The sequence below is a fragment of the Actinomadura decatromicini genome (assembly GCF_008121305.1).
Lineage (GTDB): Bacteria > Actinomycetota > Actinomycetes > Streptosporangiales > Streptosporangiaceae > Spirillospora > Spirillospora syzygii.
On record NZ_VSRQ01000011.1, the window covers coordinates 1 to 56,828 of the forward strand.

The 56,828-nt window shown below is 73.8% G+C and carries 49 protein-coding genes, 3 tRNA genes and 1 rRNA gene (1 of these 53 running past the window's edge); 27 read left to right on the forward strand and 26 right to left on the reverse strand.

The window, feature by feature from the left end:
- Positions 1–117 (forward strand): 5S ribosomal RNA (gene rrf, locus FXF68_RS37635).
- 51 nt (positions 118–168) lie between these two features.
- Here rrf and FXF68_RS37640 read toward each other — a convergent pair.
- The 3 genes from FXF68_RS37640 to FXF68_RS37650 all read right to left on the reverse strand — a co-directional run bounded on the left by FXF68_RS37640 (position 169) and on the right by FXF68_RS37650 (position 2,631).
- Positions 169–777: a TetR/AcrR family transcriptional regulator gene (locus FXF68_RS37640; RefSeq protein WP_148767608.1), complete on the reverse strand. Its 609-nt coding sequence runs from the start codon at positions 775–777 to the stop codon at positions 169–171.
- Positions 778–1,121: 344 nt separating this feature from the next.
- Positions 1,122–1,925, reverse strand: a complete 804-nt coding sequence (locus FXF68_RS37645; protein ID WP_148767609.1) for an ArsR/SmtB family transcription factor — start codon at positions 1,923–1,925, stop codon at positions 1,122–1,124.
- Between the two features lie 97 nt (positions 1,926–2,022).
- The gene (locus FXF68_RS37650; protein WP_148767610.1) at positions 2,023–2,631 is read right to left on the reverse strand and encodes a TetR/AcrR family transcriptional regulator; all 609 of its coding nucleotides are present in this window, start codon (positions 2,629–2,631) and stop codon (positions 2,023–2,025) included.
- A 137-nt stretch (positions 2,632–2,768) separates the two neighbouring features.
- Between FXF68_RS37650 and FXF68_RS37655 the strand changes: the two genes are divergently transcribed.
- Genes FXF68_RS37655 through FXF68_RS37670 form a run of 4 tightly spaced genes read left to right on the forward strand, consistent with a single transcriptional unit; the run spans position 2,769 to position 9,263 of the window.
- On the forward strand, positions 2,769–4,535 hold the full coding sequence (locus FXF68_RS37655) for an acyclic terpene utilization AtuA family protein (protein ID WP_187438317.1): 1,767 nt from the start codon (positions 2,769–2,771) through the stop codon (positions 4,533–4,535).
- On the forward strand, positions 4,532–6,124 hold the full coding sequence (locus tag FXF68_RS37660) for an acyl-CoA carboxylase subunit beta (protein WP_148767611.1): 1,593 nt from the start codon (positions 4,532–4,534) through the stop codon (positions 6,122–6,124). The genes FXF68_RS37655 and FXF68_RS37660 overlap by 4 nt, the downstream gene beginning before the upstream one ends.
- Before the next feature lie 5 nt (positions 6,125–6,129).
- Positions 6,130–8,112: an acetyl/propionyl/methylcrotonyl-CoA carboxylase subunit alpha gene (locus FXF68_RS37665; protein WP_148767612.1), complete on the forward strand. Its 1,983-nt coding sequence runs from the start codon at positions 6,130–6,132 to the stop codon at positions 8,110–8,112.
- A complete protein-coding gene (locus tag FXF68_RS37670) occupies positions 8,109–9,263 on the forward strand; it encodes an acyl-CoA dehydrogenase family protein (protein ID WP_148767613.1) in 1,155 nt (384 codons plus the stop codon). Before FXF68_RS37665 ends, FXF68_RS37670 begins: the two co-directional genes overlap by 4 nt.
- A gap of 21 nt (positions 9,264–9,284) precedes the next feature.
- Here the strand turns inward: FXF68_RS37670 and FXF68_RS37675 are convergent, their stop codons facing one another.
- The 5 genes from FXF68_RS37675 to FXF68_RS37695 form a co-directional block, all read right to left on the reverse strand.
- Positions 9,285–9,845 carry a P-loop nucleotide/nucleoside kinase family protein gene (locus FXF68_RS37675; protein ID WP_148767614.1) on the reverse strand — a complete coding sequence of 187 codons (561 nt, stop codon included), beginning with the start codon at positions 9,843–9,845 and terminating at the stop codon, positions 9,285–9,287.
- The gene (locus FXF68_RS37680) at positions 9,842–10,894 is read right to left on the reverse strand and encodes an enolase C-terminal domain-like protein (RefSeq protein ID WP_148767615.1); all 1,053 of its coding nucleotides are present in this window, start codon (positions 10,892–10,894) and stop codon (positions 9,842–9,844) included. Before FXF68_RS37680 ends, FXF68_RS37675 begins: the two co-directional genes overlap by 4 nt.
- Positions 10,895–10,997: 103 nt before the next feature.
- The gene (locus FXF68_RS37685; protein WP_148767616.1) at positions 10,998–12,476 is read right to left on the reverse strand and encodes an LCP family protein; all 1,479 of its coding nucleotides are present in this window, start codon (positions 12,474–12,476) and stop codon (positions 10,998–11,000) included.
- 108 nt (positions 12,477–12,584) lie between these two features.
- The gene (locus FXF68_RS37690; RefSeq protein WP_148767617.1) at positions 12,585–13,847 is read right to left on the reverse strand and encodes an LCP family protein; all 1,263 of its coding nucleotides are present in this window, start codon (positions 13,845–13,847) and stop codon (positions 12,585–12,587) included.
- 114 nt (positions 13,848–13,961) lie between these two features.
- Entirely contained in the window at positions 13,962–15,398 is a 1,437-nt protein-coding gene (locus FXF68_RS37695; protein ID WP_281292259.1) for a GuaB1 family IMP dehydrogenase-related protein, read from the reverse strand.
- A 655-nt stretch (positions 15,399–16,053) separates the two neighbouring features.
- Between FXF68_RS37695 and FXF68_RS37700 the strand changes: the two genes are divergently transcribed.
- On the forward strand, positions 16,054–16,968 hold the full coding sequence (locus FXF68_RS37700) for an Lrp/AsnC family transcriptional regulator (RefSeq protein ID WP_148355626.1): 915 nt from the start codon (positions 16,054–16,056) through the stop codon (positions 16,966–16,968).
- Positions 16,969–17,058: 90 nt separating this feature from the next.
- Here the strand turns inward: FXF68_RS37700 and FXF68_RS37705 are convergent, their stop codons facing one another.
- The 5 genes from FXF68_RS37705 to FXF68_RS37725 all read right to left on the reverse strand — a co-directional run bounded on the left by FXF68_RS37705 (position 17,059) and on the right by FXF68_RS37725 (position 22,543).
- Positions 17,059–18,645, reverse strand: coding sequence for a Na+/H+ antiporter (locus tag FXF68_RS37705; protein WP_148767619.1), 1,587 nt, complete (start codon positions 18,643–18,645; stop codon positions 17,059–17,061).
- Between the two features lie 28 nt (positions 18,646–18,673).
- Positions 18,674–19,546, reverse strand: coding sequence for a LysR family transcriptional regulator (locus FXF68_RS37710; protein WP_148767620.1), 873 nt, complete (start codon positions 19,544–19,546; stop codon positions 18,674–18,676).
- Between the two features lie 83 nt (positions 19,547–19,629).
- A complete protein-coding gene (locus FXF68_RS37715) occupies positions 19,630–21,213 on the reverse strand; it encodes an MFS transporter (RefSeq protein ID WP_148767621.1) in 1,584 nt (527 codons plus the stop codon).
- Positions 21,213–21,476 (reverse strand): ubiquitin carboxyl-terminal hydrolase 14, encoded by a 264-nt coding sequence (locus tag FXF68_RS37720; protein ID WP_148767622.1) that lies wholly within the window; start codon positions 21,474–21,476, stop codon positions 21,213–21,215. The genes FXF68_RS37715 and FXF68_RS37720 overlap by 1 nt, the downstream gene beginning before the upstream one ends.
- A gap of 32 nt (positions 21,477–21,508) precedes the next feature.
- Positions 21,509–22,543, reverse strand: a complete 1,035-nt coding sequence (locus tag FXF68_RS37725) for a GDP-mannose 4,6-dehydratase (RefSeq protein ID WP_148355756.1) — start codon at positions 22,541–22,543, stop codon at positions 21,509–21,511.
- Between the two features lie 193 nt (positions 22,544–22,736).
- On the opposite strand from FXF68_RS37725, the gene folP reads away from it, so the two are divergent.
- On the forward strand, positions 22,737–23,582 hold the full coding sequence (gene folP, locus FXF68_RS37730) for a dihydropteroate synthase (RefSeq protein ID WP_148767623.1): 846 nt from the start codon (positions 22,737–22,739) through the stop codon (positions 23,580–23,582).
- A gap of 7 nt (positions 23,583–23,589) precedes the next feature.
- Here the strand turns inward: folP and FXF68_RS37735 are convergent, their stop codons facing one another.
- On the reverse strand, positions 23,590–24,141 hold the full coding sequence (locus FXF68_RS37735) for a CGNR zinc finger domain-containing protein (protein WP_148767624.1): 552 nt from the start codon (positions 24,139–24,141) through the stop codon (positions 23,590–23,592).
- Positions 24,142–24,527: 386 nt separating this feature from the next.
- Between FXF68_RS37735 and FXF68_RS37740 the strand changes: the two genes are divergently transcribed.
- Positions 24,528–26,096, forward strand: coding sequence for a Na+/H+ antiporter (locus FXF68_RS37740; RefSeq protein ID WP_246179157.1), 1,569 nt, complete (start codon positions 24,528–24,530; stop codon positions 26,094–26,096).
- Positions 26,097–26,124: 28 nt separating this feature from the next.
- On the opposite strand, the gene FXF68_RS37745 is transcribed toward FXF68_RS37740, so the two are convergent.
- On the reverse strand, positions 26,125–26,697 hold the full coding sequence (locus tag FXF68_RS37745) for a hypothetical protein (RefSeq protein ID WP_067885637.1): 573 nt from the start codon (positions 26,695–26,697) through the stop codon (positions 26,125–26,127).
- A 314-nt stretch (positions 26,698–27,011) separates the two neighbouring features.
- Here FXF68_RS37745 and FXF68_RS37750 point away from each other — a divergent pair.
- The 3 genes from FXF68_RS37750 (at position 27,012) to FXF68_RS37760 (ending at position 27,309) form a co-directional block, all read left to right on the forward strand.
- Positions 27,012–27,083: transfer RNA gene (locus FXF68_RS37750), tRNA-Trp, on the forward strand.
- A 15-nt stretch (positions 27,084–27,098) separates the two neighbouring features.
- A tRNA-Ala gene (locus FXF68_RS37755) sits at positions 27,099–27,169 on the forward strand.
- Between the two features lie 55 nt (positions 27,170–27,224).
- A tRNA-Ser gene (locus tag FXF68_RS37760) sits at positions 27,225–27,309 on the forward strand.
- A 44-nt stretch (positions 27,310–27,353) separates the two neighbouring features.
- Here the strand turns inward: FXF68_RS37760 and FXF68_RS37765 are convergent.
- Positions 27,354–28,694: a pyridoxal phosphate-dependent aminotransferase gene (locus FXF68_RS37765; RefSeq protein ID WP_148767626.1), complete on the reverse strand. Its 1,341-nt coding sequence runs from the start codon at positions 28,692–28,694 to the stop codon at positions 27,354–27,356.
- 171 nt (positions 28,695–28,865) lie between these two features.
- Between FXF68_RS37765 and FXF68_RS37770 the strand changes: the two genes are divergently transcribed.
- The 5 genes from FXF68_RS37770 to FXF68_RS37790 all read left to right on the forward strand — a co-directional run bounded on the left by FXF68_RS37770 (position 28,866) and on the right by FXF68_RS37790 (position 35,016).
- A complete protein-coding gene (locus FXF68_RS37770) occupies positions 28,866–29,792 on the forward strand; it encodes a LysR family transcriptional regulator (protein WP_148767627.1) in 927 nt (308 codons plus the stop codon).
- 195 nt (positions 29,793–29,987) lie between these two features.
- On the forward strand, positions 29,988–30,749 hold the full coding sequence (locus FXF68_RS37775; RefSeq protein WP_246179158.1) for a VC0807 family protein: 762 nt from the start codon (positions 29,988–29,990) through the stop codon (positions 30,747–30,749).
- A 243-nt stretch (positions 30,750–30,992) separates the two neighbouring features.
- A complete protein-coding gene (locus FXF68_RS37780; protein WP_246179159.1) occupies positions 30,993–32,168 on the forward strand; it encodes a L,D-transpeptidase in 1,176 nt (391 codons plus the stop codon).
- Between the two features lie 178 nt (positions 32,169–32,346).
- Positions 32,347–33,582, forward strand: coding sequence for a L,D-transpeptidase (locus FXF68_RS37785; RefSeq protein WP_246179160.1), 1,236 nt, complete (start codon positions 32,347–32,349; stop codon positions 33,580–33,582).
- A gap of 63 nt (positions 33,583–33,645) precedes the next feature.
- A complete protein-coding gene (locus FXF68_RS37790) occupies positions 33,646–35,016 on the forward strand; it encodes a glycosyltransferase (RefSeq protein WP_148767629.1) in 1,371 nt (456 codons plus the stop codon).
- Here FXF68_RS37790 and FXF68_RS37795 read toward each other — a convergent pair.
- From FXF68_RS37795 to FXF68_RS37805, 3 genes are read right to left on the reverse strand one after another with little or no spacing between them, the layout of a single operon-like run.
- The gene (locus FXF68_RS37795; protein WP_148767630.1) at positions 34,949–35,458 is read right to left on the reverse strand and encodes a mycothiol transferase; all 510 of its coding nucleotides are present in this window, start codon (positions 35,456–35,458) and stop codon (positions 34,949–34,951) included. The two genes, FXF68_RS37790 and FXF68_RS37795, sit on opposite strands and share 68 nt — an antisense overlap.
- Positions 35,459–35,468: 10 nt before the next feature.
- On the reverse strand, positions 35,469–36,800 hold the full coding sequence (locus tag FXF68_RS37800) for a sensor histidine kinase (RefSeq protein WP_148767631.1): 1,332 nt from the start codon (positions 36,798–36,800) through the stop codon (positions 35,469–35,471).
- The gene (locus FXF68_RS37805) at positions 36,797–37,453 is read right to left on the reverse strand and encodes a response regulator transcription factor (protein WP_187438318.1); all 657 of its coding nucleotides are present in this window, start codon (positions 37,451–37,453) and stop codon (positions 36,797–36,799) included. Before FXF68_RS37805 ends, FXF68_RS37800 begins: the two co-directional genes overlap by 4 nt.
- Before the next feature lie 199 nt (positions 37,454–37,652).
- Here FXF68_RS37805 and FXF68_RS37810 point away from each other — a divergent pair, with 199 nt between their 5' ends.
- The 5 genes from FXF68_RS37810 (at position 37,653) to dinB (ending at position 42,444) form a co-directional block, all read left to right on the forward strand.
- Entirely contained in the window at positions 37,653–38,186 is a 534-nt protein-coding gene (locus tag FXF68_RS37810) for a hypothetical protein (RefSeq protein WP_148767632.1), read from the forward strand.
- Positions 38,186–39,229, forward strand: coding sequence for a peptidoglycan-binding protein (locus tag FXF68_RS37815; protein WP_246179161.1), 1,044 nt, complete (start codon positions 38,186–38,188; stop codon positions 39,227–39,229). The genes FXF68_RS37810 and FXF68_RS37815 overlap by 1 nt, the downstream gene beginning before the upstream one ends.
- Complete coding sequence (locus FXF68_RS37820) at positions 39,226–39,915, forward strand: ABC transporter ATP-binding protein (protein WP_148767633.1); 690 nt, start codon at positions 39,226–39,228, stop codon at positions 39,913–39,915. The genes FXF68_RS37815 and FXF68_RS37820 overlap by 4 nt, the downstream gene beginning before the upstream one ends.
- 71 nt (positions 39,916–39,986) lie before the next feature.
- On the forward strand, positions 39,987–41,180 hold the full coding sequence (locus FXF68_RS37825; RefSeq protein ID WP_148767634.1) for an ABC transporter permease: 1,194 nt from the start codon (positions 39,987–39,989) through the stop codon (positions 41,178–41,180).
- Between the two features lie 94 nt (positions 41,181–41,274).
- Positions 41,275–42,444 carry a DNA polymerase IV gene (gene dinB, locus FXF68_RS37830; protein ID WP_222870283.1) on the forward strand — a complete coding sequence of 390 codons (1,170 nt, stop codon included), beginning with the start codon at positions 41,275–41,277 and terminating at the stop codon, positions 42,442–42,444.
- A 17-nt stretch (positions 42,445–42,461) separates the two neighbouring features.
- Here the strand turns inward: dinB and hpaD are convergent, their stop codons facing one another.
- Genes hpaD through FXF68_RS37850 form a run of 4 tightly spaced genes read right to left on the reverse strand, consistent with a single transcriptional unit; the run spans position 42,462 to position 47,422 of the window.
- On the reverse strand, positions 42,462–43,478 hold the full coding sequence (gene hpaD / locus FXF68_RS37835) for a 3,4-dihydroxyphenylacetate 2,3-dioxygenase (protein WP_148767636.1): 1,017 nt from the start codon (positions 43,476–43,478) through the stop codon (positions 42,462–42,464).
- A complete protein-coding gene (gene hpaE, locus FXF68_RS37840; protein ID WP_148767637.1) occupies positions 43,475–44,983 on the reverse strand; it encodes a 5-carboxymethyl-2-hydroxymuconate semialdehyde dehydrogenase in 1,509 nt (502 codons plus the stop codon). The genes hpaD and hpaE overlap by 4 nt, the downstream gene beginning before the upstream one ends.
- A 41-nt stretch (positions 44,984–45,024) precedes the next feature.
- The gene (gene dapA / locus FXF68_RS37845; protein WP_246179162.1) at positions 45,025–45,972 is read right to left on the reverse strand and encodes a 4-hydroxy-tetrahydrodipicolinate synthase; all 948 of its coding nucleotides are present in this window, start codon (positions 45,970–45,972) and stop codon (positions 45,025–45,027) included.
- A 16-nt stretch (positions 45,973–45,988) separates the two neighbouring features.
- Positions 45,989–47,422, reverse strand: a complete 1,434-nt coding sequence (locus FXF68_RS37850) for a fumarylacetoacetate hydrolase family protein (RefSeq protein ID WP_148767638.1) — start codon at positions 47,420–47,422, stop codon at positions 45,989–45,991.
- A gap of 206 nt (positions 47,423–47,628) precedes the next feature.
- Between FXF68_RS37850 and FXF68_RS37855 the strand changes: the two genes are divergently transcribed.
- Together FXF68_RS37855 and FXF68_RS37860 are read left to right on the forward strand one after the other, a co-directional pair.
- Complete coding sequence (locus FXF68_RS37855) at positions 47,629–48,357, forward strand: alpha/beta fold hydrolase (protein ID WP_148767639.1); 729 nt, start codon at positions 47,629–47,631, stop codon at positions 48,355–48,357.
- Between the two features lie 52 nt (positions 48,358–48,409).
- Positions 48,410–49,096, forward strand: coding sequence for a GntR family transcriptional regulator (locus FXF68_RS37860; RefSeq protein ID WP_148767640.1), 687 nt, complete (start codon positions 48,410–48,412; stop codon positions 49,094–49,096).
- A 71-nt stretch (positions 49,097–49,167) separates the two neighbouring features.
- On the opposite strand, the gene FXF68_RS37865 is transcribed toward FXF68_RS37860, so the two are convergent.
- A complete protein-coding gene (locus tag FXF68_RS37865) occupies positions 49,168–49,905 on the reverse strand; it encodes an SDR family NAD(P)-dependent oxidoreductase (protein WP_148767641.1) in 738 nt (245 codons plus the stop codon).
- A gap of 73 nt (positions 49,906–49,978) precedes the next feature.
- Positions 49,979–50,971: a methyltransferase gene (locus FXF68_RS37870; protein ID WP_148767642.1), complete on the reverse strand. Its 993-nt coding sequence runs from the start codon at positions 50,969–50,971 to the stop codon at positions 49,979–49,981.
- Positions 50,972–51,079: 108 nt separating this feature from the next.
- Here FXF68_RS37870 and FXF68_RS37875 point away from each other — a divergent pair, with 108 nt between their 5' ends.
- Positions 51,080–52,096 carry an aldo/keto reductase gene (locus FXF68_RS37875; RefSeq protein ID WP_148767643.1) on the forward strand — a complete coding sequence of 339 codons (1,017 nt, stop codon included), beginning with the start codon at positions 51,080–51,082 and terminating at the stop codon, positions 52,094–52,096.
- Positions 52,097–52,118: 22 nt separating this feature from the next.
- On the opposite strand, the gene FXF68_RS37880 is transcribed toward FXF68_RS37875, so the two are convergent.
- Positions 52,119–53,486 (reverse strand): amidohydrolase, encoded by a 1,368-nt coding sequence (locus FXF68_RS37880; protein WP_246179163.1) that lies wholly within the window; start codon positions 53,484–53,486, stop codon positions 52,119–52,121.
- 149 nt (positions 53,487–53,635) lie between these two features.
- Between FXF68_RS37880 and FXF68_RS37885 the strand changes: the two genes are divergently transcribed.
- The 3 genes in view from FXF68_RS37885 to FXF68_RS37895 are tightly spaced (each overlapping or abutting the next) and all read left to right on the forward strand, a layout consistent with a single transcriptional unit that may run on beyond the window.
- Positions 53,636–54,583 (forward strand): alpha/beta hydrolase, encoded by a 948-nt coding sequence (locus tag FXF68_RS37885; RefSeq protein WP_148767645.1) that lies wholly within the window; start codon positions 53,636–53,638, stop codon positions 54,581–54,583.
- A complete protein-coding gene (locus tag FXF68_RS37890) occupies positions 54,583–55,335 on the forward strand; it encodes an ABC transporter ATP-binding protein (protein WP_148767646.1) in 753 nt (250 codons plus the stop codon). The genes FXF68_RS37885 and FXF68_RS37890 overlap by 1 nt, the downstream gene beginning before the upstream one ends.
- Positions 55,332–56,828, forward strand: partial view of a branched-chain amino acid ABC transporter ATP-binding protein/permease gene (locus FXF68_RS37895; RefSeq protein WP_148767647.1) — the 5' portion only. 264 nt of this gene lie beyond the right edge of the window; the window shows 1,497 of its 1,761 coding nt (coding positions 1–1,497); its start codon is at positions 55,332–55,334; the stop codon falls past the right edge of the window. Before FXF68_RS37890 ends, FXF68_RS37895 begins: the two co-directional genes overlap by 4 nt.

Here is a 56,828-nt window from a genome sequence, read left to right on the forward strand (position 1 = left end):
TTCGGTGGTTTTGGCGGAGGGGAAACACCCGGTCCCATCCCGAACCCGGAAGTTAAGCCCTTCAGCGCCGATGGTACTGCATGGGAGACTGTGTGGGAGAGTAGGACACCGCCGGACACAAATTGAAAGGGAAAGGCCCCGCCGATACCGGCGGGGCCTTTCTCATTTCTACGGGTCTGTTCTGCGGGCGCCGGAGAATGCGTCCCAGAGCACGGCGGCGGGTTCGGCGGTGGTGAAGAGCGATTCGATGCGGGAGCGGTCGCCGTCCAGGCGGATGAGGGTTTGCATGCCCAGGAACATCGCCACCGCGAGCACTCCGAGATCGCGCGACGGCACCAGACCGTCGAACGTCGTCCCTTGGACGAGGCGTCCGATGGCGGTGGTGGCGAATTCGGACCAGGATTCGACGTGCGTGATCAGTTCCTCCCGCAGCCGCGGAGAGGACGATGATGCAGTGAGCAGTTCCTGTATGGCCTCGATGTGCCCCTGGTCCCGCATGTCCTCCGCGTACAGTTCGCGGAAGCGGGAGAGCAGTTGGGTGGCGTCCGCGCAGGAGCCGAGAGCCTCTTCGTAGCGTGCTCTCTGAACTTCGCTGGTGTGGCGGAGCGCCGCGACGAACAGGGCTTCGAGATCGTCGAAATGGTGGTAGAGGACCTCGGGCGCGAACCTGCCGATGCGGGCGATGGAACGCTCGGTCGTTCCGTCGTGGCCCTCGACGGCGAGCGTCCTGATGGCCGCTTCCAGGAGACGCTGCCGAGTCTCCGCGCTTGACGCCATTCGCTCAGATCACTTTCCAGAGTTTCGCTCCGGCCTCGGCGAGGACGGGGGTCGAGCCGCCGGGCGGGCCGCGCGGGACGGTGGCTCGACACCTGCGGGTACAGATGATGCTCCACCCGGTACGGCAACTCCAGGAACAGCGCCGATACGACGGGCGCCGGAGCGAAAGTGCGTCTCCAGCGTCCACGAGCAGGCCCCGCGAGCCGGCGACGCCGAAGCCGAGGCTGGGAACGGTAGCGCCGCGAGAGCAACAAGCTCCGCCGGCCGCTACCGTGCCCGTTCCGTCCTCCGGGCGTCGAGGTCGAAAGCGAGGGTGGGCTTGACCTCGACGCCCTGGGCGGTCGTCAGGAGTAGAGGGCCTCGCCGGTTTCCAACAGGGTCTTCAGGTCGCTGAGCGTCTGGCTCCAGCCGCCGCCCGCACCGGGGGCGTCGCCCGCGGTCTGCAGCGCCGTCTTCGGCGCGTCGGTGACGTCGTGCGTCACGGTCAGCCGCGACACCCCGGCGCCGTCGTCCTCGATCTCGTAGGTGAGGCGGGTGAACGGCTCGTCCAGGAACAGGGCCCGCCAGGTCTGGACGAGGCGGCGCGGCGGGTCTGCCTCGATGACCTCGCCGTCGATCAGCACGTCCGGGGCGCCGTGTTCCTTCATCACGTCGCTGGCCAGGCCGCGGAAGGCGCCGCCGGGACGCAGGTCGTACTCGACGGGGGCCTGGTAGCCGAACTTCACCGTCCACTCGGGCTTGGTGATGGCCTCCCAGATGGCCTCCGGGGTCGCCTTGATGTAGACCCGGTACACCTGGACGGTCCTGCTCTCGGCGGTCTTGGTCGTCGTCATGTCGGACTCCAGTTCCCTTTTGAGGTCGGCGAGGGCCCCGGCGGGCCGCTCGGTGAACTTGCCGATCCAGCGGTCGTGGATCAGCTTGATCGGCACGGGGTTGAGGAAGTGGAGCTTCTCCCTGCCCGAGCGGCGGGAGACCACCAGCCCGGCGTCCTCCAGAACCCGAAGATGCTTGGCGACGCCGAACCGTGTCATCTCCACCTCCGACTCCAGCTCGCCGAGCGTCCGGCCCTCGCGGGCGAACAGCAGGTCGAGCAGGAACCGGCGGGTCGGGTCCGCCAGCGCCTTGAAGGCGAGATCGTCGTCGCTCACCTCTCCAAAATAGGTGACCAAAAGGTCACATGTCAAGGTTGGCGGGGCGGGCGCGGACGAGATCGTCCGGGTGGGGGAGCGGTCGACGCGGGGACGGTCAGCGGGTGAGGACCGTGTCCAGGGTGGCCGCCCACTGGTTCAGGAGGCGGGTGCGGCGGGACGAGTCGTCCGTGAGCAGGTCGGCGAGGCCGAGGCCGCGGACCAGGTCGAGCGTGGCCTGGACCGTCTCGCGGACGCCGGGGACGCTCTCGTCCGCGCCCAGCGCCTCGACGGTGAGGCGGTGCGCCTCGCGTCCGACCCTGGCCTCCAGGGGGGCGACCCGCGCGCGGAGCTGCTCGTCCGAGGCGGCGGCGACCCAGAGTTGCAGCGCGGCGCGGAACAGCGGGCTCGTGTACATCTCGCCGAGGCGGGTGACGACGTCGAGGGTGGACGGGCGGCGTCCGGCGAGCGCGTCGAGGTGCTCGCGCATCCGCGCCATCCGGACCTCGGAGCCGTACTCGACCGCCGCGGTGACCAGCTCCTCGCGCGTCCTGAAATGGTGCTGCGCGGCGCCCCTGGAGACCCCGGCGCGCTCGGCGACGACGGTGACGGTCGTCCCGGCCCAGCCGACGGAGGCGAGGCAGTCGATGGCCGCTTCAAGGAGGCGGCGGCGGGTGGCGCGGCTGCGGTCCTGCTGCGGTTCGCGGGGGAGTGCCTGGGCGGTCATGGTCTCCTCGGCTCGGTGGTCCTCCAGTCAACCAAATGATCCGGGATGGGACGGATGGAAACAATCATGCACGATTGATTTTTTAGGACGAGGCTGGCAGGGTTCAGGCATGGGTGGGCGACGTGGATGAAGGGGAGATGCGTCCTCTCGGCCTAGGGGCGGGCGTGGACGGGGTGCTGCGGGTCGGGAACGCCTCGGGCTTCTACGGCGACCGCTTCTCCGCCATGCGGGAGATGCTGGAAGGTGGGCCACTGGACGTCCTGACCGGCGACTATCTCGCCGAGCTGACGATGCTGATCCTTGGGCGCGGGAGGCTCAAGGACCCGTCCGCCGGGTACGCGACGACGTTCCTGCGGCAGATGGAGGAGTGCCTCGGCCTCGCCGTGGAGCGCGGCACGGCGATCGTCGCCAACGCGGGCGGGCTCAACCCGCGCGGGCTCGCGGACCGGCTGCGCGAGCTGGCCGCGCGGCTCGGCCTGGACGTGCGGATCGCCCACGTCGAAGGCGATGATCTCGCCGAGCGCGCTGCCGAACTGGGTCTCGGCGGCTCGCGACATGGGCGTCCGCTCACCGCCAACGCCTACCTGGGCGCGTGGGGAATCGCCGAATGCCTCCGTGCGGGCGCGGACGTGGTGGTGACCGGCCGCGTCACCGACGCCTCGCTGGTCGTCGGGCCGGCCGCCGCGCGCTTCGGATGGGCCCGGGACGACTGGGACGCCCTGGCCGGGGCGACGGTCGTGGGACACATCTTGGAGTGCGGGGCGCAGGCGGCCGGCGGCAACTTCGCCTTCTTCGAAGAAATCTACAACGTAAAGGCGTCGGGCTCTGCGCACGTCAGAACGGGTTTTCCGATCGCCGAGATCCGTTCCGATGGCTCCAGTGTCATCACAAAGCATCCCGGAACGGGCGGCGCCGTGACCGTGGAGACCGTGACGGCTCAGTTGCTGTACGAGATCGGCGGGCCGTCCTATGCGGGACCGGACGTGACGACGCGCTTCGACACGATCGAACTCGCGGCGGACGGGGCCGACCGGGTGCGGGTCGGCGGCGTCCGGGGCGGTCCGCCGCCTCCGACGACGAAGGTGTGCCTGAACCATCTGGGCGGGCATCGGAACGAGATGACGTTCGTCCTCACAGGGCTTGGGATCGAGGCGAAAGCGGAGTTCGCGAAACGCCAGCTTGAGGCGGCCCTCGGCGACGATCCGCCCGCGCGTGTGGAATGGACGCTCATCGGCTCGGCCACGGCTGATCCGGCGACGCAGGGAGAGGCGACCGCGTTGCTGCGCTGCGCCGTCCTCGACCCGGACGCGGAGAAGGTCGGGCGGACGTTCAGTAGCGCTGCGGTGGAGTTGGCGCTCGCCGGGTATCCGGGCTTCACGTTGACGTCGCCGCCGGGCAAGGGAAGCCCTTACGGCGTTTATTCGCCGGGGTTCGTTCCGAATGAGGCGGTCGAACACATAGCGGTCACGGCGGCGGGGGAGCGCATCCCCATTCCGGCCGTTCAGGAAACCGCGCCTGTGCAGTCCGAACCAGTACAGCCCTCGCCCTCCGAGTACTCCGCCTTTTCAGGGACGACGAGGAGGCTGCCGTTGGGCAGGGTTGCCGGGGCGCGCAGCGGGGACAAGGGCGGCGACGCCAATATCGGGGTCTGGGCCCGGACCGACGCGCAATGGGAATGGCTGGAGCCTTTCCTCACCGCCGACCGGTTCCGGGAGCTGCTCCCCGAGACCCGTGAGCACACCGTCCGCCGGTACGCGCTGCCCAACCTCCGCGCGGTCAACTTCGTCGTCGAGGGGCTGCTGCAGGACGGCGTCTCGGCCTCGACCCGGTTCGACCCGCAGGGCAAGGCCCTGGGGGAGTGGCTGCGGTCCCGTCTCGTCGACATCCCGGAGGCCGTCCTTTGACCCTGAAGAGCACCCTCGACACGGGTTCGGCCGAGTACCGGGAACGCCGCCGGACCATGCTCGAAAAGCTCGCCGCTCTGGACGCCGAGCACGCCAAGGCCCTCGACGGCGGCGGCGAGAAGTACGTCACCCGGCACCGGAAACGCGGGAAACTCCTGGCCAGGGAGCGCGTCGAGCTGCTGCTCGACCCCGACTCGCCGTTCCTGGAGCTGAGCCCGCTCGCCGCGTGGGGCAGCGACTTCCCGGTCGGCGCGAGCGTCGTCACCGGGATCGGCGTCGTCGAGGGCGTCGAGTGCGTGATCGTGGCGAACGACCCGACGGTGCGGGGCGGGTCCAGCAACCCGTGGACGGTGAAGAAGAGCTTCCGCGCGTCCGACATCGCGCTGGAGAACCGGCTGCCCGTGATCAACCTGGTCGAGTCGGGCGGCGCGGACCTGCCGACGCAGAAGGAGATCTTCATCCCGGGCGGGCGGATGTTCCGCGACCTGACCCGGCTGTCCGCCGCCGGGATCCCGACGATCGCGCTGGTGTTCGGCAACTCCACGGCGGGCGGCGCGTACATCCCCGGCATGTGCGACCACGTCGTCATGGTGAAGGAGCGCGCGAAGGTGTTCCTCGGCGGCCCGCCGCTGGTGAAGATGGCGACCGGCGAGGAGGCGGACGACGAGGAGCTCGGCGGCGCGGAGATGCACGCGCGGACGTCCGGCCTCGCCGACCACATGGCCGCCGACGAGCGCGACGCGCTCCGCATCGGCCGCCGGATCGTGAAGAACCTCCATCACCGCAAGCTCGGCCCGCCGCCCGCGCCCGCCGAGGAGCCGCTGTACGACGCGGAGGAGCTGGCCGGGATCGTCCCGGAGGATCTCAAGGTCCCGTTCGACCCGCGCGAGGTCATCGCCCGCGTCGCGGACGGCTCCCGCTTCGACGAGTTCAAGCCCCTGTACGGGACGAGCCTCGTCACCGGCTGGACGCGCGTCCACGGCTACCCGATCGGCGTCCTCGCCAACGCGCGCGGAGTCCTGTTCAGCCAGGAGGCGCAGAAGGCGGCCCAGTTCATCCAGCTCGCGAACCAGAGCGACACGCCGCTGCTGTTCCTGCACAACACCACCGGCTACATGGTCGGCAAGGAGTACGAACAGGCCGGGATCATCAAGCACGGCGCGCTGATGATCAACGCGGTGGCGAACAGCACGGTCCCGCACATCTCGATCGTGATGGGCGCGTCGTACGGGGCGGGCAACTACGGCATGTGCGGCCGCGCGTACGATCCCCGGTTCCTGTTCGCCTGGCCGTCCGCGAAGTCGGCGGTGATGGGGCCGCAGCAGCTCGCGGGCGTCCTGTCGATCGTGGCGCGGCAGGCCGCCGAAGCGCGCGGGCAGGTCTACGACGACGAGCGGGACCGCGCCATGCGGGAGATGGTCGAGACGCAGATCGAGGCCGAGTCCCTGCCGTTCTTCCTGTCGGGGCGCCTCTACGACGACGGCGTGATCGACCCGCGCGACACGCGCACCGTCCTCGGCCTGTGCCTGTCCGCCGTCCACAACGCGCCCGTGCGCGGCGCCGACGGCTTCGGCGTCTTCCGGATGTGAGCCACATGATCAGAAGAATCCTCGTCGCCAACCGCGGCGAGATCGCCCGCCGCGTCCTGTGGGCCTGCCGCGGCCTCGGGATCGCGACGGTCGCCGTCTGCTCCGACCCCGACGCGGACGCCCCGCACGCGCGCGAGGCGGACGTCGCCGGACGCCTCCCCGGCGCGTCCCCGGCCGAGACGTACCTGTCCGCCGACCGGATCCTCGCGGTCGCGAAGAGCGCCGGGGCCGACGCCGTCCACCCCGGATACGGGTTCCTGTCGGAGAACGCCGCGTTCGCGCAGGCCGTCGCCGACGCGGGCCTCACCTGGATCGGGCCGCCGCCCGCCGCGATCGCCGCGATGGGCTCCAAGATCGAGGCGAAGAAGCTGATGGTCGCCGCGGACGTCCCGGTGCTGCCCGGGATCGACCCTGCCCGCGTCACGGCCGCGGACCTCCCGCTGCTGGTCAAGGCGTCCGCGGGCGGCGGCGGACGCGGCATGCGCGTCGTCCGCGACCCCGCCGGGCTGGACGGCGCCGTGGCGGCGGCGCGCCGCGAGGCCGAGTCGGCGTTCGGCGACCCGACCGTGTTCTGCGAGCCGCTGCTGGACGGCGCCCGGCACGTCGAGGTCCAGGTCCTCGCCGACGCGCACGGCACCGTCTGGACGCTCGGCGAGCGCGAATGCTCGATCCAGCGCCGCCACCAGAAGATCGTCGAGGAGGCGCCGTCGCCCGCGGTCGGGCCCGCGCTGCGCGCCGAACTGTGCGCGGCGGCGGCGAACGCGGCCCGCGCCATCGGCTACACCGGCGCCGGGACGGTCGAGTTCCTGCTGTCCCGCGACGGCCGCTTCCACTTCCTGGAGGTCAACACGCGCCTCCAGGTCGAGCACCCGGTGACCGAGTGCGTGTACGGGGTGGACCTCGTCCGCCTCCAGATCGAGATCGCCGAAGGCGCTCAGCTGCCCGCGGAGCCGCCGGAGCCGCGCGGCCACGCCATGGAGGTCCGCCTCTACGCGGAGGACCCGGCGCACGACTGGCGTCCCGGCAGCGGCGTCCTGCGCACCTTCGAGGTGCCGGACGTGGACGCCGAGTTCGCCGTCCCCGCCTCCTACGGGCTGCGGCTCGACAGCGGGGTGGAGAGCGGCTCGGAGATCGGCGTCCACTACGACCCGATGCTCGCCAAGGTGATCGCGTGGGCGCCGACCCGCGCCGCCGCCGCGCGCCGGCTCGCCGCCGGGCTGCGCGGCGCCCGCGTGCACGGCGTGACGACGAACCGCGACCTGCTCGTCCGCGTCCTGGAGGAGCCCGGCTTCCTGGACGGCGGCACCGACACCGGCTACCTCGACCGCGTCGGGCTGGACGTCCTCGCCGCGCCGCTCGCCGACGGCACGGCGGTCGAGCTGTCCGCCCTCGCCGCCGCGCTCGCCCGGGCCGCGGCGGACCGGGCGTCGGCGGCGGTGCTCGGCGGGCTGCCGTCCGGCTGGCGCAACGTCCGGTCGCAGCCCCAGCGCCGGACGTTCCGCACCCCCGCCGGGACGGTCGACGTCGACTACCACCTGCACAGGGGCGCACTGGTCTCCGACTTCTGCCCCGGCACGGAGCTGGTCAGCGCGACGCCGGAGCGGGTCGTCCTGGAGCGCGACGGCCTGCGCGAGACGTTCACGATCACCACGGCGGGCGGCGGCGAGGTGTACGTCGACTCGCGGCTCGGGCCGGTGGCGCTCACGGCCGTGCCGCGCTTCACCGACCCGAGCGCCCGCATCGCCCCCGGCGCCCTCCTCGCCCCCATGCCCGGGACGGTCGTCCGCGTCGAGACCGAGCCGGGCGCGGACGTCGCCGAAGGGCAGACGCTCGTCGTCCTGGAGGCCATGAAGATGGAGCACCGCGTCGCCGCCCCCGCCGCCGGGACGGTCGCCGAACTGAACGTCACCGCGGGTCAGCAGGTCGAGTCGGGCGCGGTGCTCGCCGTGCTCACCGGCCCGGCGGCCACCGAAGGGAACCCCGGATGAGCTTCGTCGAGACCGAGGAGCGGCGGGCCCTGCGCGCCGCCGTCGCCGACCTGGGCGCCGAATACGGCGCGTCCTACTACGTCGAGCGGGCCAAGGCCGGGCGGAAGACCGACGAGCTGTGGGCCGAGGCCGGACGGCTCGGCTACCTCGGCGTCAACGTCCCCGCCGAGTACGGCGGCGGAGGCGGCGGCATCGGCGACCTCGCCGCCGTGTGCGAGGAGCTCGCCGCCGCGGGCTGCCCGCTGCTGCTCATGGTCGTGTCCCCGGCGATCTGCGCGACGATCATCGCCCGGTCCGGGACCGAGGGGCAGCGCGAGCACTGGCTGCCCCGGTTCGCCGACGGCTCCGTCAAGATGGCGTTCGCGATCACCGAGCCCGACGCCGGGTCCAACGCGCACCGCATCACCACCACCGCACGGCGCGACGGCGACGGCTGGGTGCTCTCCGGGCAGAAGACGTTCATCTCCGGCGTGGACGAGGCGGACGCCGTCCTGGTCGTCGCCCGCAGCCACGACCAGCGGGGCAACCTGCGGCCGTCGCTGTTCATCGTCCCGACCGGAGCGGACGGGTTCGCGTTCACGCCCATCGACATGGAGATCGTGTCGCCGGAGAAGCAGTTCGTCCTCCACCTCGACGACGTCCGGCTGCCCGCCGACGCGCTCGTCGGCGACGAGGACGGCGGCCTCCTCCAGCTGTTCGCCGGGCTCAACCCCGAGCGGATCATGGCCGCCGCCATGGGCGCCGGGATCGGCCGCCTCGCCCTCGGCAAGGCCGTCTCCTACGCGAACGAGCGGCAGGTGTTCAGGACGCCGATCGGCGCGCACCAGGGCCTCGCGCACCCGCTCGCCGCCGCGAAGATCGAGCTGGAGCTGGCGCGGCTGATGGCGCAGAAGGCCGCGTGGCTGTACGACGCGGGCGACGACGAGGGCGCGGGCGAGGCCGCGAACATGGCCAAGTACGCCACCGCCGAGGCCGCGGTCCACTGCGTCGACCAGGCCATCCAGACCCACGGCGGCAACGGCCTCACCACCGAGTACGGCGTCGGGATGCTCGCCGGGGTCGTCCGGCTGATGCGCATCGCGCCGGTCAGCCGCGAGATGATCCTCAACTTCGTCGCGCAGCACACCCTCGGACTCCCCAAGTCCTACTGACCGGGCGCGCGGCCGACCGCGTCAGGCGAGCAGGGCGTCCACCTGCGCGGACAGCGGCTCCGGCGCCGCGAGCCGGTTGTCGACCGCGGCGTGCGGGACGGGCGGCGGCTCGTCCGGGCGCATCCGCCCGGCGAACGCCTCGAACGCGGCCAGTTTGCCCGTGTCGCGGGGCGACCCGCGCCGCTCCAGCCGGTGGCGCAGCGTCGCCGCGTCCGACCGGACCCACACGAGGCGCACCGGCGGGCCGCCGAGGGCCTCCGCCCACTCCGCCCAGCGCGCCGCCGAGCGGATCTGGCCGGTGAACGGGCCGCTCAGCAGCACCGGGCAGCCGTGCCCGCGGATCTCCCTCGCCGTCGCCGCCATCCCCGCGTACTCGTGCGGCTTGACGTGCTCGTCGTACCAGGGGCCCTCGCGCTCGCCCGGGTCGCGTCCGGACGCCGCGAGCGTCGCCGCGACGAACGCCCCGTACATCGTGTCCTTGTCGAGCAGCGCCGGGACGGGACGCAGCCGCGCCAGCAGCAGCTCCGCGACCGTGGTCTTGCCGGAGCCGGGCGGCCCCGCCACCACCCACGCGGTGGTCACAGCCGCATCCGCCGGGTCGCCAGCCGCTCGATGCGCGTCTCGTCGATCTCGTGGCCGAGGCCCGGCTGGGTCAGCGGCACCCCGACGACCCCGCCGGAGGAGCGGACCGGCGGCGTCACGAACACCGGGCCGCCCGCCGGGTCCGTCACGTCGCTCGGCAGCGTGCAGCCCGGCAGCGCGGCCAGCGCGACCGCCGCCGCCTGCCCGATCCCGAACGCGCCGGAGCCGCTGCACCACACGTCCCAGCCGGCCGCGTAGGCGAGGTCGTGCGCGCTGCGCGCCGCCGTCAGCCCGCCGAGCCGGTCGAGCCGCAGGTGCAGGGCGCGGCCCGCGTCCAGCGACAGCGCCGCGTCGAGCGCCTCCAGGTCGCCGACGGCGGGCGCCACCGCCATGCCGACCCGCAGTTGCAGCCGGGCGTGCGCGGCGAGGTCCCCGGGCGGGAACGGGCGCTCGATCGCGGCGAGCTCGTAGGCGTCCAAGCCCTCCAGGACGGCGAGGTGCTCCGCCGACTCGGTGTAGGCGTGGCCCGCGTCCGCGACGAGCGCGAGCGCCGGGTACGCCTGCCGGATCGCGCGCACCGGCTCGATGTCCCAGCCGGGCCGGACGTCCAGCGTGACGCGGGTGTGGCCGGCGCCGACCGCCCGGTTCACCCGGGCCGTGACCGTGTCCAGCGCGGGCTCCGGCGAGATCCGCGCACCGGTCACGATGGAGGTGCGGGTGCCGCCGAGCGCGTGCGCGAGCGGCAGGCCCCGCGTCCGGCACCACAGGTCCCAGCAGGCGGTGTCGATCGCGGCGGCGGCCTCGCGGGCGCCGAGGTCGGCGGCGGCGGACACGTCCTCGGGACGGTCCCAGTCGAGCCCGATGAGGGCGGGCCCCATGCGCTCCTCGATGTCGGCCCAGGCGTCGGCCGCGCCGTCCGGGCCGCCGGGCGACGCCATCTCGCCCCAGCCGACCGCGCCGTCCCCGGCCAGCCGGACGAGGACGCTCACCGGCCGGCGCCCCCGCGGCATCGCCACGCGGAACGCGTCGCAGCCCTCGATCCGTGGCAACCCGCACCCGCCTTTCCGAAGTGGTCCCCCTTGATTGTCCCCCCTCCGGGGCAGGGTCGGGACGCGCCGCCGCCCGGCCTCCGGGCGTTTCCCGGCGGGGAGGTCACTTCGGGCAGCTCGACTCCAGCGAGACCGGCTTGTTCGGGGGCTTCGTCGGCGTCCCCCCGGTCGCGGCGCCGGGCGGCGTCGCCGACGGGGACCCGGACGGAGTCGCGGGCGGCGACGTGCTCGGATGGGTGCTCACCTGCCGCGGGTCGGCGTTCACCGCGTCCGACGCCAGCTTGCGGATGAGGTGGAAGTCGGGGTTGCCCGAGTAGACCAGCGGCGGCACGAACTGCAGGCTGTTGATCTGCGCGCCGTCCTTCACCTTGTTGGACAGCTTCATGAGGGCGGGCAGCAGCTCCTGCGGGATGTCGGTGGACAGCGTCCGCTTGGCCGCGGCGGCGAGCTTGTCGAAGCTCGTCAGGACGGTCTGCGGGTCGGCCTGCTCGGCGATCGCGCGCATCAGGCACTTCTGCCGGCTCATCCGCACGTAGTCGCTGCTGCCGGTGCGGGACCGCCCGTACCAGAGGGCCTCCTTGCCGCCGAGCTTGCGGTAGCCGGGCTGGAGCACGCCGCCCTCCAGCCCGTACGGGATCGGCTCGTCGATCTTCAGCTTGACGCCGCCCATCGCGTCGACGATGTCGGCGAAGCCGAACATGTCGACCAGGATGTAGTAGTCGACGCGCAAGCCGAGGATCCCCGCGATCGTGGCCTTCAGCAGCTCGGGGCCGCGGTGGTTCTTCGCGACGCCGGGCACCACGTCCGGGTGCTCCTCGGCGTACTGGTACACCTCGTTCAGCAGGCCGGGCGTCTGCGGGCCGTCGCCGGTGAAGCCGTAGGGGAAGCGGTCGCGGGCCGGGCCCGGCGGCAGCTGGAAGTGCTCCAGGTTGCGGGGCAGGCTCAGCAGCACGGTGTCGCCGGTCTCGGTGTCGACGCTCGCGACCGTCATGCTGTCGGTCCGGACGCCCGTGCGGTCGGCGGCGGCGTCGCCGCCGAGCAGCAGGATGTTCACGCGGGACTGGCCGTTGAACGGGTCGTCGACGTCGACGTGCCGCCCGTTCTCGCTGCCGGTGCGGAAGATGCTGGTCAGCGCGTCGCGGTAGACGTAGGTGCTGTGCGCCGACCAGGCCGCCGGGACCGCGACGGCGAAGCACATCACCGCGACGGACGCGGCGCCGAGCGTCCGGCCGCCGACCGTGAGGTTCGCGGGCCGCAGCACGAAGTAGGAGCGGACGACCACCAGCACCCACACGACGCCGACCGTCACCAGCGCGGCGGACAGCCGCTGCAGCACGTCCGGCTGGACGGCGAGGTGCAGCAGATCGGGGCGGTACACGGTGGCGGCGGCGCCGACCGCGGCGACGATCAGCAGGTACAGGCCGAGCAGCACCGCCCCGGCGACCCGGCGCCCGGTGGCGAGGTGGGCGACGCCCCACACCAGGGCGGAGGCGAGCGTGAGCGCGAGCGCGCGGGCGAGCCCCCCGTTTCCGGAGGGGCCGTCGACGTCTCTGGCCCGGGCATGCCGGCTCGCGCGACCCATGTAAGCTCCGATTCCCACCCACGGTGAATTAAGCCCCGGCTCACAATATGGACGCGCGGAACCGGGCAAAGGTTGCGTAGGTGTCGGCCACCTGTGAGTCGTGGTGCCTCAGGTGCAGGCGTTGCTCAGGATATGCAATCCGGGCGTGTCGCGGGAGTCCGGAGCGGGCTTCCGGGCGGCCCGCGCGGCGATCCGCCTGATCTCCCGGTAGTCCGGCCGCCGGGGCGGCACGAGCGGCGCGGCGAGCCGGAGCCCGGTGATCTGCGCGTTCTCGATCTTGGCGGCGAGGCCGACGAGCGGCGGCAGCAGCCGGCGCGGCAGGTCGGTGCGGACCGAGTCCTTCAAGATCCGGGCGAGCCGCCGGAAGGCGCCGAGCACGGCGCGCGGCCCCGCCTGCCGGGCGAGCGCCCGCAGGAGGCATTCCTGCCGGGCCGACCGCGCCTGGGCGCCGCCCACCGTCAGGGACGGGCCGACACCGCCGACCGCGTCCGCGATCTGCCGGACGCCGTTCATGTCGACCATGGCGTAGTAGGGCACGGGACGGCCGAGGATGTGGCCGACCGTCCGTTTCAGGAGTTCCGCGCCCGGGTCGCGGACGCGCCCGCCGCCCGCGAGCACCTCCGGGTGCGCGGCTCCATAGCCGTAGACGGCGTCGAGCGGCCCGTCCGGCGGGAACGGGACGCGCCCGGCGCCCGACCACACCGGCACGTGCCGCAGGTCGCGGGGGAGGCCCAGCAGGACCGTGTCGCCCGTTCTCGCGTCGACGCTGGCGAGGGTCATGCCGCCGGGGCGGACGCCGTGCCTGTCCGCGTCGGCGTCGGCGATGAGCAGGACGTCCAGGCGCGGCGCGCCAGCCCACGTCCCCGCGGCGTCCCGGCCCTCCGTGAAGAGGCTCTTCACCAGGTCGCGCTGGAGGTAGCCGTACTGGGCGAGCGTCACCGGCGGGACGATCACCAGCAGGCACAGCACCGAGACCGTCGTCCCGCCCGCGAGCCGCCACAGCGGCGACAGCCCGGCCGGTGCGAGCACCGCGTAGGAGTGGACGATCAGTGCCGCCCACAGCCCCGCGACGGCGGCCGACCCGGCCGCCAGGCCGAGCAGCCAGCCCGGCCGCGCGGCCAGCTCGGCGAACAGCGGGCGGCCCCGGCCCGCGGCGAGCGCGGCGGACGTGAGCAGCAGCGCCTGCCCGCAGACCAGCGTCGACCCCAGCCGGACGCGCCCCGCCCGCAGGTGCGCGACGCCCGGCAGCGCGGGCGACACGGCGGCGATCAGCAGCGCCCGCGCCAGGTCGCGCGGCGTCGCGTCCGGGGCGGCCCCGCCCGCCGGTCGCGACGGCACCTGCGTCCGGCCGCCCGGCCCGCCGTCGACCATGCCCCGCCCCCTCCGCCCTGCGCCTCCTGACCCCAGAGGGTGCAGGTCAGGGCGCTGGAAGGAGGGCGATCCCGGGCGGCGTGTCGGGTAAAGCCGGGCGCGGAGGGCGCCGGTTTACCAACTGCTGGACAGCGGCATGCCCTCGGCGAACCCGGACGACCCCTGGATCCCGACCGTGGCCCGCTCGTGGAACTCCTCCAGCGTCCGGGCGCCCGCGTAGGTGCACGAGCTGCGCAGCCCAGCGACGATCGAGTCGATCAGGTCCTCCACGCCGGGGCGGCGCGGGTCGAGGTACATCCGGGACGTGGAGATCCCCTCCTCGAACAGCGCCTTGCGGGCCCGGTCGAACGGGGAGTCGTCGGCGGTGCGCAGCCGCACCGCCCGCGCCGACGCCATCCCGAAGCTCTCCTTGTAGAGCCGCCCGTCGGCGGCGCGCTGCAGGTCGCCCGGCGACTCGTAGGTGCCCGCGAACCAGGACCCGACCATCACGTTCGCGGCCCCGGCGGCGAGCGCCAGCGCCACGTCGCGCGGGTGCCGGACGCCGCCGTCCGCCCACACGTGCCGGCCGAGCCGCCGCGCCTCGGCGGCGCACTCCAGCACGGCGGAGAACTGCGGGCGGCCGACCCCGGTCATCATCCGGGTCGTGCACATGGCGCCGGGGCCGACGCCGACCTTGACGATGTCCGCGCCCGCCTCGACGAGGTCGCGGACGCCCTCCGCGGTCACCACGTTCCCGGCCACCACCGGGACGGCCGGGTCGAGCCCGCGCACCGCCTCCAGCGCGCTGATCATCTTGTCCTGGTGGCCGTGCGCGGTGTCGACCACGATCAGGTCGGCGCCCGCCTCCAGCAGCGCCTTGGCCTTGCCGGCGACGTCGCCGTTCACCCCCACGGCGGCGGCGATGCGCAGCCGCCCGGCGCCGTCGACGGCGGGCTTGTACAGCGTGGCGCGCAGCGCGCCGGTGCGGGTCAGGATGCCCGCGAGCCGCCCGGACGCGTCCACGACCGGGGCGAGCCGGTGGCCGCGCTCGTGCAGCCGGTCGAACGCCTCGCGCGGGTCGACGCCCGCCGGCACCGTGACCAGGTCGCGGGACATGATGTCGCGGAGCTGGGCGAACCGGTCGACGCCCTGGCAGTCGGCCTCGGTCACCACCCCGACGGGACGGTCGTCCTCGACGACGATCACGGCGTTGTGGGCGCGCTTCGGCAGCAGCGCGAGCGCGTCCCCGGCCGTGCTGGACGGCCCCAGCCGGATCGGGGTGTCGACGACCAGGTCGCGCCCCTTGACCCAGCCGATCACCTCGGCGACGACGTCGGCCGGGATGTCCTGCGGCAGCACCGCGATCCCGCCCCGGCGGGCGACGGTCTCGGCCATCCGGCGGCCGGACACGGCGGTCATGTTCGCGACCACGAGGGGGATCGTCGTCCCGCTGCCGTCGGACGTGGCGAGGTCGACCTCCAGACGGGACCCGACCGACGAGCGGCGCGGGACCATGAAGACGTCGTTGTAGGTGAGGTCGTGAGCGGAACGCTCACCGTTCAGCAGGTGCACGGCTGTACAACACCAATCGCGGTCGGAGTGGCTGGGCCACCGTCCATTCTCGGCCATGCCCGGCGATGCCGCCGCCATACCGGCGCCGGCCTTCGCCGCGGCCTACCCGCGAAGCGCCATTGTGCTTCCGTTCCTGGCCGGGGCCCCGGCGGGCGGCGCGCAGGGATTTCCTCATGGCGTGGTCGAAAACGGTGCAACGTGAGGCTTGGCTCTCTGTAAAGTTACCTCTTGACGTAACTGCGCCCTCGATGCACTTTTCTTACATGTGCCTCATGCGGACGGCGGAACCGCCGTAGGGGCGTGACAGCAGAACACCGGGAGAAGCGCATGCAGGTCACGCACTTGGGCCCGGTCAGCCGCGCTCGTCCGCGCCGCGGGCCGTCCCGGGCATGTGCCGACCGGTGGAGCCGCCGGGCACGCCCCCCGCCCGCGTCCCCCCGCGCTCCGGCGCGCGCCGTGTCCGGCAGCGTTGCGCTTCCACGCGGGTTCACGAGGCGTCCGAAACGTCGCCCCGCCGAACTCGCCGCCGACGCATCGACGGCCGCCGGGTACGGCGAACACGAGCAAGATCAATATTTGACGTCATACCGTCCTGAAATGGAATGATCTTGCAGTCGCAGGCAAACCGATTCTTTACACGTCGAGGAGGACAGCCGTGCTGGATGCGGTCGACGCCGTGCTCGTCCGCGAGCTCCAGCGGGATGGCAGGGCGACGTTCCAGGCGCTCGCCGACCGCGTCGGGCTCTCCCGCACGGCCGTGCGGGCCCGGGTGCAGCACCTTCTCGAAACGCGGGTCGTCCGCGTCGTCGGCATCGTGCACGCCGCCGTCGTCGGCGCGGAGGCGATCGGGCACGTCTCGGTCACCGTCGAGGGCTCGGCCCGGGACGTGGCGGCGGCCGTCGCCGGGCGTCCCGCGGTCAGCTTCGCGGCGCTGACCGCCGGCCCGTACGACCTGGTCGCGCAGGTCCGCACCCGCGACGACGCCGCGCTCGCGGCGGAGGTGGACCACATCAGGTCCGTCTCCGGCGTGCGCTCGGCGGAGGTGTTCCGGTCGGTGGCCACCGTGCGCGACACGCACGCGGTGGTGCGCGAGCTCGGCGAGGTCTCCCTCGACGACATCGACTGGCGGCTCCTGCAGGAGCTGCAGCGCGACGGGCGCGCCCCCTACACCCGGCTCGCGCACATCATCGGGCTCTCGCAGGCCGCCACCCGGGCCCGGGTCGTGCGGCTGATGCGCTCGGGCGTCATCCAGGTCACCGGCCTCGCCGACCCGCTCGCCCTCGGCGCGGCCGAGCTCGGCGGGTTCGGTCTCGTGGTGACCGGCGGGCTGCGGAAGGTCGCCGAGGCGGTCGCCGCCCAGGACGGCGTCCGCTACCTGGCGACCGGCTTCGGCCGCTACGACATCGTCGGGCAGGCCGAGGCGGCCTCGCGCACCGGGCTCGTCGCGGTGCTGGACGCCATCCGCGGCGTGCCCGGCGTGACCGTCCGGGAGTCCTGGCACCACCTCGACGTGGTCAAGGAGTCCTACGCGGTCGAGCTGCCCGAGCAGCCCCTCAACGGGTCGGCCTGAACGCGCCGCCACGGCGGCTCCCCTCCGCCCCGGCCGCGGCGTCAACCGTGGCCGGGGCACCGTCCGCTGCGCACCGCACGGCCCGTGCGGCTAGTCGCGGTTGAGGGCTGCCTCCTCCAGGTCCAGCTCGTGCAGGACGCGGGTCAGCACCTCGTCGTCGATGCGGCGCTCGTCCCGCGCCCGCAGGAACACGCGCCGCTCCGCGGCCAGCATCTCGCGGCGCAGCCGCCGGTACGTCGCGGTCGGCACCTCCGCGCCCTCCTGGCCCGTCCCTCCGCCGAGCCGCTCCCACGCCCTGAGCTGCCGGTGCTCGGCGAGCCAGCGGAGCCGCTCCACGACCTCGGCGTCCAGGTCGTCCTGGTCCTCGGTCAGCTCGTCGAGGCGGTCCAGCGCGGCCCGCGCCGCCGCGTGCTGCGCGCCCGCCTCCGCGACCGTGTCGGTGTAGCGCTCGCGCTCGCCGCCGACGCCGAGCCTGCGGATCAGCGCGGGGAACGTCATGCCCTGGATCAGCAGCGTCCCGAGGACGGTCGTCAGCGTGAAGAACAGGATCAGGTCGCGGCCCGGGAACGGCAGGCCGTCCGAGGTCGTGAACGGCACCGCGAACGCCGCCGCCAGCGACACCACCCCGCGCATCCCCGCCCACGACAGGACGGTCCGGCTCCGCCACCCGACGTGCTCCCCGCGCGGCGGCAGCCGGGGGAGCTGCGCGGCGGGGAACACCCACACGAACCTGGCCGCGACCGTCACCGCGAAGATCGCGGCGGCCCAGCCGGTCAGCTCCAGGGCGCCGTGCCCGGACACCCCGTCCAGGACGGGCCGGAGCTGCAGCCCGATCAGCAGGAACACCACCGACTCCAGGACGAAGACCATCACCTTCCAGAACGAGTGCCCGACCAGCCGCGTCACCGCGCCCGACTCGCCCGCCCGGTGCCCCAGGTACAGGCCGCTGACGACCACCGCCATCACCCCGGACGCGTGCACGCTCTCGGCGACCAGGTAGCCCGCGAACGGCGCGGCGAGCGCGACGCCGTTCTCCATCAGCGGGTCGTCCAGCCGGGTGCGCAGCCAGTGCAGCGGCGGGCCGAGCAGCAGCCCGATCGCGATGCCGCCCGCGGCCGCGTACAGGAACTCCCCGACGCCGTCGAGGAGGGTGAAGCCCGCGCCGGTCGCCGCCGTCAGCGCGACCCGGAACGCCGTCAGCGCCGTCGCATCGTTGAACAGGCTCTCGCCGACCAGCACGGTCGTCACCCGGCGGGGGAGGCCGAGCCGCTGCGCGACGCTCACCGCGGCGACCGCGTCCGGCGGCGCCACCACCGCGCCGAGCACGCACGCCGCCGCGAGCGGCAGCCCGGGGACGAGCCAGTGCGCCGCGAACCCCACCGCGAACGTGGTGAACAGGACGAGCCCGATCGACATCATCCCGATCGTCCAGCCGTTCTGCCGCAGGTTCGGCAGGGAGCTCTGCCAGGCCGCGAAGAACAGCAGCGGCGGCAGGAACACGTACAGCACGAACTCGGGATGCAGCTCGAACGCCGGGACACCCGGCACGTACGAGACGGCCAGCCCCGCGATCACCAGGACGAGCGGCGCCGACAGGCCGGTCCGCCGCGCGCCGCCGGCGACCGCCAGCGCGAAGATCGGGACGGCCAGCAGCCAGAGCGCGTTAGTGGTCCCCACGGCCAGATGATCGCACGGCGCCGCGCCCTCAGTGCGCGTCGCGGGCGGTCTCCTTGGCGAACGCGAGGAAGTCGCGGGCGGCGGGCGGCAGCCTGCGGTGCGGGTGCACGATCCCGATCATCCGGGTGATCGGCGGCATGAACGACCGGACGGTCACGCCCTCGGTGTCGTCGATCTGGTTGCGGTACCAGAGCAGCGAGCCCATCCCGGCCCGGACCCAGCCGAGCCACGCGCCGCGCTCGTCGGACTCCACCGCGGCGACCGGGGTCGCGCCGATCCGCCGCAGCATCGCGTCGACCTCGGCGCGGCGGGGGCTGCCGCGCGCGGGCAGGACGAGCCGCATCCCGTCCAGCGCGGCGGGCGGCACCGGCTCGCGGACCTTCAGCGCGGGCGGCGAGATCAGCACGACCTCCCGCTGCTCGAACGGGTGCGCCGTCATGTCGCCCGGCACCGGCAGGTCGGCGAGCGCCAGGTCGGCGCGGCCCGCGCGGAGCGCCGCCGCGACCCGGTCGCGGTCGGCGCAGCGGACCACCCGGATCCGGACGGCGGGCTGGTCGCGCGCGAACCGGGGGATGAGCCGCCCGGTCAGCTCCGGCTCCAGCGACGCGGTCACGGCGATGCGCAGCTCGGCGCCCCGCCCGTTGGACCGGCCGACCGACAGGCCCTCGATCGCGTCGACGGCGTCCAGCGCGACCCGCGCCTGCCGGACCACCTGCTCGCCGACGTCGGTCAGCGCCACGCCCCGCCCGGACCGCTGGAACAGCTCGACGCCGAGTTCGCGCTCCAGCTCCCGGACGGCCCGCGAGAGCGCGGGCTGCGCCACGTAGAGGGCCTGGGCCGCCGACGTCATCGTGCCGTGGTCGGCGGTCGCCACGACGTAGCGCAGCTGCCGCAGATTCATGCACCGACCGTATGACAACGAACCGATCCGGTCCTGGACATAGCCGGAAACGGACCGGGTCCGGCCGCCGTTCGGCCTGGTGATCAAGCCAGCGGGCGCGCCGCCGGGCCGTCCGGGGCCGCGTCCGGGGCCCCGTTCGCGGGGGCGGGCTCGGGCTCCGGCTGGAGTTGCGGGGCGCCGATGGCGCAGTGGCTCCTGCCCGCCGGCTCGACGGTCGCGCCGGACGGGGTGCGCAACGCGTCGTCCGCCACCGTGAAGAAGCTGAGCACCGCCCCGGCCGCGAGCATCACCGCGCACACCGACATCGCGATCGTGAACCCGTGGGAGAACTTCCCGGGGTCGTCGTAGGCGTCGCCGGTCAGCCCGGCGAGCGGCGGGATCGCCGCCACGGTCAGCAGCCCGGCGGCCCGCGCGACCGCGTTGTTGACGCCGCTCGCGACGCCCGCGTGCCGGACGTCGGCGGTGGCGAGCACGGTCGCGGTGAGCGGCGCGACCGTCGCGGACAGGCCGAGGCCGAACACGACGACGGCGGGCACCACGTCCCGGAGGTAGGACGCGCCCTCGCCGATCCGCGCGACCAGCAGCGTCCCGATCGCCGCGACGACGAGGCCCGCCGTCATGGGCAGCCGCGGCCCGATCTTCTGCGCGAGCGCGCCCGCCCGCGCCGACAGCAGCAGCATCAGCACCGTGACGGGCAGCAGCGCCGTCCCGGCGGCGATGGGCGAGAAGTCGGCGACGACCTGGAGGTTCAGGACCAGCAGGAAGAACATCACGCCCATCCCGCCGTACATGACGAATGTGACGACGTTGACGGCGGAGAACTGGCGGGACGCGAACACGTCCAGCGGCAGCATCGGCTGCGGCGCCGTCCGTCCCTCGCCCGCCCCCATTGGCGGACGGCTCCGCCCCCGGACCCGTTCGACCATGACGAAGGCGACGGCCGCCGCGATCCCCGCCACCGCGGCGGCGACGATCACCACGGTCGCCGTCTGGTCGCCCCCCGCCTCGGTGAGCGCGTACGTCGTCCCGGCGAGGGCCAGCGCGGCGAGCGCGGCGCCGAGCACGTCGAAGCGGCCGTGCGCGTCCGGGTCGACGCTCTCCGGGACGTGCCGCGCCGCGACCAGCACCACCACGGCGGCGAGCGGCACGTTCAGCAGGAACACCCACCGCCAGCCCGCCGCCTCCACCAGCCAGCCGCCCGCGAACGGCCCGACCGCCCCGGCGACGCCGCCGAACCCCGACCAGGCGCCGACCGCGCGCGGCCGGTCCTCCGCCGCGAACGACGACTGGATGATCGCCAGCGAGCCGGGGGTGAGCAGCGCCCCGCCCGCGCCCTGCAGCGCCCGCGACGCGACGAGCATCTCGATGTTCTGCGCCATCCCGCACAGCACGGACGCGACCGCGAACCACACGACGCCGACGAGGAAGATCCGGCGGCGGCCGAACCGGTCGCCGAGGGAGCCGCCGAGCAGGATGAACCCGGCGAGCGTGAGCGTGTAGGCGTTGACCGTCCACTGCAGGCCCGCCATGTCGGCGTCCAGGTCGCGGGCCAGCCTCGGCAGCGCCACGTTCACGACCGTCGCGTCGAGCATCGCCACGCTCGACCCGAGCACCGTCGCCAGCAGGACCCAGCGGCCCGGCCCGGTGCCCAGCCGGACGTCCGGCATCAGACGATCAGTTCATCGACGAAACACCAGCGCCAGTCCTCGCCCGGCTCGAACGACCGGACGATCGGGTGCCCCTCCTTCGCGAAGTGCGCGGACGCGTGCTTCATCGGGGAGGAGTCGCAGCAGCCCACGTGCCCGCAGCCGAGGCAGAGCCGCAGGTGGACCCACCGGGTGCCCTGCGCCAGGCACTCCTCGCATCCCTGCGGGGTGTTCGGCGACGGATCGTCCGCCGGAAGGGTCTGCACGTGCTCGCAAGTGGCCATGCCTGCATCGTGCCACGCCCCGGGTCACCGGATCACCAATGATCGGGGCTGAAGGGCTCGTCCTCGGGGCGGGCGGACTCCGACAGGAGCCGCAGGTCCGACTCGACCATCATCGTGACCAGCTCTTCGAAGGTCACCGCGGGCTCCCAGCCGAGCTGCTCGCGGGCCTTCTTCGGGTCGGCGCACAGCAGGTCGACCTCGGCGGGACGGGTGTACTTGGCGTCCAGGACGACGTGGTCCTCCCAGTCGAGCCCGGCGGTGCGGAACGCGAACTCGACCAGCTCGCGCACCGACTGGGTCTGGCCCGTCCCGATGACGAAGTCCTCGGGGGAGTCCTGCGCGAGCATCAGCCGCATCGCGCGGGCGTAGTCGCCCGCGTAGCCCCAGTCGCGGCGGGCGTCGAGGTTGCCGAGCCGCAGCTCGGACGCGAGGCCCAGCTTGATGCGGGCCGCGCCGAGCGACACCTTGCGGGTCACGAACTCCGCGCCCCGGCGCGGCGACTCGTGGTTGAACAGGATCCCGCTGACCGCGAACATCCCGTACGACTCGCGGTAGTTCTGCGTGATGTAGTGCCCGTAGCTCTTCGCCACCCCGTACGGGCTGCGCGGGTGGAACGGCGTCCGCTCGTTCTGCGGCGTCTCCCGGACCATCCCGAACATCTCCGAGGACGACGCCTGATAGAAGCGGATCTGCTCGCCGCCCGGCGTCCGGGACGGGCTGATGCCCGACACGACCCGGATGGCCTCCAGCGTCCGCAGCACGCCCATGCCGGTGACCTCGGCGGTCAGCTCGGCCTGCTGCCACGACATCGGCACGTAGGAGATGGCGCCGAGGTTGTAGACCTCGTCGGGCTGGACGCGCTCCACCGCCGAGATCAGGCTGCCCTGGTCGAGGAGGTCACCGGTGGTGATGTGGACGTCGCCGATGTGCTTGCGCAACCGCGACACGTGGGGGTTCGCCTGCCCCCGCACCAGGCCCCAGACCTCGTACCCAAGCGCAAGCAGATGCTCGGCCAGATACGAGCCGTCCTGTCCGGTGATGCCGGTGATGAGTGCTCGCCTGGACAGCGGATCCTCCATGGCTGACTTGAGCTGACTTGGCTGACTTGGGCCGACCGCTCCGCTGCGGGGAGGGGCCCGCGCCGAGCGTGACATATGAGGTTAGCGACCTCGGCGGGAGGCTGACGAGGGAGGGCCGGGTTTGAACCGAATGCGCTTCTGTTCGCCCGGAGGCTCCGCGATGTGCCACGGTGAGGGCATCATGAGCTCTCCGGGGACGCCGCCGCTGCGGCTGAACGGCCACGCCGTCGGCCCGCGCGCGATCATGGCCGTGGTGAACCGCACGCCCGACTCGTTCTTCGACAAGGGCGCCACCTACGCCTTCGGCGCCGCGCTCGACGCCGTCGACCGCGCGGTGGCGGACGGCGCCGACATCGTCGACATCGGCGGCGTCAAGGCGGGGCCCGGCGAGGACGTCGGCGTCGCCGAGGAGCTGCGCCGCGTCGTCGGGCTCGTCGCGGCCGTCCGCGACCGGCACCCCGGCGTCGTGATCAGCGTGGACACCTGGCGCGCCGAGGTCGGCGCGGCCGTCGCGGACGCGGGCGCCGACCTGCTGAACGACACCTGGGGCGGCCCCGACCCGCGGCTCGCCGAGGTCGCCGCGGCGCGCGGCGTCGGCCTCGTCTGCGCGCACGCGGGCGCGCTCGCGCCCCGGACCCGCCCGCACCGGATCGGCTACGACGACGTCGTCGCGGACGTCGTCGCGCACGTCACGGCGGAGGCGGAGCGCGCGGTGGCGCTCGGCGTGCGGCGCGACGCGATCCTCATCGACCCCGCGCACGACTTCGGCAAGAACACCCGCCAGTCCCTGGAGATCAGCCGCAGGCTCGGCGAGCTGACCGCCACCGGATGGCCGGTACTGGTCGCGGTGTCCAACAAGGACTTCATCGGGGAGACGCTCGGCCGCCCGGTCGACCGGCGCGGGGTCGGGACGATGGCCGTCCTCGGCGTCTCTGCGCTGCTCGGGGCTCGGGTGTTCCGCGTCCACGACGTCCCCGCCGCCCGCCGCGCCCTGGACGCCGTGGCGGAGCTCACCGGGCGGGGCTAGGACGGGTTCAGAGCGCACGCTGGCGGGCGCGGTACGCGGCGACGTGCATGCGGTTGCCGCAGGTGCGGCTGTCGCAGTAGCGGCGGCAGCGGTTGCGGGACAGGTCGACGAGGACCCGCGCGCAGTCCGGCGCCTCGCAGGTGCGCAGCCGGTCGAGCTCGCCCGCCGCGACGACGTAGGCGAGCGCCATCCCGCAGTCGGCGGCGAGGTGCTCGCCGACCGGCGCGCCCGGCGCGAAGAAGTGGACGTGCCAGTCGTAGTCGTCGTGGTCGGTCAGGTGCGGGGTGGCGCGGACCTCGCCGACGATCTCGTTGATCCGCGCGACGGCGGCGGGGACGTCGCCCGCGCGGAACACCGCGTGGAACCGCTCGCGCAGGTCGAGCACCCGCGCGAGGTCGGCCTCGGTCAGCTCGCCGACGTCGCTGAAGTCGTGGCGCTCGACGAACGCGCGCAGCCCGCGCAGCCCGCCGAGCTCCTCGGCGCCGGACGCCGCCGCGCCGGTGTTGATCAGATCGACGACGACGGCGAGCGCGTGCTCGGTGTCATGAGTGAAGATCACGACGCTCCACCTTTCTGGGGGCGGCCCCCCGTCCCCGGGAAGGCCGGCGCCATGATCCTCGCTTCGCTGCGGTCATGACGTCTCCAGTCTCGGGGCCCGGCGCGGTTCCGGCGCGCGGGGTCGCTTCCCGCGCGGGAACCCGGGCGGTTCCGGGACGCGGGCAGCCCCGCGCAGGACCCGGGGCGGTCGTGTGCCCGGCGCCGTCGCCGGGGCCGGAACGCGGCCCGTGGCCCCGAGCATATGACGAGAACGCGGCGCGGCCACGCCCACCCGGCATGAATCGCGCGCCCGGCACTCCCGCACGTACCTGCGGGAACGTTCCAGGCGGGGTGCGGCCGCCGGTACGGCGGCGCGTACCGCGCCCCTTTCCGGACAGGTACACCTCCGTGGCGCACGACCGGATCTTCACCCTCTTCCTGGCCGTCGCGGTCGTGGTCCTGCTCGCCCGGGCGCTGGCCCGGCGGCTGCGGACGCCCGACGCGATCCTGCTCGTCGTGCTCGGCGTCGCCGCCGGGTTCGTGCCCGCGCTGCCCGCGGTCGTCGTCCCGCCCGACGTGGTGCTGCTCGGGTTCCTGCCGCCGCTGCTCTACCACGCCGCGTTCTTCAGCGCCCCGCGCGAGACCCGCGCCGACGCGGTGCCCATCGTCGCGCTGGCCTTCGGGCTCACCACCGTCACGACCGTCGCGGTGGCCGCCACCGTGCACGCCCTGCTCCCGGCCGTCGCCTGGCCCGTGGCGCTCGCGTTCGGCGCGGCCGTGTCGCCGACCGACCCGGTCGCCGCGACCGCCGTCCTGCAGCGGCTCGGCGCCCCGCCCCGGATGGTCACGATCCTGGAGGGGGAGAGCCTGATCAACGACGGCGCGGCGCTGACGATCTTCGGGCTGGCGGTGGAGGCGATCGGCGCCGACTTCACCGTCGCGCACGGGGCGGGCCGGGTCGTGCAGATCGTCCTCGGCGGGGTGGCGTACGGGCTCGTCCTCGGGATCGTGATCCGCCGGGTGCGGCGCTGGATCACCGACCCGGTCAGCCAGATCATCGTGTCGCTCGTGACGCCGTACCTGGCGTTCGTCCCGGCGGACCGGTTCGGCGCGTCCGGGGTGCTCGCCACCGTCGTCGCCGGGTTCTCGATCGGGACGCACGGCGAGGGGTTCCTGCAGCCCGCGTCCCGGCTGGTCGGCGCGACGTTCTGGCGCATCCTGACGTTCCTGCTGGAGTCGGCGCTGTTCGTCCTGCTCGGGCTGGAGATCCGGCAGATCGTCCGGCAGCCGGGCGGGGAGACGTGGGCGAAGGTCGCCGTCGTCGCGGTCGCGGTGTCGGCCGTCGTGATCGGCGTCCGGCTGCTGTGGGAGCTCGGCAACGGGCCGCTCGCCCGGACGGTGCCCGGCGGGCGGCGCAGCCAGACCGGGCTCGGCTGGCGGCAGCGGCTCGTCATCGGGCTCGGCGGCATGCGCGGCGCGATCACGCTCGCCATCGCGCTGTCGCTGCCCGACACGGTCGGGGACGAGCGCGGCACGCTGGTCGTCCTCGCCGCGCTCGTCGTCCTCGTGACGCTGCTCGGGCAGGCGCCGGTGCTGCCCGTCCTGCTGCGCCGCCTCGGCCTCGCCGAGCCGGCCCGCCGCCGCGCCGAGGCGATGCTCGCCCGCAAGGCCGGGCTGCAGGCCGCGCTCGCCCGGCTGGACGAGCTGGCCGAGGACGAGGACGTCGACGAGCAGACCGCCGAGGCGTTCCGGCAGATGCTCGAACTGCGCCTGGAGCGCGTCCGGTACCTCCTGGACCGGAAGGACGCCGACCGCGACCGGCCCGCGCCGAACAGCCGCCGCGTCCGCACCGAGCTGGTCAGGGCGCAGCGGGCGAAGCTGCGGACGCTCTACCGCAAGGGCAGGATCGGCGCGGAGACGTACCGGGAGATCGTCCGCGAGCTCGACTTCGAGGACCCGACGGCGATCAAGGGATAGCGCTGAACCCCGGCGCGAGGCGGCCGGGTCAGCGCTCGTAGTGGGGGTCGGCGACCACGGGGTAGTAGGCGTCGGTGTGCTGGACGCGCATCGTGACGGCCGCACCTTCCAGGGTGTAGTCGGCCTTCACCTGGCGGAACATGGAGTCGCTGGCCCACGGGTTGTAGAGCCGCCCGACCGTCGCCCCGTACCGCAGGTGGACGACGTCGTACCCGCCGGACGGCATCGACTCCAGCGCCAGCCCGTCGGCGAGGGAGACGCCGAACCGGAACTCGGTCGGGGCGTCGGGCCCGTGGATGACGGTCAGCAGCCGCACCCCGCCCGCCGTCGTCTGCGCGACGATGTCGGTGTCGACGTCCACGCCCACGAACACCCGCAGGCTCGGGCGCAGCACCTGCGCGACCGTGTCGGCGGCGGCGACGTCGATCCCGACGTGGATGCGCTGCCCGTCCCTGGTGGGCACCCACACCCCGTCGCGGGCGCGCTGGCCCCAGGCCACGTCCGGGTTCTCCATCTCCTGGGGCTCGTTCTTGCCCCGTGCGACGAGGATCCTGGAGGCGGCGCTCATCGCGGCGGCAGCCCCGTCCCGTGCGTGCCTCATGGCGGGCCCCCTCGCCTTCTTCCATCACTCGCGTGACTTCGTGCCTGTGTCGGGTTTACCACGGGCGGCGCGGACAGGACGCGCGTTGGCCTGCCGTTGGTCGATTCGTGACGTTCGCCCCGTGCGTCGTTGGACCTTACACCACGTTTATGTGCCCTGGAGGGGCCGGGGCCTGCGCTTCCGTCCCGCAGATCACGGGACCGATCACGGCGTGATGACGGTGCGCGTCCGGACCCTCACCGAGAAAAACGATTTGTGCCCGAACGAAACCGCCTCGCATCATTGGACACGTCGAACGGACGTAAAAAGAGCGAAGGGGCGAGCCACCGGTTAGGCGGCCGGTCTCCAAAACCGGCGGAAAGTGGGTTCGACTCCTACCGCCCCTGCTGAGCGCCGTCGGCGGGCTTGTGGTGCAACGGAAGCACACCTCCCTTGCAAGGAGGCGATCAGGGTTCGACTCCCTGCTGGTCCACTGGGCGGTTCACGGGCCGCGGGCCGTCCGCGAACGGGCGGCCCGCGCCTCCCCCGGAGGGTTGGCCGAACGGTAAGGCAGCGGTTTCGAAAACCGTCGTCGAGGTGACACTCGAAGGGGTTCGACTCCCTTACCCTCCGCAATTCGATTGCCTTCCCCCGGCCTTTTCGGACCGGCCTCCGCGTCACGCCGGGACGGGCTGCCCGGCGGTGGCGGTCTCGACGAGGTCGGCGAGCACCTCGCTGAGCCTGTCCAGGGCGTCCGCGATCCACGGCAGCGCCGCCGGGGCCGGGGACGCGAGCGCCGCGAGGCGCTGCTCGTCGTCCTCCCCGTAGAGCAGGCTCGGCGCCACCCGCATCCGCAGCGCGGACGGGGCGTCCCCGAACGAACTGCCCGGCAGGACGCCCACTCCGTAACGTTCCAACAACAGGCCCGTGAGCTCGTCCGCCGTCCGGACGCCGTGGTTCTCCGCCAGCGCGTCCCGCAGCGGGCCGAAGTCGGGGTAGACGTAGAAGGCCCCCTCCGGCCGCGGCACCCGCGCGCCCGCGGCGGTGAACCGGTCCGCGACCGCCGCCGCGACCGCCGCGTGCAGCCGCCTGCTGCGGTCCACCCGCTCGACCAGCTCCGGCGGCTCGGCGAACGCGTAGGCGGCGGCGTGCTGCATCGGCGCGGGGGCGCTGGACCAGATCTCGCTCGCCACCCCGAGCACGCTGTCGCGCAGCGCCCGGCCGAACGGGCCGTCCGGCAGCCGGGCGACGCCGAGCCGCCAGCCGCCCGCCGCGAGGCTCTTGCTCAGCGCGGTCGTGACGACGGTCCGCTCCGGGGCGTGCCGGGCGGGGCTCGGCGCGGTCCGCGCCGGGTCGTGGACGAGGTCGCGGTAGATCTCGTCCGAGATGATCACGAGGTCCTGCTCGCGGGCCACCGCGCAGAGCCGCCGGACGGCGTCCTCGGACGCGATCGTCCCGGTCGGGTTGTCCGGCAGCGTCACCACCACGGCCCGCACGTCCCGGCCCCGCGCGCGGGCCCGCACCACGGCGTCGGCGAGCAGCGCCGGGCTCGGCACGCCGCCCTCGCCCGGCGGCGTCGCGACCCGGATCGGCTCGGCCCCCGCGAGCGACGCCTGCGCCGCGTAGGACACCCAGCTCGGCGACGGGACGACGACGTCCCCGCCGAGCGCCGCCAGCAGCGCGTACAGCAGCGGCTTGCTGCCCGGCCCCGCCACCACGGCGGACGGGTCGGTCGGCAGGCCGCGCCTGGACCAGTACCCGGCGGCGGCGGCGCGCAGCGCCGCCGACCCGGCCACCGGCCCGTACCCGCCCCGGCCCGCGGCCGCGCCGAGCTCGCGGGCCAGGGCGGGATGTATCGGTATGCCGGCCTCTCCGAAGCCGAGCGGGAGGACGCGCACCCCCTCCCGGCGCTTGCGCGCGATCGCCTCGTTCACGGCGAGCGTGGCCGACAGCGGGACGCGGCGCGGCTCGAAGGGCAGCGGCCGGACGGAGGCGGAGTTCGCAGACGCGGAGTTCATAGGGGCGGGCTGTGTCTGGGCAGGCATGGGCGACTCCAAAAGGGCATGCGAGGACAACGGAGGGTGACCGCGGATTCCCCCTGTGCGACCCGGCCGGGTTCGTCCTCATGCTTGCCCGCTTCCAGCATCATCACAAGCGAGTCTCATCGATGGTGACCGTAAGGTGGAGTGATGCTGGAACTGCGCCGCCTGCGCCTTCTCGCCGAGTTCGCCCGCCGCGGCAGCATCGCCGCGACCGCCGCCGCCCTCGGCTACACGCCGTCCGCCGTGTCGCAGCAGCTCGCCACGCTGGAGCGGGAGGCCCGCGTCCCGCTCCTGGACCGGACGGCCCGCAGCGCGGAGCTGACCGACGCCGGGCGCCGCCTCGCCGAGCGCGCCGAGGAGATCCTCGGCCTGGTGGAGACGGCGGAGGCGGAGCTGTCCGCGCACTCCGACACGCCGATGGGGCGGGTCGTCGTCACCGCGTTCCCCACCGCCGCCGTCGCGTTCGCGCCCGCGCTGGCGCGCAGCCTCGGCGAGCATCCCGAGCTGACGTTCGTGCTGCGGCAGACGCGCCCCGGCGACGGCATCCGGCAGGTGCAGAACGGCGAGGTCGACATCGCGCTCATCGACGACTGGACGGGCAAGGTCCCCGAGCAGGCGCCCGCCGCGCTGGAGTTCTTCCACCTGCGCCGCGACCCGCTGGTGCTCGTCGTCCCGGCCGCGCACCCGATGTCGGAGCCCGACCGGGCGGTCGACCTGCAGCGGCTGCGGGAGGAGCCGTGGATGGCCGCGCCGCCCGGCGAGCCGTCCCGGCAGGCCGTCGAACGCCTGCTCGATACCGTTGGCGGGGCGCGTCCCGTCCCGTGGGAGTTCGAGGGGCTGCACACGATCCTCAGCCTCGTCGCGCGGGGGATCGGGATCACCGCGGTGCCCGCGCTGGCGCTCGCGGCGGGCGACCGCGGAGTGGCCGTCCGGCCCATCCCCGACTGCGCGCTGGCCCGCGAGGTGTACGCCGTGACCAGGTCGGCGAGCGTGCGCAGGCCGTCGGTCGCGGTGACGCTGCGGGCGATCTACGCGGCGGCGCGGGAGGTCCAGCCGGTGCCGGCGGAGAAGTGACCGCCGGAAACACCGCCGGACGACCCGCCGAAAGAAAATGAGTTCCGCGCCGCGGGGGTTCGATTCTGGCCGTTTCCGGTCGTCAGCCGCACCGGACGGAGTGTGGAGCCGAACTAAGGGGGGAACAAGGGCGCGTGCCCGGATCGCCGAAAGCGGACGGACGCGCGCGGATCATCACGTACGGTGGGGCGAATCGTGAGCCAATCCGAGTCCATGCACACCGATCGGGGAGCGCAGCGCTCGATGGAGACACCGGCGACCACGCTCGACGAGCCCTCCGGGGCGCAGCACGGCGACGCGCCCGCGGGCGCCCAGGACGGCGGCCCCCACGGCTTCGAACTGCCGCGGGTGACGGCGCTGCTGATGCACGCCCTGCCGCGCTTCGTGGAGGGCGTGATCGCGCCGGTCGCGGTGTTCTACGCGGCGCTCATGCTGCTCGGGCTGAACGGGGCGCTGATCGCCGCCGTCGCCTGGGTGTACGGCGGGATCTTCTACCGCTACCTGCGCGGCCACCCCGTGTCGGGGATGCTGGTGCTGGCCGCCGTCGGCGTGACCGTCCGGGCGGGGCTCGCGGCGGCGACGCACAGCGCCGTCGTCTACTTCCTGCAGCCGACGCTCGGCACGCTGATGGTGAGCCTGGCGTTCCTCGCGTCCGTCCCGCTCGGACGGCCGCTCGCCATGAAGCTGGCGAGGGACATGGCGCCCATCCCCGAGGCGTTCCTCAGGCACGCCCGCGTGCACCAGTTCTTCCTGCGCATCTCCTTGCTCTGGTCAATGGTGCTCTTCACCAACGTGGCCGTGAGCCTCTGGATGCTCTTCAACGAGTCGATCGGCATGTACCTGTGGATCCGGACCGGCATCGTCGCCGGGCTGGGCGCGCTCGGCGTCGCCATCTCCGTCTGGGGATTCCGGCGGGTGGTGCGGCACGTGAACCGCGAGCCCTCGGCCGCGTCCTGAGCGGCTTTCCTTCCTGAGCGCCTTCTTCTGGGCGCTGCCTTCCGATCGTCGCGTGACTCCTGCCCGACCCCGACCCGCCCCTTCTCCCCGACGCCGCGCCGCCCCCGGCGCCCGTCCCGGCAAGGGCCGTCTGAGCAGTGATTTCCTGGGCTCCGGACCGAACCTCCGGCCCGTTCGCGGCGTCTCCACTCTCAGATAGATTCACCGAACGGGGTGAAAAAGTGGGATCTGGGGGAGTTTGTGGTGAATAAGGGGCGTTTGCGGCTGGCGCTGACCGGCGGTGTCGGCGCGATGGCGGTGCTCGCCGCGGGCTGCTCGATCGGCGGGAAGGGCGCGCTGGCCTCGGGCGACTCGCCCGCCACCGTGACGATCACGCCCGCCAGCGGGACCGCGCAGGTCAAGCCGGACGGGACGATCGAGGTCAAGGCGTCCGGCGCCAAGCTGGAGAAGGTCACCGTGCAGGGCCAGGGCGGCGCCGCCGTCACGATCAGCGGCCGGTTCGCGGACGGGCGCAAGGTCTGGCGGTCCGACCGGACGATGACGCCGGGCGCGTCCTACACCGTCACGGCGCAGGCCGAGGACGACGGCAAGACCCGCACCGCGACCAGCACGTTCACGACGCTCAAGCCGTCGGCGACGCTGTCCATCGCGGACGTCACCCCGAACCTCAAGGGGGAGAAGGTCGGGATCGGGATGCCGATCTTCGTCCGGTTCGACCGCCCGGTCGCCGACAAGGCGGCCGTCGAGCGGACGCTGCGCGTCACCCCCGACAAGCCCGTCGAGGGCGCCTGGCGCTGGATCGGCTCCGACCAGGTCGTCTACCGGACGAAGACCTACTGGCAGCCGCACCAGACCGTCCGGTTCCACGCGAGCCTCGCCGGGGTGAACGCGGGCGGCGGCGTCTACGGCGCTGCCGACGCGGACGCGACCCTGTCCATCGGCGCCGCGCAGGTCACCACCGGCGACATCGGCGGCCACCACATGACCGTGACCCGGGACGGCAAGAAGCTGCGCACCGTCCCGTTCAGCGCCGGGAACGGCGAGACGCGCGAGTTCACCACGACCAGCGGCGTCCACCTGCTGATGGAGAAGGGGAACCCGGTCACCATGACGTCCCCCGGCCGCCAGGAGGGCGACCCCGGCTACTACAAGACGGTCGTCAACTACGCGGTCCGGTTCTCCAACAGCGGCGAGTACGTGCACTCGGCGCCCTGGTCGGTCGGCTCGCAGGGCTCGGCGAACGTCAGCCACGGCTGCCTGAACGTCAGCCCGGAGAACGCCAAGTGGTTCTACGACATCGCGCAGCGCGGCGACGTCCTGAAGCTGACCGGCAGCGACCGCGAGGTCGAGTGGGACAACGGCTGGAGCGTGTTCCAGATGCCGTTCGACGAATGGCGGCAGGGCAGTGCCCTCAAGTGACGCGCCCCACCCGGCTGGATGCGGACGCCGCCTCCTGTCCCTGCCTGGGACGATCGCGGAGCGTGCGGCCAGACAACGCTTTGATCTCGGACGTCCGGCAAAACCCGAGCTCTGGCGTGATCCACCGAATTAGTCGCTAATGTCTCCCTGATAGACGGCGGGGTTTCTGGAGGTCGTGGTGCAGCGGAGGGTTTCCGCAGGGGTTCTGGCGGGCGCGGGGATGGCGGGGGCCGTGCTGCTCCTCACGACGGCGTGCAGCGGCGGGGAGAAGGAGGGCGGCGTCACCGTCGGCGAGAAGGCCGACGCGAACGCCCCCCAGGTGACGATCGACCCGGGCAACGGCAACACCAAGGCGAAGCCGGAGGCGGGCGTCGTGGTGACGGCCGCGGGCGGCACGCTCGAGCAGGTCACGGTCACCCTCAAGGGCAGGCCGGTGGACGGCGCGATGGCCGCCGACAAGAAGAGCTGGCGGTCGCGGACGCTGCGTCCCGGCGCCAAGTACCAGGTGACGGCCGTGGCGAAGAGCCCGCAGGGCAAGTCCGCCACGGTCAGCGCGCAGTTCGCCACGCTCAAGGCGGCGAAGACGCTCGGCATCGCCGACATCACGCCGAGCAAGAACGAGAAGGTCGGCGTTGGCATGCCGATCCAGGTCACGTTCAACCGGGCGGTGGGCGACAAGAAGGCCGTGGAGCGGGCCCTGGAGGTCAAGTCCACCAAGCCCGCGACCGGCGCGTGGTACTGGGTGAACGACACCACGGTGATCTTCCGGACGAAGAACGGCGAGTACTGGCAGCCCAACCAGCGGGTCGAGTTCCGGGCGCGGCTCGCGGGCGTGAAGGCGGGCGCCGGGACCTACGGCGTGTCGGACGTCGGCCGCGGGTTCCGCATCGGCGACTCCCACATCGTCGACATCAGCACCAAGACCAAGCGGGCCGTGGTCAGAAAGAACGGCAAGAAGGTCCGGAGCTGGCCGATCAGCGCGGGGCGCGGCGGCCGCGTCGTCAACGGGGTCGACACCTACCTCACCACCAGCGGCATCCACCTGACCATGGGCAAGGAGAATCCGGCGATCATGACGTCGGAGTGGATGGGCGTCGACCCGAAGGACAAGAAGAACGGCGGCTACCGCGAGGTCATCCCGTTCGCGGTGCGGATCTCCAACAGCGGCGAGTACATCCACTCGATGGCGGCCACCACGTGGGCGCAGGGGCGGCAGAACGTCAGCCACGGCTGCGTCAACTCCCCGCCCAAGGACGCCGAGTGGTTCTACAACTGGTCCTACCGCGGCGACGTCGTGAACATCAAGGGCACCTCCCGCAAGCTGGAGCCGCTCAACGGCTGGGGCTACCGCCAGATGTCGTGGAGCCGCTGGGTCAAGGGAAGCGCCCTCGACCGGACCGTGACCACCGGCTGACGTTGACCGGCCCCGAGGCGGGAACAGGCCGGGGACGGACGCCGTCCACCTTGGGGGGAGCCGGTGAACGAGCCGACGCCGCGCGCGGTGGGACGCCGCGTCCGGCGCGGGGCGCATCGCGCGCTGCGCCGCGCGGCGCTGTGGTCCCTGCGCCCGCTCGTGGGGCGCCCGCTCGCCTGGCGGGCCGTCCCGCCTTCTGGTGAGCGGCCGCGCGTCCGCGTCCTGCTGCAGAACGCGCACGGGACGGGCGGGACGATCCGCACCGTCCTGAACCTGTGCGGCCACCTGGCCCGCGACCACGACGTCGAGATCGTCAGCGTGCTGCGGCGCAAGCCGGAGCCGTTCTTCCCCCTGCCGCTCGGCGTCGCGGTGACCTACGCCGACGACGCGTTCGCCCCGCGCGGGCGGGCCGCGCGGCTGCTGTCCCGGCTGCCGAGCCTGCTGGTCCCGGCCGGGGAGGCGTCGTTCCGGCAGATGACCCTCTGGTCGGACGTGTGCCTGCTGCGGGCCGTGCGCCGCCCGTCCTGCGAGGTGCTGATCGGGACGCGGCCGTCGCTGGTGCTGCTCGCCGCCGAACTGGCGCCGCGCGGCGTCGCGGCGGTCGGGCAGGACCACATGAGCCTGGACTCCTACGCGCCCGCCCTGCGCCGGCAGATCGTCCGCGCGTACCGGCAGCTGGACGCGGTGGCCGTGCTCACCGAGGCGGCCCGCGCCGGGTACGCGGCGGCGCTCGCCGGGTCCGGGACGCGGGTCGTGCGGATCCCGAACGCCGCGCCGCCGCTGCCCGGCCGCCCGTCCCGCCGCGAGGACGACGTCGTGCTGGCCGCCGGGCGGCTCATCGCGACGAAGGACTTCGACACGCTGATCCGCGCGTTCGCGCCGGTCGCCGCCGACCATCCCGGCTGGACGCTGCGCCTGTTCGGCAACGGCCCGCGCCGCGCGGCGCTCCGCGCGCTGGTCGCCGAGCTCGGCCTCGGCGACCGGGTCGAGCTGCGCCCGGCGACCCGCGACCTGCACGCCGAGATGGCGCGCGCCTCCGTCTACGCGCTGTCGTCGCGCCGCGAGGGCATGCCGATGGTGATCATCGAGGCGATGGGGATGGGGCTGCCGGTCGTGTCGGTCGACTGCCCGCACGGCCCCGCCGAGCTGATCGCGCACGGCCGCGACGGGCTGCTCGTCCCGCCCGGCGACGAGGCGGCGCTCTCCGCCGCGCTCCGCGCCCTGGTCGAGGACCCGGAGCTGCGCGACCGGCTGGGCGAGGCGGCGGTCCGGTCGGCGCGGGCGCACGACCTGGAGCGCATCGGGCCGCGCTGGACGCGGCTCATCGCCGGGCTCCGCCCGCCGGAGGCGGCCTCCGGCCGGGCCGTCAGACCCGCAGGACGAGGCCGCGGACGAACGCCGCCTGGCCCACGTGCTGCAGGTCGTCGGATATGACGCTGACCAGCCGCACGCCCAGCGTGACCGGCGGGTTCCACGCGCGGTCGACGACGCGGGGCAGGTCGTCGTCGGTGAGGGAGCCGACGTAGGCGACGGTCCGCGCGTGGACGGCGTCGTGGTAGCCGGTCAGCAGCTCCGCCGACTCGACCTGGACGGCCTCGACCTGGTCGGGGGAGTGCCCGTACCCGGTCTCGGACGGGTCGAGCGGCAGGTCGAACCGGTCGGCCCAGCCCTCGTCCGTCCACGCCTGGCCGGTGCCGGCGACACCGGCGATGTGGTCGTCCTGGACGCGGGTGAGGTGCCAGACGAGCCAGGCGATCGAGTTGGCGGACGCGTCGGCCCGGTACGCGAGCTGCGGCGGGGTGAGCCCCTCGACCGCCTTGTGGACGTTCTCGCGGATCCGGTCGAAGGCGTCGGTGAGCAGGTGCGCGCTGGTCATTGACCCGACGCTACCCGCCGCCGACGGCGATTTCAGGGGCCGTCCCCGGCGTTTCCGCCCGCGCGTCCGCCGCCCGCGCGTCCGCCGCCCGCGCGTCCGCCGTGCGCGCGGGCAGCCGGACGGTGACGTCCAGGCCGCCGCCGGGACGCGGCACGGCGGTCACCGTCCCGCCGTGCGCGGTCGCCGTCGCCCGGACGATCGACAGCCCGAGCCCCGCGCCGCGGTCCGAGCGGACCCGGTCGTTGCCGAGCCGCCGGAACGGCTCGAAGATCGTCTCGACGTCGTAGCGGGGCACGACGGGGCCGGTGTTGGCGACCGCGACCTCCGCTCGCCCGTCCCGGACGCGGGTGACGACCGACAGCTCGCCGCCGTCCCGGTTGTGCCGGATCGCGTTCTCCACCAGGTTCTGCACCAGCCGCTCGACGAGCACGGGATCGCCGGACGTCGGCGCCGCGCCGAGGTCGCGCCGCACCGTCAGCCCGCGCGCCCCCGCCTCCCGGGACGCCTGGTCGAGGACGTGCCCCGCGACGTCCGCGAGGTCGAGCGGACCGGCGTCCACGACCGTGTTCTCGGTGCCCGCGAGGGTGAGCAGCCCGTCGATGAGCCGCTCGTGCCGCCCGTTGACGACCAGCAGCGACTCGCCCAGCCGCTTGACGTCGTCGGTGGCGTCCGCGCGGCGGACGGCGACGTCGACGAGCGTCCGGTTGATGGCGAGCGGCGTGCGCAGCTCGTGCGAGGCGTTCGCGACGAACCGGCGCTGCCCGTCGAACGCCCGCGCGAGGCGGCCGAGCATGGTGTCGAACGTGTCGGCCAGCTCCTTGACGTCGTCGCGCGGACCCTCGTAGGCGATCCGCTCGGTGAGGTCGTGGCTGCGCGCCACCCGCCGCGCCGTCTCGGTGATCTGGTGGACCGGGCGCAGCGCCCGGTCGGCGAGCAGCCAGCCGAACCCGAGCCCCGCGGCGCCGACCAGCCCGAGCGCGATGGAGCCCTGCGTCAGCAGCGCCGACAGCGTCTCCTTCTGGTAGTTCTCGCGTCCCTTCACGAGCACGCCCTCGACCTGCTTGGTCACGATCGGCGGCGGCTGCGCGGACGGGCCGCCAGGAAGCGGCGCGCCGGTTCCGTTCCCGGCCTCGCCGGGGGCCGCCTGCACCGCCTGGAACACCTTGTTGACACCGGCGCTGCCGCCCTGCCGCTGGAGGGTCGTCTGCACCAGCACGTACGTCAGTCCTAGCAGGACGACCCCGGCGAACAGGAACAGGCCGGCGTAGAGGAGGGTGAGCCGCATCCGGATCGTCGGACGGAGCCGCCCGGTCAGCCGCGCGGTCGCGGCGCGCGTCGTCATGGGATCCGGTACCCCGCTCCCGGGACGGTCTCGATCACCGGCGGGTCGCCGAGCTTGCGGCGCAGCTTCATCAGCGTCACCCGGACGGTGTTGGTGAACGGGTCGGCGTGCTCGTCCCACACCTTCTCCAGCAGCCGCTCCGCCGACACGATCGCGCCGTCCGCCAGCATCAGCTCGGCGAGCAGCCCGAACTCCTTGCGCGCGAGCCGTACGTACCGGCCGTCCCGGTACACCTCCCGGCGGGACGGGTCGAGCCGGATCCCGCCGCGCTCCAGCGTCGGCGGCGCGGCCGGGCGGGCGCGGCGGCCGAGCGCCTGGATCCGCGCGACCAGCTCCTCGAACGCGAACGGCTTGGTCAGGTAGTCGTCCGCGCCGAGCCGCAGCCCGTCGACCCGGGCCGGGACGGTCACCGCCGCCGTCAGCATCAGCACCCGGACCAGCGCGTCCGACTCGGCCACCGCGCGGCACACGTCGTCGCCGTGCACGACGGGCAGGTCCCGGTCGAGGACGAGCACGTCGTAGTCGTTGACGCCGAGCCGCTCCAGCGCCGCGTCCCCGTCGTAGACCACGTCCACGGCGAGGGCCTCGGCCCGCAGCCCCTCGGCGATGGAGTCGGCGAGCATCCGCTCGTCCTCGGCGATCAGCACCCGCACGTCAGCCGTCCCTGCTCTCTCACTGCCCGCTCTCCCCGGTCACGACCGCGGCGCGGCCTGCCGACCAAGCTTCGGGCAGCGGGCGTAACGCGGGCGTAACGCGATCCGGTTACGCCCGGGTTACCGCCGCGCCGCTGGACTTGCGGTCCCGCCGGGCGGCCCGCCCGGTGGGCATGCGGACACGACAGGGAGACCGACGATGCGACGACAGACGCTCGCGGCGCTCGCCCTCGTCCCGGCGCTGGCCCTCGGGGCGGCCGGGTGCGGGAGCGGCGACGGCGGCGGGTCCGGCGGCACCGCGAAACCGGCGGCGGACGACGGGAAGAAGATGCGCGAGTTCGCCGCGTGCATGCGCGAGAACGGCGTGGACATGCCCGACCCGAAGGACGGCAAGGTCGAGATCCGCGTGTCCGGCAAGCCGGACCAGGCGGGGAAGAACGGCAAGGTCGAGGCCGCGCAGCGCAAGTGCCGGCACCTGATGCCGAACGGCGGCAAGCCGCAGAAGCCGAAGCCCGAGGTCCTCGCGAAGATGCGCGCGTACGCCAGGTGCATGCGCGACAATGGCGTCGCGAAGTTCCCCGACCCGCAGCCGGACGGCGGCATGATGCTCAAGGCCGGGCCCGGGACCGGGATCGACCCGGAGAGCCGGCGGTTCAAGGACGCGCAGCAGGCGTGCGCGAAGCTCGCGCCCGACGGCAAGGGCCCGATGATGTCCGGCAAGGGGCGGGACTAGTGTCGCGGCGGCGCACCGCCGTCCTCGGCGCGGCGGGCATGGCGGTGCTCGGCGGCGCGGGCCTCGCGGCCGCCGGGCTGGGCGGCGGCGACGGCCCGGCCGCCGCGCGCGGCGCGCTGCCCCCGGCGACCGCCCCGGTCGAGCGGACGACCCTCGTCGAGACCCAGGAGGTCGACGGCACGCTCGGCTACGGCGACACCCGCACCGTCGCGGGCGCCGGGCGGGGGACCGTCACGTGGCTGCCGTCCGCCGGGTCCGTCGTCGCGCGCGGAGGCCCGGTGTACCGGGCCGACGACCGGCCCGTCCCGCTGCTGTACGGCTCGCTGCCCCTCTATCGGACGCTCGCCCCGGGGACGGAGGGCGACGACGTCGAGCAGTTCGAGCGGAACCTGCGCGCCCTCGGCTACACCGGCTTCACCGTCGACGAGTCCTACGACTCCGCCACCGCCGCGGCCGTGAAGCGCTGGCAGGACGACCTCGGCGTCCCCGAGACCGGGACGGTGCGCCCGGGATCGGCGGTCGTCGCGTCCGGCCGGATCCGGGTCGCCGAGCGCCGGGCGCACGTCGGCGACCGGGTCGGCGGCGCCGTGCTCACCTACACCGGCACCACCCGTGTCGTCACCGTGGACCTGGACGTCGAGTACCAGCGGCTCGCGAAGAAGGGCGCCCGGGTGGAGGTCGAGTTGCCGTCCGGCGACACCACCAAGGGCACGATCGCCTCGGTGGGGAAGGTCGCCAAGCAGGGGCAGGGCGACAACCCGACCACCGTCGAGGTGACGGTCGCGGTCGGCGCGCGGAAGGGGCTCGGCTCCTACGACAAGGCGCCGGTCACGGTGCGGCTCACCGCGAACCGGCACGGCGGCGTCCTCGCGGTGCCCGTCGAGGCGCTGCTCGCGCGGGGCGACGGCGGCTACGAGGTGCAGGTCGTCCAGGGCGGGCGCGTGCGGACGGTGCCCGTCGAGACCGGTGTCTACGCGGGCGGCCGGGTCGAGGTCTCGGGGGCCGGCCTGGCCGAGGGCATGAAGGTCGGGGTCCCCTCATGACCGGGGTGGTGGAGCTGCGGGACGTCACCAAGACCTACCCCGGCGGGGTCACCGCGCTGGACGGGGTGTCGCTGACCGTCCAGGCGCGGGAGCTGGTCGCGATCGTCGGCCCTTCCGGGTCCGGGAAGTCGACGATGCTGCACCTGCTCGGCACCCTGGACCGGCCGAGCGCGGGCGCGGTGCTCGTCGAGGGCGTCGACGTGTCCGGGCTGCCGGACCGGCGGCTGTCGGCGCTGCGCGCCCGCCGCATCGGGTTCGTGTTCCAGCAGTTCCACCTCGCCGCCGGGGTGGCCGCGCTGGACAACGTCGCGGACGGCCTGCTGTACACGGGCGTCCCGCAGGCCGAGCGCCGCCGCCGCGCCCGCGCCGCGCTGGAGCGGGTCGGGCTCGGGCACCGGCTCGGGCACCGCCCGCACCAGCTGTCCGGCGGGGAGCGGCAGCGGGTCGCGATCGCCCGCGCGGTGGTGGGGGAGCCCGCGCTGCTGCTCGCGGACGAGCCGACCGGGGCGCTGGACTCGGCGTCCGGCGCGGGCGTCCTCGACCTGCTGCGCGAGCTGTCCGGCGGCGGGACGACCGTCGTCCTCATCACCCACGACCGCGACATCGCCGCCATGCTGCCCCGCCAGGTCCGCATGCGCGACGGCCGTATCGTCCACGACGACGCGTACTTGGAGGCGACCCGATGACCGCGGCGAAGCGAGGATCGTCGGGTCCCTTGCGGAGGTCTGGGCGTCGTCCCCCAGAAGGGCGGGACCCTATGAGCATGGAGACACCGGCCCGGCTCGGGCCGGCGGACGTGCTGCGGGTCGGGGCGGCGGGGCTGCGGTCGCGGCCGCTGCGGGTGTTCCTGTCCGCGCTGGGCATCGCGATCGGGATCGCCGCGATGATCGGCGTGGTGGGCATCTCGACGTCCAGCCGGGCGCAGCTCCAGGCGACCCTGGACCGGCTCGGCACCAACCTCCTCACGGTCGGTCCCGGCAAGGACCTGTTCGGGGACGCGTCCAAGCTGCCCGAGGAGTCGGTCGGCATGGTGCGGCGGATGCCGGACGTCGAGTCCGCGTCCGCGACGGCGGCGCTGCGGGACGCCCGCGTCTACCGCAACGACCGCATCCCCGAGGGGGAGAGCGGCGGGATCGCCGTCCTCGCCGCCCGGCTCGACCTGCCGCGCACGGTCGGCCTCACCATGGCGTCCGGGACCTGGCTGAACGCGGGCACCGCACGCTACCCGGCGGTCGTGCTCGGGGCGGCGAGCGCGGACCGGCTCGGCGTCGGCGCGCCCGGCGTCCAGATCTGGCTCGGCTCGCAGTGGTTCAAAGTCGTCGGCGTCCTCGAACCGAACCAGCTCGCGCCCGAACTCGACGCCGCCGCCCTCGTCGGCTGGGAGGCCGCCACCGCCAGGCTCGGGTTCGACGGGCACCCCACCACCGTCTACACGCGCGCCCGCAAGGACGCCGTGCCGAAGGTCCGGGACCTGCTCGCCGCCACCGCCAACCCGCAGGCGCCGAACGAGGTCGAGGTGAGCCGCCCCTCGGACGCCCTCGCCGCCGAGAACGCCACCGACCGCGCGTTCACCGGCCTCCTCCTCGGCCTCGGCGGGGTCGCGCTGCTGGTCGGCGGCGTCGGCGTCGCGAACACGATGGTGATCTCGGTGCTGGAGCGCCGGGCGGAGATCGGGCTGCGCCGCTCGCTCGGCGCGACCCGGGGGCAGATCAGGCTCCAGTTCCTCACCGAGTCGCAGCTCCTCGCCGCGCTCGGCGGCGCGGGCGGCGTCGCGCTCGGCATCGTCGTCACCGCCGTGTTCGCGGTGACGCAGGGCTGGCCGACGGTCGTCCCGGTCTGGGCCATGGCGGGCGGCATCCTCGCGACGCTGCTCATCGGCGGCGTCGCGGGCCTCTACCCGGCCCTCCGCGCCGCCCGCCTCCCGCCGACCGAGGCCCTGGCCGCGCCCTAGCGCCCCTCACGGCCGGTCGGGGGCGGGCGTCGGCGAGGGCTCCGCTCCCGTCCCCGGCCGGGCCCGCGCCCGCCGATTATGCGAACATATGTTCGTGTCCGCCTCCATCCTGCACGCCGACCTCGACGCGTTCTACGCGGCCGTCGAGCAGCGCGACGACCCCGCGCTGCGGGGGAGGCCCGTGATCGTGGGCGGCGGGGTGGTGCTCGCGGCGAGCTACGAGGCCAAGGCGCACGGGGTGCGGACGGCGATGAGCGGCGGGCAGGCGCGCCGGCTGTGCCCGCGGGCGGTCGTCGTCCGGCCGCGGATGAGCGCGTACGCGGCGGCGAGCAAGGCGGTGTTCGCCGTCTTCCGCGCGACGACGCCGCTGGTGGAGGGGCTGTCCATCGACGAGGCGTTCCTCGACGTGGACGGCCTGCGCCGGCCGCCCGCCGCGATCGCCGCGCGGCTGCGGCGGGAGGTCGCCGAGGAGGTCGGGCTGCCGATCACGGTCGGCGTCGCGCGCACCAAGTTCCTCGCCAAGGTCGCGAGCGGCGTCGCGAAGCCCGACGGGCTCCTCGTCGTGCCGCCGGACGCCGAGCTCGACTTCCTGCGCCCGCTGCCCGTCCGGCGGCTGTGGGGCGTCGGCGAGGCCACCGCGGCGAAGCTCGCCCGCTACGGCGTCACGACCGTCGGCGACGTCGCCGACATGCCGGAGGCGGCGCTCGTGTCGCTGCTCGGCCCGGGCGCCGGGCGGCACCTGCACGCGCTGGCCCGCAACCGCGACCCGCGCCCGGTGCGCACCGGCGTCCGGCGCCGCTCGATGGGCGCGCAGCGGGCGCTCGGCCGCCGCCGCCGGTCACCGGCGGAGCTGGACGCCATGCTCGTCGGCCTCGCCGACCGGCTCGGCGGGCGGCTGCGGAAGGCCCGCCGCGTCTGCCGGACGGTCACCCTCCGCCTCCGCTTCGACGACTTCGCCCGCGCCACCCGCTCGCGCACCCTCGCCCAGGCCACCGCGGACACCCCGCTCCTCCTGCACGCGGCGCGCGGGCTGCTCGCCGCCGCCGCGCCGCTGATCGAGAAGCGCGGCCTCACCCTGATCGGGCTGTCGCTCGGCGACCTGCACGACGCGCGGGCCGTCCAGCTGGCGCTCCCGTTCGACCGGGCCATGGCCGTGGACGACGCGGTCGACGGCGTCCGCGGCCGGTTCGGCCAGGACGCGATCACCCGCGCCGTCCTGCTCGGCCGCGACCCGGGCGTCCAGGTCCCGCTGCTGCCCGACTGACCCCGGCCGGCCCCGCGCTACTCGGAGGGGTCGATGATGCCGAGCCCGTCGGCGCCGACCTGGACGGCGGACTCGTCCAGCGCCGCCTCGGAGATCGGCTGGACGTTCCCGTCCAGGTCGAGGGCGGGGCTGGCCTCCTTGTACCAGGACTCGATCACCGCGTTGCCCCAGAAGTCGCGGCGGCGGTCGTCGTGGACGTTCCACCGGAACGTCTCGTGGTCGGGGTCGCCGGTGTAGTAGTCGGAGGTGTAGATCTCCACCCGGTGCCCGTCGGGGTCGCGCAGGTAGACGTAGAAGGCGTTGGACACGCCGTGCCGTCCCGGCCCGCGCTCGATGTGGTGCTCCTTGCGCAGCGAGCCGAGGATGTCGGCCATGTGCAGCACCTGGTGGGACTCGTGCGTCGCCATCCCGATGTGGTGCAGGCGGGGGCCCGCGCCGCCGGTGAACGCGACGTCGTGGACGGTCTGCTTCCGGTACATCCACGCCGCGTACAGCTCGTGCTCGTCGCCCTCGATGGTCTCCGAGCAGCCGAAGCCCAGCGACTTGTAGTGCTCGTAGGCGGCGGGGATGTCGGGGGTGCAGACGTTGAAGTGGTCGAGCCGCGCGATCTGGGCGCCCCGGTGCAGGTCGTAGCGCTGGATGAGGCGCTCGCCGCGGGCGATCTCGTGGAAGAACTCGACCGTGAACCCGAGCGGGTCGACCACGCGGACGGCGTCGCCGACCCCGTGGGTGCCCTCCCCGGCGGCGAGGCGCCGGACGGGGCGGCCGAGGTCCTTGAAGAACCGCTCCGCCTTGTCGACGTCGTCGGGGGTGCGGACCCGGTAGGCGAGGTGGTCCAGGGCCGCGACGGGCCCGGCGCGCAGCACGACGGAATGGTGGGTCAGCTCGTCGGTGCCGCGCAGGTGGAGGGCGCCGGCGTCCTCGTGCTGGACGTGCATGCCGAGCATGTCGACCCAGAACCAGCGCGCCGCCGCCAGATCGGTGACGGCGAGCTGGACGTAGGCGGAGCGGACGACGTCGGGGGCTGTGCTCATGGCTGCTCCTGGGCGCCGAAGCGCGGCGTGTGCACCTCGCCCAGCATGACGTGGACGATCTTGGACTCGGAGAAGAAGTCGATGCTGTGCGCGCCGCCCTCCCGGCCGAGCCCCGAGTCCTTCACGCCGCCGAACGGGGTGCGCAGGTCGCGAACGTTGTGGGAGTTGATCCAGACCATACCCGAGGCCACCTTGTGCGCGATCCGGTGGCCGCGCCGCAGGTCGTCCGTCCAGACGTAGGCGGCGAGGCCGTAGCGGGTGGCGTTGGCGAGCTCGACCGCCTCGGCCTCGTCGTCGAACGGGGCGACCGCGACGACCGGGCCGAAGATCTCCTCCTGGAAGATCCGGGCGTCCCGGGGCACGTCGGTGAACACGGCGGGCTGCAGGTAGTTGCCCTCCGGCAGGTGCGCCGGGCGGACGCCGCCCGCGATCAGCTTCGCCTCCCGCTGCCCGATCTCCACGTACTCAAGGACCCGCTTGTAGTGCTCCGGGTGCACGAGCGCGCCGACCTCGGTCGCCGGGTCGGACGGCGGGCCGACCCTGACCTTCTCGGCGCGGGCCGCGAGCCGCCGGGTGAACTCCTCGTAGATCGGCCGCTCCACCAGCACGCGGGAGCCCGCCGTGCACCGCTCCCCGTTCAGCGAGAACACGCCGAACAGGACGGAGTCGAGGGCCGCGTCGAGGTCGGCGTCCGCGAACACCACGACGGGGGACTTTCCGCCGAGCTCCATCGACAGCGCCTTCAGGCCGTCCGCCGAGCAGCGCATGATGTGCCGGCCGGTCTCGGTGGAGCCGGTGAACGACAGCAGCGGGACGTCCGGGTGGTCGACCAGCGCCTGGCCCGCGACCTCCCCGATGCCGTGGACGATGTTGACCACCCCTGCGGGCACGCCCGCCTCGGCGAAGATCTCCGGCCACAGGCCCGCCGACAGCGGCGTCCACTCGGCGGGCTTCAGCACGAGCGTGCAGCCGGACGCGATCGCCGGGGCGAGCTTCCAGCTCTCCAGCATGAACGGGGTGTTCCACGGGGTGATCAGCCCGGCGACGCCCGCGGGCGTCCGCACCACGTAGTTGAGCTGCTGGGTGCCGACCCGGTAGGACTCCTCGCCCAGCGCGACGATCACGTCGGCGAAGTAGCGGAAGTTCTCGGCGGCGCGGCGGGCCTGGCCGCGCGCCTGGGTGATCGGCAGCCCGGAGTCGAACGACTCGAACTCCGCGAGCTGGTCCTCGCGGGCCTCGACGGCGTCCGCGATGCGGGTCAGGATCGTGGCACGCTCCCGGTTGCCGAGCGCCGCCCAGCCGGGGAACGCCTCGCGCGCGGCGGCCACGGCCCGGTCGACGTCGGCGGGGCCGCCCGCGGCGGCGGTGGCGTAGGGGGTGTTGGAGACGGGGTCGGCGACGTCGAAGACCGCGCCGTCGGCACTGTCGACGAACTCGCCGCCGATCCAGTGCCGGATGCGGTCCGGCAGGCCGGCGGGCCGTGCGGGGGAGGAGGGGAGGGACATCGTGCTCTCTTCCGGTCGTTGTGGGAGGGCGCCTGCGCGGGTCAGAGCCCGGCGGTGAGGTCGCCGCCCTGGTCGAGCAGGTCGCGGATGCGCGCGACGGCCGCGTCGGACGGCGTCGCGAGCGGCGGGCGGACGTACCCGGACGGGATCCGGCCCTGCCGCTCCAGCACCCACTTGGCGGGCGCGGGGTTGGTCTCGACGAACAGCAGGTCCACCAGCGGGTGGAGGCGGTAGTGCAGGTCGCGGGCGCCGGCCTGGTCGCCGGACGTCCACAGCTCGTACATCCGGGCGACCGCGGCGGGAGCGAGGTTGGCGACGGCGCTGACGAACCCGGCGCCGCCGAGCGCGAGCAGCGGCAGGCACAGCAGCTCGATCCCCGACCAGACGAGCAGCTCGGGACCGCAGGCGTGCAGCACGCGGGAGAAGTGCTCGAAGTCCTTGGTGGTCTCCTTGATCCCGACCACGTTGTCGAAGTCGGTGAACAGCCGCCGGACCGTCTCGGGAGCGATGTCGACGGCCGTCCTGGACGGCACGTTGTAGATCACCAGCGGCAGGTCGGGGAACTCGCGCGCGACGGCCGCGTACCAGGCGTACAGGGCGTCCTGGGTGGGCCGCGCGTAGTAGGGGGTGATGATCAGCGCGGCGTCGGCGCCCGCGTCCCGGGCGGCGGCGGTGATCTCCAGGGTCTCGTCCAGCTTGGCGGACCCGGTGCCGGGCAGGAACGGGACGCGGTCGGCGACCTCGTCGGCGGCCGTCCGGATCGCGGCGATGCGCTCGGCGGCGGTCTGCGCGCTCGGCTCGCCGGTCGAGCCGCCGAGCGAGATCCCGTGCGAGCCGGATTCGAGCTGCCAGCGGATCAGCCCGCGCAGCGCGTCGTGGTCGACGGCGCCCTCGGCCGTGAACGGGGTGACGACGGGCGCGATGGACCCGCGGATCGTGGCCGGGTCGGTGCGGAACTTCAACGTCTTCTCCTCGGTGGTCGTTGTCACGCGCGGCGGGGCGCGCTCACAGGTCGTGGTCGCGGCGCCAGGCCTCGTAGGCCGCGCGCCAGCGCGGCCCGAGCGGGTAGAGGCCCTCGATGGCCTCCCCGGCCGCGACGCGCTCGGTGATGAAGCGCTCCTGCGCCTCCTGCTCGGCCGAGTCCCGGACGAGTTCGGCCGCGAGGTCCGGGGGGATGACGACGACCCCGTCGGCGTCGCCGACGAGGATGTCCCCGGGCTGGACGAGGGCGCCGCCGCAGGAGATCGGCAGCCCCGTGTCCCACGGGACGTGCCGGCGCCCGAGCACGGCGGGGTGCGCGCCCGCGTGGAAGACCGGCAGGCCCATGCCCGCCACGGTCGCGCTGTCGCGGAGCCCGCCGTCGGTGACGACCCCGGCCGCGCCGCGCCGCTGGGCGCGCAGCGCGAGGATGTCGCCGATCGTCCCGGCGGAGGCGTCCCGGCGCGCGTCCATGACGAGTACCTGCCCGGGACGCAGCTCCTCCACGGCCCGCTTCTGCGCGTTCATGCCGCCGCCGTACCGCTCGAACAGGTCCTCGCGGAGCGGGAGGTAGCGGAGCGTGTGCGCGGTGCCGACCATCTTCACGCCGTCGCCGCCCGCCGGGTGGACGCCGTCGACGCTCATGTGCTGGAGGCCGCGCTTGCGCATCTGGGAGCTGAGCGTCGCGGTGGACAGCTCGCGCAGCGCCGCCGCGAGGTCCTCGTCCAGCGCGGGCGCGGCCCGGTAGGACGCGCCCCAGGCGTCGGCGCGGTCCGCCTCGGTGACCTTCGGCATCGCGCCCCAGCCGGGCAGCGCGTCCGTCTCGACGACGGTGTTGGAGAGCCGTCCGGTGGTCGCGTCCCCCGCGGTCACCTCGACCTCGACGGTGTCGCCGGGGGAGACCACGGACGCGCCCGCGGGCGTGCCGGTGAGGATCACGTCCCCGGCTTCGAGGGTGACGAGCCGGGACAGGTCGGCGACGAGCGTGGCGAAAGGGAACAGCAATGTGTCGGTCGTGTCGTCCTGGACCGGCTCGCCGTTCACCCACGTGCGGACGCGCAGCGCGTGCGGATCGACGGCGCGGGCGTCGAGCAGCCGCGGGCCGATCGGGGTGAAGCCGTCCGCGCCCTTGGAGCGCAGGTTGGAGCCCCGGTCGGCGTACTTCATGTCGTGCACGCCCGCGTCGTTGGCGGCGGTGACCCAGCCGACGTGCTCCCACGCCTCGTCGGGCGTGACGCGGTGCGCCCGCCGCCCGATGACCAGGGCGATCTCGCCCTCGAAGGTCATCAGCTCGCAGCCGGCCGGGCGGCCGAGCGGGTCGCCGGTCCCGGCGAGAGACGACGCCGGCTTGACGAAGTACGAGGGCTCGGGCGGTATCCGCCCACGCTCCTTCGCCCGGGAGGGGAAGTTGAGGTGGACGGCGATGATCTTCGAGGGCCGGTCGCCCAGGGGGTGCGGCACTGCGGGCTCTCCTGCTGACGGGTCGGGACGGAACCCCCGCGCCGAGGGTCGCTCAAATCGTATATGAAGTCATGCACGATGACGAGAGTGCATCGAATGTGACTTCGATCGTTCCAACTCAGCGGGGCCCGCAAGGGCCGGACACGATGTGCCTGTGCAGTATCATCGCAAATCGTATGCGAAATCCTCTAGGAGGTGCCTGACGGATGCGCGACCTCGCCGTTCGGACGCTCACGCCCACCCGTCCCGCCGACGCGCCGCCCGTGCTCCTCGTGCACGGCTTCGGCTCGGACGGGAAGGCCGACTGGGTCGACACCGGCATCGCCGAGGCGCTCGCCTCGGCGGGGCGGACCGTCGTCGTCCCGGACCTGCCCGGCCACGGGGAGAGCCCCGCGCCCGCCACCGCAGCGGAGGTCACCGCGCCCGCGATCGCGGCGGCCCTCGTGACCGCCCTCGACGCCGTCGGGGTCACCGCGTTCGACGCCGTCGGGTACTCGCTCGGCGCGAGGATCATATGGGAGCTGCCGTCCGCCGCCCCCGACCGGGTGGCGCGGACGGTCCTTGGCGGGCTGGCGCCCGGCGAGCCGTTCACGGCCGTCGACGTCGACGCCCTGCACCGCGCCGTCCAGGACGGGACGGAGTGCGCGGACCCCTTCACCGGCATGATCGCCGGGATGGTGAAGTCGCACGGCGACCGCGCGCCCGGCCTCGCGCTGTGCGTGGAGGGCCTGCGCGCGACGCCGTTCGCGGGCGGCACCTGGAACGCTAAAACCCTTCCCGTCTTCGTCATCGGCGAGAATGATGAGCTGACACGAGGGATCGGGGGCCTGGCCGAGGAGATCGGGGCGAAACTGGTCACGGTGCCCGGCGCCCACTTCGAGGTGCTGGGCGGAGGGCGCTTCCGCGACGTCGTCGTGGACGCGCTGGCGCGGTGACCACCACCCCGACCACGAACCGGGGGCGCGGGCCGAGGATGAGGAGAACCGGGTGAGTGCCGCGAAGAAGCAGGACCAGACCAAAGAGAGCAAGGCCGAGTTCTGCTACGAACTGCTGCGGTCGCGCATCCTGGACGGCACGTACGTCCCCGGGTACCGGCTGGTCATCAACCAGCTCGCCCAGGAGACGGGGGTCAGCACGATCCCGCTGCGCGAGGCGCTGCGCCGCCTCCAGTCCGACGGCCTCGTCGAGGTCGTGCGGAACGTCGGCGCCCGCGTCGCGGTCTTCGACGCCGAGCAGGTGGAGCACACCCTGCAGATCCTGGCCCGCCTGGAGGGCTACGCCACCGCGATCTCCGCGCCGCAGATGACGGCCGCGCACGTCGCCGGCTCCCGCAAGATCAACGATCGGATGGTCGAGGCGCTCCAGGCGTTCGACCCCACGGCGTTCACCGCGCTGAACCGCGAGTTCCACTTCTCGATCTACGAGCACTGCCCCGACTCGCACCTCCAGGCGCTCCTGGAAGCCGAGTGGACGCGCTTGGACCACATGCGCCGGTCCACGTTCAGCTACGTCCCCGGCCGCGCCCGCCGCTCGGTGGTGGAGCACGAGCAGATCCTCAAGCTGATCTCCGAGAACGCCGACGCCGGTGAGATCGAGCGCGTCGCCTGCGCCCACAAGAACGCCACGGCGGACGCCCTCCACACGGCCTCCCACCCGGTCGTCCCGCAGCAGTAGCCTCACCGAAACGACGAACGCGCCGTTCCCGCCGGGCGATGGGGGAACGGCGCGTTCGGGTTTCCGTGCGGCTAGACGAGCAGCTGCCCGCCGTCCACCTGGATGACCGTGCCGGTGATGTGGCCCGCCTGGTCGGACGCCAGGAACAGCACCAGCGGGACGATGTCGTCCGTCGTCGCGATCTTGGCCAGCGGGATGCGGGACTCCCAGGCCGCGCGCGCCTCGGGGTTCTCCATGAGGCCCGCCGTCATCGGCGTGTGGACGGGCCCCGGCGCGACGCCGTTGACCCGGATGCCGTGCCCGGCGAGCTCCAGCGCGGCGGTGCGGGTGAGGGCGTCCACGGCCGCCTTCGTCGCCTCGTAGTGGCCGAGCCCGGCCGTGGGCTGGCGGGCGCCGATCGAGCTGATGTTGACGATCCGGCCCTTGGTGTCGCGTTCCAACATCTGGTTCGCGACCGCCTGGGTGACCGTGAACGTCCCGCGCAGGTTGACGGCGACGACCGTGTCGAAGATCTCGAGCGGGAGGGCCGTCAGCGGCCCGCCGCCCGCGACCACGCCCGCGTTGTTGACCAGGACCTCGATCGGGCCGAGCGCCTCGGCGACGTGCGCCACCCCGGCGGCGACCGAGGCGGCGTCCGTGATGTCCATCGCGACGGCGTGGGCGTTCAGCTCCTTGGCCGCCTCCGCCGCCGCGTCGGCGTCCTTGTCGGCGATCGCCACGCGGTCGCCCGCCGCCGCGAACCCCGCGGCGACGGCGCGGCCGATGCCGCTGGCGGCACCCGTAACGAGAACGACCCGGCCCGTGCTCATCGGGCCCTGCCCTTCTGGGGGACGACCCCCAGGCCCCCGAGCCGGAGGCCCGACGATCCTCGCTTCGCTGCGGTCATCGTGCCTCCGCGATGATGATGCGCGGGCTGCCGGGCAGCGCGCGGGTCTCGACCGGCTCCCAGCCCCCGGCGGCCAGCCAGCCGCGGACCTCGGCCTCGGGGTAGACGACGGTGCCGTCGATGACGAGGTACTCACCGGCGTGCAGGGCGTCGATCACGCGCTGCTCGGGGTCGTCGTCGAGGAAGAAGTCGAGCAGGACGAGCGTGGCGCCGGGCGCCGCCGCCCGCCGGGCCCGCTCGATCATGGCCTTGTTCTGCTCGGCGTCGAACCGGTGGACGACGTGCTCCAGCAGGACGAGGTCGAACCCGTCGGGCAGTTCGCCGGTCAGCGGGTCGGACTGGACGACGTCGGCGCGGTCGCCCACCCCGGCCTCGTCGAGCGCCGTGCGGGCGAACTGGACGAAGTCGCCGGGGCCGAGGAACGTCCCGTGCGCCTTCTCGGCCGAGCGCAGCGCCTCGATGAGGAACGAGCCGGACAGGCCGCCGAAGTCGAGGATGCGGGAGAAGGGGGTGAAGTCGAACGTCTCCGCGAGCATCTTCGCGTGCAGCGCGTTGTAGGTCATCACGCCGGTCATGAACGTCTGCATCCGCTCGCCGCCGAGGTCGAGCGGCTGCGGCTCGGCGCTCCGGGTCGTCGCGGCGAACTCCGTCCAGTGCGGGTAGCTGATCGCGTCGAGGAACGCCAGGAACGGCCGCAGGTCGACGTCGTCGCCGGTCCCGGCCAGGTAGGCGGCGGTCGCCGGGGAGTTGGCGTAGCGGCCGTCCTCGCGGGTGAGCAGGCCGAGGCCCGCCATGGCGTCGCCGAGGATGCGCGCGGTGCGCTCGGGCAGCCCGGCCCGTCCGGCCAGCTCGGCCGCCGTCGCCGGACCGTCCGCGAGGGCCGCGAAGACGCCCGCCTCGCTGGCCGCGAACAGTTGCTTGGCGGCCATGTAGCCGGTGGCGACGCCGAGGATCGAGGAAGGGGCGGCGCCCGGGGAGGGATGCGACATGAAGATGTCTCCTTCGGGGTAAAAGATATGCCAGATGCTATACGATCAGCGTGAACGTCGGCCAGGGGTTCCGCCCCTCGGCCCTGCTCACCGCACCGGAGGACGGCGATGGAGTTCGCAGAACGGGTCCCGAGACGGCGTCTCGGCGTGCACGGCCCCGAGGTCCCGCTGCTGGCCCTCGGGTCCTGGAACACCTGGGACCGGATGGACCGTGACGACGCCGCCGAGCTGGTCCGGCTCGCGGTCGACCGCGGCGCGAACATGTTCGACGTCGCGCACTACAACTTCGGCCCGCACGCGGAGAACGCCGTCACGGACGTGCTGTTCGGGCAGGCCGTCCGGGACGCCGGGCTGGCGCGCGAAGACTACCTGCTGTGCGGCAAGCTCTGGCTGTGGGAGTACCCGCGCTCCTCGTTCGCCGAGCAGATCGAGGTCTCGCTCGACCGGGTGGGCACCGACCGCGCCGACATGGTCGTCGTCGGAGACTTCATGGAACGTCCCGATCTGCACGCCGTGGTGCGGGACGTGTCCGAGCTCGTCCGCGCCGGGAGGTTCGCGTCCTGGGGCGTGAACAACTGGTCGGCCTGCGACGTGCTGTTCGCCTGCCGGTTCGCCGCCGCCGAGGGCCTCGTCCCGCCCTCGTTCGCGCAGCTCAAGTACAACCTGGCCCGCCGGTCGGTGCCGGAGGGCGCGCTGTTCGCCAAGCTGTACGCCGAGGAGGGCCTCGCGCTCCAGGCGTCGGACGTGCTGGAGGGCGGCATCCTCGCGGGCAAGCTCGACCCCGAGCGCAAGATCGGCGCCGACCCGGGCGGCATCCGGGACCGGATCCGCGCCGCGTTCCCCGAGGTCAAGCGGATCGCCGCGGAGTTCGGCGTGCCGCCCGCGCAGTTCGCCGTCGCCTACACCCTGACCCATCCGGCGGTCGCGAACGTCCTGGTCGGCGTCTCCCGCGCGGAGCAGCTCGAGGACGGCCTCGCCGCGCTCGGGCTCGCCGCCCGGCACGGCGACGAGCTGCGCGCGGCCGCGGCCGGCCTCTGGCTGGACAAGGGCGTGGTCGACCCGGCGGCGTCCTGGGGGACCGACGCGCCGGCGGCGCAGAGCCGCGACGCCGTCCCGTGCGAGTGAGCCGCCGGGCCGCCCGCCCCGCTCACCCCTCGTAGACGACCTCGCCGCCGAGGATCGTCATCCGCACCGGCACCGACGGAAGATCCTGCGGCTCGACGGCGAAGACGTCGCCGTCGAGGACGCAGAGGTCGGCGACCTTGCCGGCCTCGACCGAGCCCTTCACGTCCTCCATGCCGTCCTGCCAGGCGGGGGTGACGGTGTAGGCGCGCAGCGCCTCCGCGACCGCGAGCCGCTGCGCCTCGCCGCGGACGGAGCCGTCCAGGCCGCGGCGCGTCACCGCGGCCGCCAGCCCGGCCCGCCAGTCGGGGGTGAGCACCGGGGCGTCCGAGCTGAGCGACAGCCGGACGCCCGCGTCGAGCGCGTCCCGGGTGGGCCAGGCGTCCCGCAGCGCGTCGGCGCCGAGCGCGTCCACGATCATCGGCTCGGTCGCCACCGGGATCCCGGCCTGGGTGTTCAGCCCGATCCGGGCGGCGGCGAGGACGGTCAGCGTCCGCGGCGCGAGCAGGTCGCCGTGGATGAGGTAGTGCCGCGCGTCGCGGCCGTCCCTGGCGAGCGCGGTGGCGAGCGCGTCCGCCACGACCCGGGTGGTCCGGTCGCCGGTCGCGTGCACGCCGATCTGGTGGCCCGCGTCGTGCGCCGCGTCGATCATCGTGCGCAGCGCGGCCTCGCGCTCGGCGTCGGAGTTCCCGTCGACCAGCAGCGCGCCGTGCGTGCCGTCGGAATAGGAACGGTCCGTCCAGGCGGTGCGCATGGGCGGGATGCCGTCGGCGAAGATCTTCACGCCCGCGACCCGGAACCGTCCCGGCACGTCGGCGGGCGGCTTGAAGTCGCGCAGGCCGGCCAGCAGCTCGGCGGCGGAGCTGCGCCCGTCCAGCTCCCCGAACAGCGTCAGCGCGGTCACCCGCGCCTTCAGCCTGCCCTCCGCCGCCAGCTCGGCGTAGTCGTGCAGGGCGGCGGAGCCGAAGCAGCCGGTCGCGCCCGCGTCCTCGCCGGGGCCGAGGCCGGGCTCGGTGTAGCTGGTGATCCCGAACGAGGCGAGCAGGTCGGCGGTGCGCAGGATGGCGCGGCGGCGGTCCGCCTCGGTCTCCAGCCGGGCCGGGCCGCCCGGCGCGCCGTCCGGCGGGGGCTCGTGCGTATGCCCGCCGGAACCGGCCAGTTGATCCATCAACAGGGCCGGCCACATCGAACCGAGCCACACTCCATGCAGATGAGAGTCGTTGATCCCCGGCAGGACCGACCGCCCGTGGAGATGGACCACGCGCGTGCGCGGTCCGATGAGGGGCGCGACCGTCTCCGCGGCGCCCACCCGCGCGATCCGTCCGGCGCTCACGGCGACGGCCTCGGCGATGCGGTCCTGTGCGTCGACCGTGTGGACCCGTCCACCGGTCAAGACAAGATCAGCAGCGGAAACATCCGGCATATCGTGCTCCAACATCTGGACAGCGTCGATGGGATGCAATTAACGTACACGGAATCAGATACGATTTTGAGTGTCCGCTCCACTGGGGAGCGGACACGCCGGGCCTTCGGAGGTAAACGATGCCCCTGGATCCCGAGGCGCAGCGGATCGTCGACCGCACTCCTGCCGAGGACCCGAACGGGTCGGCCCCGCCCGACCCCGTCGCGATGCGCGAGGGCTTCAAGCAGATGTGGCGGATGCCCGACGACCTGCCCGCCGTCGGCTCCGTCGCCGACACCGTGATCCCGGGCCCCGCGGGCGACCTCCCCGTCCGCGTCTACACGCCCGCCGGGGAGGGGCCGTTCCCCGCGTTCGTCTGGTACCACGGCGGCGGCTGGACGATCGGCGGCCTCGACGAGAACGAGTACTCGTGCCGCGCCGTCTGCGCCGCGGCGGAGACCGTGGTGGTCTCCGTCGACTACCGGCTCGCGCCCGAGAACCCGTTCCCGGCCGCGGCCGAGGACGCCTACGCCGCCGTCGCCTGGATCTCTGCGCACGGCGCGGAGATCGGCGCCGACCCAACCCGGATCGCCGTGGGCGGGGAGAGCGCGGGCGGCAACCTCGCCGCCGTCACCGCGCTCAAGGCCCGCGACCTCGGCGGTCCGCGGCTGGCCCTGCAGGTGCTCATCTCGCCCGTGCTCGGCCACCCCGACGACGGGCGGGCCTCCTACGAGGAGTATTCGGAAGGATACTTCCTCTCCAAGTCCAGTATGGACTGGTTCTTTACGACTTATCCGACCGATTCGCGCGACCTCGACGACCCGTACCTGCTGCCGCTGCGGTCGAAGAACCTCGCCGGGCTGTGCCCGGCGCTGGTCCTGGAGGCCGAGTACGACGTGCTGCGGGACGAGGGCGAGGAGTACGCGGCGCGGCTGGAGGAGGCGGGGGTCCCGACCGAGCTCGTCCGGTACGACGGCATGATCCACGCCTTCTTCGGGCCGCTCGCGACCGAGCTGTCGGCGGGGCGCGCGGCGCAGCGGCGGGTCGCCGCCGCGCTCCGCGCCGCCTTCGGGACGGACGGCGCCTGATGACCGCCCCCGCACTGGCCCTCGCGGGCGTCGGCGTCGACCGGGCCGAGGTCCAGATCATCCACGACGTCACCCTCGACGCCGCCCCGGGCGCGGTCACCGTCGTCCTCGGCGCGAACGGCGCCGGGAAGACGACGCTCATGGACGGCATCGCCGGCCTCGCCCCGCTCCGGTCCGGCACGATCCGGCTGGACGGCACGCCCATCGAGAAGCTCGCCCCCTACAAGCGGGCGAGGGCCGGGCTCGGCTACGTCGAGCAGGCCCGCACCACCTTCCGGACGCTGACCGTGGAGCAGAACCTCCTCGTGTCCCAGTCCGGGGACGGCGACCTCGGCACCGTCTACCGGCTCTTCCCGGAGCTGGAGAAGCGGCGGAGCCTGGACGCCGGGCACCTGTCGGGCGGCGAGCAGCAGATGCTCGTGCTCGGCCGGGCGCTCGTCTCCGCGCCGAAGGTCGTCCTGATCGACGAGATGTCGCTCGGCCTCGCGCCCCTCGTGGTGCGGCGGCTGATGGGCACCGTCGGCGAGCTGGCCGGGATGGGCATCGCGGTCGTGCTGATCGAGCAGTTCGCGAACCTGGCCCTGGACATCGGCACCCACGCCCACGTGCTGCGCAAGGGCCGCGTCGTCTTCTCCGGCCCGTGCGAGGAACTCCGCGGCGACGAACAGCGCCTGCACCGGCTCTACTTCGGCGGTCCGCCCCTCAGCGCCGCCAAGACCGACGCCGGTGCGGCAGAGAGCGAGCTCGAATGAACGTGCTGGACAAGCGGGGGCTCGGCGTGGGGCTCGGCGCCGCGGTGCTCGCGTGCGCCGTGCTGCCGGTGGTCCTGCCCCCGTACTGGATCTACCTGGCGATCAGCGCGGCGATCAGCGCGGTGATCATGCAGAGCTTCGGCGTGATCGTCGGCCGGGCCGGCGTCATGTCGCTCTGCCAGATGTCGTTCGCGGCGATCGGCGCGTGGGTCATGCTGCGGCTGAACGTGGCGGACGCCCCCGGCGGCTTCTTCGTGTGGCTGCTGCTCGGCGGGCTCGCCGCGGTGCCGGTCGGCGTCGCGATCGGGCTGCCCGCGCTGCGGATCCGCGGCGTGAACCTCGCCGTGGTGACGTTCGGCTTCGCGGTGTCCACCGACATCGTGCTGAACAGCAACCCGTTCCCGGGCGCCAAGGACCTGAAGATGCTCGACCGGCCCGCGCCGTTCGACACCGACAGCGGGTACTTCATCCTCTGCGTCATCGTGTTCACGATCCTCGCCGTCGCGCTCGGCGCCGTCGGCAAGACGCGGCTCGGGCTGTCCTGGTACGAGCTGCGGCACTCCGAGCGGTCCGCCGCCGCGCACGGCATCTCCGTCGCGCGCAGCAAGCTCGCCGCGTTCGCGATCAGCGCGTTCGTCGCCGGGATCGGCGGCGGGCTGCTGGTCGGCCAGCTCAGCCTGGTGGTGCCGCAGAACTTCGCGATGGGCCAGTCCCTCGCGCTGTTCGCCGTCGCCATCATGATCGGCCCGCACCACCCGGAGGGCGCCGTCCTCGGCGGCGTGTTCGGCGCGATCATGGGGACGATCATGGAGAAGATCTCGCTGCCGCAGGACTTCGGCGGCGTGCTGTTCGGCGCGGGCGCCCTGCTCGCGCTGCGCAGCGGGCTCAGCCAGACCGACCTCACCCGGATGCGCAAGCGCGAGCGCGACGCCCGCAAGATCCTGAAGGAGGCCGGCGACGCCGCCGAGGCGGCCGCGGAGAGCGCCGCCGCGGAGGCGCACGCCGACCCGCCGGAGGTTCCCGCGCCACGAGCCGCGGCGGACCGGAGACCGGTGCTCTCCGTCGAGGGCCTGACCGTCAAGTTCGGCGAGGTCGTCGCGCTCGACGCCGTGGACCTGACCGTCCCGGAGGGCGGGGTCGTCGGGCTCATCGGCCCGAACGGCGCCGGGAAGTCGACCTTCATCGCGGCCGTCAGCGGCTTCGTCGGCTACCAGGGCGCGGTCACGCTGGACGGGCGCTCGCTCGACCGGGTCGTCCCGAACAAGCGGGCGACGCTCGGCCTGCGCCGGACGTTCCAGACCACCGCCATCGCGCCCGAGCTCAGCCTCTACGAGTACCTGACGATCGGCGCGGGCCGCAAGCTCGCCAAGTCCGAGGCGGACGAGCTGCTGGAGTTCTTCGCCTGCCCGCCCGGCGAGGTCCCGGTGTCCATCGTGGACGCCGGCACCCGCCGCCAGCTCGACGTCGCCGCGGCCATCGCGGCGCGGCCGAAG

Excerpts from the sequence above, each read along its gene's own strand:
- FXF68_RS37640 (WP_148767608.1), bottom strand. The coding sequence starts at position 777 with ATGGCGTCAAGCGCGGAGACTCGGCAGCGTCTCCTGGAAGCGGCCATC.
- FXF68_RS37650 (WP_148767610.1), bottom strand. The coding sequence starts at position 2,631 with ATGACCGCCCAGGCACTCCCCCGCGAACCGCAGCAGGACCGCAGCCGC.
- FXF68_RS37655 (WP_187438317.1), top strand. The coding sequence starts at position 2,769 with ATGCGTCCTCTCGGCCTAGGGGCGGGCGTGGACGGGGTGCTGCGGGTC.
- FXF68_RS37665 (WP_148767612.1), top strand. The coding sequence starts at position 6,130 with ATGATCAGAAGAATCCTCGTCGCCAACCGCGGCGAGATCGCCCGCCGC.
- FXF68_RS37670 (WP_148767613.1), top strand. The coding sequence starts at position 8,109 with ATGAGCTTCGTCGAGACCGAGGAGCGGCGGGCCCTGCGCGCCGCCGTC.
- FXF68_RS37685 (WP_148767616.1), bottom strand. The coding sequence starts at position 12,476 with ATGGGTCGCGCGAGCCGGCATGCCCGGGCCAGAGACGTCGACGGCCCC.
- FXF68_RS37690 (WP_148767617.1), bottom strand. The coding sequence starts at position 13,847 with ATGGTCGACGGCGGGCCGGGCGGCCGGACGCAGGTGCCGTCGCGACCG.
- FXF68_RS37710 (WP_148767620.1), bottom strand. The coding sequence starts at position 19,546 with ATGAATCTGCGGCAGCTGCGCTACGTCGTGGCGACCGCCGACCACGGC.
- FXF68_RS37715 (WP_148767621.1), bottom strand. The coding sequence starts at position 21,213 with ATGCCGGACGTCCGGCTGGGCACCGGGCCGGGCCGCTGGGTCCTGCTG.
- FXF68_RS37720 (WP_148767622.1), bottom strand. The coding sequence starts at position 21,476 with ATGGCCACTTGCGAGCACGTGCAGACCCTTCCGGCGGACGATCCGTCG.
- folP (WP_148767623.1), top strand. The coding sequence starts at position 22,737 with ATGAGCTCTCCGGGGACGCCGCCGCTGCGGCTGAACGGCCACGCCGTC.
- FXF68_RS37745 (WP_067885637.1), bottom strand. The coding sequence starts at position 26,697 with ATGAGGCACGCACGGGACGGGGCTGCCGCCGCGATGAGCGCCGCCTCC.
- FXF68_RS37765 (WP_148767626.1), bottom strand. The coding sequence starts at position 28,694 with ATGAACTCCGCGTCTGCGAACTCCGCCTCCGTCCGGCCGCTGCCCTTC.
- FXF68_RS37770 (WP_148767627.1), top strand. The coding sequence starts at position 28,866 with ATGCTGGAACTGCGCCGCCTGCGCCTTCTCGCCGAGTTCGCCCGCCGC.
- FXF68_RS37795 (WP_148767630.1), bottom strand. The coding sequence starts at position 35,458 with ATGACCAGCGCGCACCTGCTCACCGACGCCTTCGACCGGATCCGCGAG.
- FXF68_RS37800 (WP_148767631.1), bottom strand. The coding sequence starts at position 36,800 with ATGACGACGCGCGCCGCGACCGCGCGGCTGACCGGGCGGCTCCGTCCG.
- FXF68_RS37810 (WP_148767632.1), top strand. The coding sequence starts at position 37,653 with ATGCGACGACAGACGCTCGCGGCGCTCGCCCTCGTCCCGGCGCTGGCC.
- FXF68_RS37820 (WP_148767633.1), top strand. The coding sequence starts at position 39,226 with ATGACCGGGGTGGTGGAGCTGCGGGACGTCACCAAGACCTACCCCGGC.
- FXF68_RS37825 (WP_148767634.1), top strand. The coding sequence starts at position 39,987 with ATGAGCATGGAGACACCGGCCCGGCTCGGGCCGGCGGACGTGCTGCGG.
- hpaD (WP_148767636.1), bottom strand. The coding sequence starts at position 43,478 with ATGAGCACAGCCCCCGACGTCGTCCGCTCCGCCTACGTCCAGCTCGCC.
- hpaE (WP_148767637.1), bottom strand. The coding sequence starts at position 44,983 with ATGTCCCTCCCCTCCTCCCCCGCACGGCCCGCCGGCCTGCCGGACCGC.
- FXF68_RS37855 (WP_148767639.1), top strand. The coding sequence starts at position 47,629 with ATGCGCGACCTCGCCGTTCGGACGCTCACGCCCACCCGTCCCGCCGAC.
- FXF68_RS37865 (WP_148767641.1), bottom strand. The coding sequence starts at position 49,905 with ATGAGCACGGGCCGGGTCGTTCTCGTTACGGGTGCCGCCAGCGGCATC.
- FXF68_RS37870 (WP_148767642.1), bottom strand. The coding sequence starts at position 50,971 with ATGTCGCATCCCTCCCCGGGCGCCGCCCCTTCCTCGATCCTCGGCGTC.
- FXF68_RS37875 (WP_148767643.1), top strand. The coding sequence starts at position 51,080 with ATGGAGTTCGCAGAACGGGTCCCGAGACGGCGTCTCGGCGTGCACGGC.
- FXF68_RS37885 (WP_148767645.1), top strand. The coding sequence starts at position 53,636 with ATGCCCCTGGATCCCGAGGCGCAGCGGATCGTCGACCGCACTCCTGCC.
- FXF68_RS37890 (WP_148767646.1), top strand. The coding sequence starts at position 54,583 with ATGACCGCCCCCGCACTGGCCCTCGCGGGCGTCGGCGTCGACCGGGCC.